Origin of the sequence: Phaeobacter gallaeciensis DSM 26640 (assembly GCF_000511385.1) — a bacterium.
Taxonomy (GTDB): domain Bacteria; phylum Pseudomonadota; class Alphaproteobacteria; order Rhodobacterales; family Rhodobacteraceae; genus Phaeobacter; species Phaeobacter gallaeciensis.
The window spans coordinates 1-57671 of sequence record NC_023142.1; the positions used below are offsets into that span (position 1 = coordinate 1).

The 57671-nt window shown below is 63.2% G+C and carries 43 protein-coding genes (1 of these 43 running past the window's edge); 28 read left to right on the forward strand and 15 right to left on the reverse strand.

Annotation, left to right across the window (positions count from 1 at the left end):
- Window positions 1-3: 3 nt before the first annotated feature.
- Window positions 4-1005, reverse strand: coding sequence for a replication initiator protein A (locus GAL_RS21345; protein WP_024099243.1), 1002 nt, complete (start codon window positions 1003-1005; stop codon window positions 4-6).
- 496 nt (window positions 1006-1501) lie between these two features.
- Between GAL_RS21345 and GAL_RS21350 the strand changes: the two genes are divergently transcribed.
- Both GAL_RS21350 and GAL_RS21355 read left to right on the forward strand, forming a co-directional pair.
- Window positions 1502-2917, forward strand: a complete 1416-nt coding sequence (locus GAL_RS21350; protein WP_024099244.1) for an AAA family ATPase — start codon at window positions 1502-1504, stop codon at window positions 2915-2917.
- 102 nt (window positions 2918-3019) lie between these two features.
- Window positions 3020-4147 (forward strand): ParB/RepB/Spo0J family partition protein, encoded by a 1128-nt coding sequence (locus tag GAL_RS21355; RefSeq protein WP_024099245.1) that lies wholly within the window; start codon window positions 3020-3022, stop codon window positions 4145-4147.
- Between the two features lie 86 nt (window positions 4148-4233).
- Here GAL_RS21355 and GAL_RS21360 read toward each other — a convergent pair whose 3' ends face one another.
- Both GAL_RS21360 and GAL_RS21365 read right to left on the reverse strand, forming a co-directional pair.
- Window positions 4234-5538 (reverse strand): UDP-glucose dehydrogenase family protein, encoded by a 1305-nt coding sequence (locus GAL_RS21360; RefSeq protein ID WP_024099246.1) that lies wholly within the window; start codon window positions 5536-5538, stop codon window positions 4234-4236.
- A gap of 284 nt (window positions 5539-5822) precedes the next feature.
- On the reverse strand, window positions 5823-6833 hold the full coding sequence (locus tag GAL_RS21365) for an NAD-dependent epimerase/dehydratase family protein (RefSeq protein WP_024099247.1): 1011 nt from the start codon (window positions 6831-6833) through the stop codon (window positions 5823-5825).
- A gap of 168 nt (window positions 6834-7001) precedes the next feature.
- On the opposite strand from GAL_RS21365, the gene GAL_RS21370 reads away from it, so the two are divergent.
- Window positions 7002-8033: a glycosyltransferase gene (locus GAL_RS21370; RefSeq protein ID WP_040104464.1), complete on the forward strand. Its 1032-nt coding sequence runs from the start codon at window positions 7002-7004 to the stop codon at window positions 8031-8033.
- 8 nt (window positions 8034-8041) lie between these two features.
- Here GAL_RS21370 and GAL_RS21375 read toward each other — a convergent pair whose 3' ends face one another.
- The gene (locus GAL_RS21375; protein WP_040104463.1) at window positions 8042-8950 is read right to left on the reverse strand and encodes an ABC transporter permease; all 909 of its coding nucleotides are present in this window, start codon (window positions 8948-8950) and stop codon (window positions 8042-8044) included.
- 116 nt (window positions 8951-9066) lie between these two features.
- Between GAL_RS21375 and GAL_RS21380 the strand changes: the two genes are divergently transcribed.
- From GAL_RS21380 to GAL_RS21410, 7 genes are all read left to right on the forward strand, one after another.
- A complete protein-coding gene (locus tag GAL_RS21380) occupies window positions 9067-10485 on the forward strand; it encodes a capsule polysaccharide export protein (RefSeq protein ID WP_024099250.1) in 1419 nt (472 codons plus the stop codon).
- 17 nt (window positions 10486-10502) lie between these two features.
- Window positions 10503-11159 carry an ABC transporter ATP-binding protein gene (locus GAL_RS21385; RefSeq protein WP_024099251.1) on the forward strand — a complete coding sequence of 219 codons (657 nt, stop codon included), beginning with the start codon at window positions 10503-10505 and terminating at the stop codon, window positions 11157-11159.
- A gap of 159 nt (window positions 11160-11318) precedes the next feature.
- Entirely contained in the window at window positions 11319-12470 is a 1152-nt protein-coding gene (gene glf, locus GAL_RS21390; RefSeq protein WP_024099252.1) for a UDP-galactopyranose mutase, read from the forward strand.
- A gap of 147 nt (window positions 12471-12617) precedes the next feature.
- Complete coding sequence (locus GAL_RS21395; protein ID WP_244462825.1) at window positions 12618-13922, forward strand: hypothetical protein; 1305 nt, start codon at window positions 12618-12620, stop codon at window positions 13920-13922.
- The gene (locus GAL_RS21400) at window positions 13919-14836 is read left to right on the forward strand and encodes a glycosyltransferase family 2 protein (protein ID WP_024099254.1); all 918 of its coding nucleotides are present in this window, start codon (window positions 13919-13921) and stop codon (window positions 14834-14836) included. The genes GAL_RS21395 and GAL_RS21400 overlap by 4 nt, the downstream gene beginning before the upstream one ends.
- An 87-nt stretch (window positions 14837-14923) precedes the next feature.
- The gene (locus GAL_RS21405) at window positions 14924-16603 is read left to right on the forward strand and encodes a glycosyltransferase family 4 protein (RefSeq protein ID WP_024099255.1); all 1680 of its coding nucleotides are present in this window, start codon (window positions 14924-14926) and stop codon (window positions 16601-16603) included.
- A complete protein-coding gene (locus GAL_RS21410) occupies window positions 16600-17619 on the forward strand; it encodes a hypothetical protein (RefSeq protein ID WP_024099256.1) in 1020 nt (339 codons plus the stop codon). Before GAL_RS21405 ends, GAL_RS21410 begins: the two co-directional genes overlap by 4 nt.
- 159 nt (window positions 17620-17778) lie before the next feature.
- Here GAL_RS21410 and GAL_RS22045 read toward each other — a convergent pair whose 3' ends face one another.
- Both GAL_RS22045 and GAL_RS21420 read right to left on the reverse strand, forming a co-directional pair.
- The gene (locus GAL_RS22045) at window positions 17779-19431 is read right to left on the reverse strand and encodes a calcium-binding protein (protein WP_024099257.1); all 1653 of its coding nucleotides are present in this window, start codon (window positions 19429-19431) and stop codon (window positions 17779-17781) included.
- An 862-nt stretch (window positions 19432-20293) separates the two neighbouring features.
- The gene (locus GAL_RS21420; RefSeq protein WP_024099259.1) at window positions 20294-21070 is read right to left on the reverse strand and encodes a sulfotransferase family 2 domain-containing protein; all 777 of its coding nucleotides are present in this window, start codon (window positions 21068-21070) and stop codon (window positions 20294-20296) included.
- Between the two features lie 498 nt (window positions 21071-21568).
- On the opposite strand from GAL_RS21420, the gene GAL_RS21425 reads away from it, so the two are divergent.
- The 5 genes from GAL_RS21425 (at window position 21569) to GAL_RS21445 (ending at window position 28580) form a co-directional block, all read left to right on the forward strand.
- Complete coding sequence (locus GAL_RS21425) at window positions 21569-23431, forward strand: type I secretion system permease/ATPase (RefSeq protein WP_024099260.1); 1863 nt, start codon at window positions 21569-21571, stop codon at window positions 23429-23431.
- A complete protein-coding gene (locus GAL_RS21430) occupies window positions 23428-24735 on the forward strand; it encodes an HlyD family type I secretion periplasmic adaptor subunit (protein ID WP_024099261.1) in 1308 nt (435 codons plus the stop codon). The genes GAL_RS21425 and GAL_RS21430 overlap by 4 nt, the downstream gene beginning before the upstream one ends.
- Window positions 24736-24908: 173 nt before the next feature.
- Window positions 24909-26027 carry a GDP-mannose 4,6-dehydratase gene (gmd, locus tag GAL_RS21435; RefSeq protein ID WP_024099262.1) on the forward strand — a complete coding sequence of 373 codons (1119 nt, stop codon included), beginning with the start codon at window positions 24909-24911 and terminating at the stop codon, window positions 26025-26027.
- Window positions 26028-26031: 4 nt separating this feature from the next.
- Window positions 26032-27021 (forward strand): GDP-L-fucose synthase, encoded by a 990-nt coding sequence (fcl, locus tag GAL_RS21440; RefSeq protein WP_024099263.1) that lies wholly within the window; start codon window positions 26032-26034, stop codon window positions 27019-27021.
- 137 nt (window positions 27022-27158) lie between these two features.
- Entirely contained in the window at window positions 27159-28580 is a 1422-nt protein-coding gene (locus GAL_RS21445) for a mannose-1-phosphate guanylyltransferase/mannose-6-phosphate isomerase (RefSeq protein WP_024099264.1), read from the forward strand.
- Between the two features lie 17 nt (window positions 28581-28597).
- On the opposite strand, the gene GAL_RS21450 is transcribed toward GAL_RS21445, so the two are convergent.
- The gene (locus tag GAL_RS21450; protein WP_024099265.1) at window positions 28598-29866 is read right to left on the reverse strand and encodes a peptidase G2 autoproteolytic cleavage domain-containing protein; all 1269 of its coding nucleotides are present in this window, start codon (window positions 29864-29866) and stop codon (window positions 28598-28600) included.
- 294 nt (window positions 29867-30160) lie between these two features.
- Between GAL_RS21450 and GAL_RS21455 the strand changes: the two genes are divergently transcribed.
- On the forward strand, window positions 30161-32356 hold the full coding sequence (locus tag GAL_RS21455) for a calcium-binding protein (protein WP_024099266.1): 2196 nt from the start codon (window positions 30161-30163) through the stop codon (window positions 32354-32356).
- Window positions 32357-32424: 68 nt separating this feature from the next.
- Here the strand turns inward: GAL_RS21455 and GAL_RS21460 are convergent, their stop codons facing one another.
- Complete coding sequence (locus GAL_RS21460; RefSeq protein ID WP_024099267.1) at window positions 32425-33876, reverse strand: M10 family metallopeptidase C-terminal domain-containing protein; 1452 nt, start codon at window positions 33874-33876, stop codon at window positions 32425-32427.
- A gap of 211 nt (window positions 33877-34087) precedes the next feature.
- Between GAL_RS21460 and rfbC the strand changes: the two genes are divergently transcribed.
- The 5 genes from rfbC to rfbA all read left to right on the forward strand — a co-directional run bounded on the left by rfbC (window position 34088) and on the right by rfbA (window position 37705).
- Window positions 34088-34642: a dTDP-4-dehydrorhamnose 3,5-epimerase gene (rfbC, locus tag GAL_RS21465; protein WP_024099268.1), complete on the forward strand. Its 555-nt coding sequence runs from the start codon at window positions 34088-34090 to the stop codon at window positions 34640-34642.
- Between the two features lie 3 nt (window positions 34643-34645).
- Window positions 34646-35698 (forward strand): dTDP-glucose 4,6-dehydratase, encoded by a 1053-nt coding sequence (gene rfbB / locus GAL_RS21470; RefSeq protein WP_024099269.1) that lies wholly within the window; start codon window positions 34646-34648, stop codon window positions 35696-35698.
- A gap of 121 nt (window positions 35699-35819) precedes the next feature.
- Window positions 35820-35957, forward strand: a complete 138-nt coding sequence (locus tag GAL_RS22605) for a hypothetical protein (RefSeq protein WP_155808120.1) — start codon at window positions 35820-35822, stop codon at window positions 35955-35957.
- Between the two features lie 12 nt (window positions 35958-35969).
- Window positions 35970-36818: a dTDP-4-dehydrorhamnose reductase gene (rfbD, locus tag GAL_RS21475; RefSeq protein ID WP_024099270.1), complete on the forward strand. Its 849-nt coding sequence runs from the start codon at window positions 35970-35972 to the stop codon at window positions 36816-36818.
- Window positions 36815-37705 (forward strand): glucose-1-phosphate thymidylyltransferase RfbA, encoded by an 891-nt coding sequence (gene rfbA / locus GAL_RS21480; RefSeq protein ID WP_024099271.1) that lies wholly within the window; start codon window positions 36815-36817, stop codon window positions 37703-37705. The genes rfbD and rfbA overlap by 4 nt, the downstream gene beginning before the upstream one ends.
- 23 nt (window positions 37706-37728) lie before the next feature.
- Here rfbA and GAL_RS22925 read toward each other — a convergent pair whose 3' ends face one another.
- Window positions 37729-38616: a CatB-related O-acetyltransferase gene (locus GAL_RS22925; protein ID WP_024099272.1), complete on the reverse strand. Its 888-nt coding sequence runs from the start codon at window positions 38614-38616 to the stop codon at window positions 37729-37731.
- A gap of 251 nt (window positions 38617-38867) precedes the next feature.
- On the reverse strand, window positions 38868-40007 hold the full coding sequence (locus GAL_RS21490) for a polysaccharide biosynthesis/export family protein (RefSeq protein WP_024099273.1): 1140 nt from the start codon (window positions 40005-40007) through the stop codon (window positions 38868-38870).
- A 108-nt stretch (window positions 40008-40115) separates the two neighbouring features.
- Here GAL_RS21490 and GAL_RS21495 point away from each other — a divergent pair, with 108 nt between their 5' ends.
- The 6 genes from GAL_RS21495 (at window position 40116) to GAL_RS21520 (ending at window position 47632) form a co-directional block, all read left to right on the forward strand.
- Entirely contained in the window at window positions 40116-41057 is a 942-nt protein-coding gene (locus GAL_RS21495) for an NAD-dependent epimerase/dehydratase family protein (RefSeq protein ID WP_024099274.1), read from the forward strand.
- 29 nt (window positions 41058-41086) lie between these two features.
- Complete coding sequence (locus tag GAL_RS21500) at window positions 41087-41698, forward strand: sugar transferase (protein WP_024099275.1); 612 nt, start codon at window positions 41087-41089, stop codon at window positions 41696-41698.
- 496 nt (window positions 41699-42194) lie between these two features.
- Window positions 42195-44069 carry a polysaccharide biosynthesis protein gene (locus GAL_RS21505; RefSeq protein WP_024099276.1) on the forward strand — a complete coding sequence of 625 codons (1875 nt, stop codon included), beginning with the start codon at window positions 42195-42197 and terminating at the stop codon, window positions 44067-44069.
- A gap of 292 nt (window positions 44070-44361) precedes the next feature.
- Window positions 44362-46524 (forward strand): YjbH domain-containing protein, encoded by a 2163-nt coding sequence (locus GAL_RS21510; protein ID WP_407674864.1) that lies wholly within the window; start codon window positions 44362-44364, stop codon window positions 46522-46524.
- A complete protein-coding gene (locus GAL_RS21515; protein ID WP_024099278.1) occupies window positions 46521-47246 on the forward strand; it encodes a YjbF family lipoprotein in 726 nt (241 codons plus the stop codon). The genes GAL_RS21510 and GAL_RS21515 overlap by 4 nt, the downstream gene beginning before the upstream one ends.
- Before the next feature lie 179 nt (window positions 47247-47425).
- Window positions 47426-47632: a hypothetical protein gene (locus GAL_RS21520; RefSeq protein ID WP_024099279.1), complete on the forward strand. Its 207-nt coding sequence runs from the start codon at window positions 47426-47428 to the stop codon at window positions 47630-47632.
- 174 nt (window positions 47633-47806) lie between these two features.
- On the opposite strand, the gene GAL_RS21525 is transcribed toward GAL_RS21520, so the two are convergent.
- The 5 genes from GAL_RS21525 to GAL_RS21545 form a co-directional block, all read right to left on the reverse strand.
- A complete protein-coding gene (locus tag GAL_RS21525; RefSeq protein ID WP_174888041.1) occupies window positions 47807-48562 on the reverse strand; it encodes an amino acid ABC transporter ATP-binding protein in 756 nt (251 codons plus the stop codon).
- 8 nt (window positions 48563-48570) lie between these two features.
- Window positions 48571-49245 carry an amino acid ABC transporter permease gene (locus tag GAL_RS21530; RefSeq protein ID WP_024099281.1) on the reverse strand — a complete coding sequence of 225 codons (675 nt, stop codon included), beginning with the start codon at window positions 49243-49245 and terminating at the stop codon, window positions 48571-48573.
- 8 nt (window positions 49246-49253) lie between these two features.
- Window positions 49254-50030, reverse strand: a complete 777-nt coding sequence (locus GAL_RS21535) for an amino acid ABC transporter substrate-binding protein (RefSeq protein WP_024099282.1) — start codon at window positions 50028-50030, stop codon at window positions 49254-49256.
- A gap of 248 nt (window positions 50031-50278) precedes the next feature.
- Window positions 50279-54646, reverse strand: a complete 4368-nt coding sequence (locus tag GAL_RS21540; RefSeq protein ID WP_024099283.1) for a non-ribosomal peptide synthetase — start codon at window positions 54644-54646, stop codon at window positions 50279-50281.
- A gap of 399 nt (window positions 54647-55045) precedes the next feature.
- Complete coding sequence (locus tag GAL_RS21545; protein ID WP_024099284.1) at window positions 55046-57055, reverse strand: polysaccharide pyruvyl transferase family protein; 2010 nt, start codon at window positions 57053-57055, stop codon at window positions 55046-55048.
- Between the two features lie 297 nt (window positions 57056-57352).
- Between GAL_RS21545 and GAL_RS21550 the strand changes: the two genes are divergently transcribed.
- Window positions 57353-57671: the beginning of a glycosyltransferase family 4 protein gene (locus tag GAL_RS21550; protein WP_024099285.1), read on the forward strand. Its footprint extends 926 nt past the window's final position; 319 of the gene's 1245 nt are visible here — the first part of the coding sequence; its start codon is at window positions 57353-57355; its stop codon lies off the right edge, out of view.

A 57671-nucleotide genomic window follows, 5' to 3' on the forward strand; every position in this document is an offset into this window, starting at 1 on the left:
GCCCTATTCTGCCGCGCGTTTTTTGACCCAGCCCAGAAACGCCGCATCCGGGCGCCGCAGCCGTGGCGCGCCGGAGCGCACCCACATCGTGCGCCAATCGGCCTCCAGCGCATAGACATCCACGCCGGGGATCAGGCTGCGGGCCTGCTCCAGCGTGCGCGCGCTCAACACCGGCGGGCGCTGGCTGTTGTCCAGCACCGCATATTTCTGGGAAAAGCGGATCAGATCTCCCGGCAGCTCCTCCATCGCGTAATCCGGCAATGGCTGGGCCGCAATCATGTCGCGCAGCATCTTGCGAAACACCCGGCGCGGGCTGGCGGAGCCGGATTTCTTCAACAGCACCTCAACCGAAATCTGCCAGCTGTCCTGCCGACCGCAATGTTTGCGCGCCAGCTCATAGATGCGCCGCTCCAGCGGTTTCCGGAGCCGGAAGTAATCGCGGCTGAGGGTAAGCACCGATTTCGACAGCACCGCGCGATAGATCCATTCGCTGAGCGTCACCACCACATTGACCATCCGCCCGCCGCGCGCCTTACGCACGATCTCCCAGCTCTCGATCAGGCCAAAGCCACTGGTGACCTCCTGCCCGCCGGTGACGATATTGGTGGTGATGCGGGTGCCCGCCAGCCGCTCAAACGCCTCGCGCAGACGCCGGTAGGCATCGCCCGAGGTCTCGCGGTTGGTCGCCACCAGCAGATCATGGGCGGTGAGATGCAGCGTGCGGCTGACCTGCCGGCCCGCGTTCACCGCCGCCATCAGCTGGCTGATGCAGAAAATCAGAATGTCCTTGTCGTGGATTGTCGCCAGCCCCTTGACCGAGGGCACCACGGTGATTTCCGCGCCATTGTGTTCGTAGTTCAGAATGCGCCGGTCCGGCCGCGTGCCGAGGGAGAACAGCGGGTGCTCCATCGAGGCGAGATCGTTTTTCGGGATCGCATCAAAGATATCGCAGAGGAAAAAATCCCCGCCCTGCGCCCCGCCAGCTGCGGTCATCTGGCCTGCCATGTCACTGTCCTGTCTGCTCTGCCGCCCCCCGTCTGTCCGGGCCTTATGGCCTCTTTCGGGGTGACTCGCGTCTTCGTGGTTTTGATTACGCCCACCCTAAAGTTATCCACACCACTTCTCAACGGGGGTTCGGAGTCACTGCTTCGGGGGATCAGAGTCAGCCTATCGGGGTTTCAGAATCGCAGAGCCTGGAAAAAAGCCCCACATCGTCAATGAAAAAAGGGCTTTGCGCCTATGGGTGTTGCGCCTTAACTTATATATAACTCAATAATAACAGGTAGAAAAAATCCACAGCCTGAAAATAGCCCCAACGGTGATCAGGGATCAGGCCAGATTTCCTGCCGCAACCCCCGGATTTGCTTAGAAAATTCAAAAGAGATGCGCATATATCTTTCATGTGCGCTGTTTTCTGCTATCATCCGAAAAAGGCCGCACATCAGGGGTGCTCTTCGAGGGTTGTCCGGATGGAAGGGGCGCAGGCAGAGGCATGAGAGCAATGGCACGAGAGACCCAGAAGAAAGACCCAAGCCGCGGCGCGGCCGGGCTGCCCCCCTATTTCAACATCGACCCCGACAGCGCGCTCAGCGATCTGGAGGTGCCCACCAGCACCGGCGGTTTTGCCGATATCGCCGAGGCCTGCGCCCGGGGCCGGGCGGATCTCTCCAGCCGGGGCATGAACGAAGAAGGGCGCAAATCGCTGCGGCTGTTCTCCACCTGGGAAATTACCCGCTATCTGATCCCGGTCGCCCAGGCCCATTTCCGCCGGGTGCTGAAAGCCAATCCAGAGCTGCCACAGGGGCGCTCTGAAACGGAAGGTGGCGCCAAGTGGTTCACCCTCGACGAGGTGCTGCGGCTGCGGGCGCATTTCGCCGCACAAGGCTCCAAGGCCAAGGATTACACCCCCTACCGCCCCGAGGGGCTGCCTGCCAAAATGGTGGCAGTGGCCAACTTCAAGGGCGGCGTCGGCAAGACGTCCACCGCGGCGCATCTGGCGATGTCAGCCGCCCTTGATGGCTACAAGGTGCTGGTGATTGATCTGGACAGCCAGGGCTCGATGACCTCGATCTTCGGCGGCAAGGTGGAGGATGAATGGCAGACGGCCTTCCCGCTTTTGGCACGCCATTACGGGGATCACCTGCGGCTGGAAAACCAGCGCCGTCTGGATCGCGGCGATGCGCCCCAGCCGCTGGATGACAGCCTGTCTGCGGCGATGGAGATGACGGCGGCCGATGTGATCCAGCCCACCCATTGGCCCAATATCGACCTCATCGGCGCGCAGCTGAACCTCTATTGGGCGGAATTCCAGATCCCGGTCTGGCGCATGGCCGCGCGCTCCTGGAAACTCTGGGATGCGCTGACCGAGCGGCTGGAGGCTGACGGGGTCTTGGAGCAATACGACGTGATCTTCATCGACACGCCGCCGGCCCTTGGCTACCTGACCATCAACGGGCTGTCGGCGGCGGATATCCTGCTGGTGCCGATGGGCGCCTCCTTTCTGGAGTTCGACAGTACGGGGCGGTTTTTCGATATGCTGCATTCCACCTTCGCCTCCATCGAGGAGGGCGAGAACCTGGCCGCCCGCGCGCTGGGGCGGCCGGAGATTGCCTTTGAATGGGATGCGGTGCGCACGGTGATCACCCGCTATGACAGCGCCCAGCAGGGCGAGCTGGCAGCCCTGATGCAGGCTTATCTCGGCCCCACCCTGTCGCCGCACCGGCAGGATTACACCGCGCTGATCGGTCAGGCCGGCGAGCAGGTCAATGGCATCTACGAGGCCGATTACCGCGATTTCAACCGCGAAACCTATGCAAGGGGGCGCGAGACCTTCGACGCCACCTATGCGGCCTTCAAGCGGCTTCTGCTGGCGGTCTGGCGCCGGGATGAGTTGCAGATGCAGCGCGCGGCGCAGTAACGGGCTAAAAACACACCGCGCCCCATACTGTGTACCCGGCGGCCTCCAAGGGCAGACAGGACCGCAGAGATCAGACCAGGCGCGACAAAAAAGGACAGGCAGATGGCAAAACGCAAACGGCTTTCCCCGGCACAGCCGACCTATCTCAGCACCGCGCCGGAGAGCAAATCCGCCCTCGGTGGCCCCGGTTCCCTGTCAGCGCCGCCGATTGCGCAGGTGGCCTCTGAGGCCGCCACAGAGGGCGCGCTGCAGGAGCTGACAGCGGTGCTGGAGACCGCCCGCGCCAAGGGGCTGATGATCGAGGAGATCGCGCTTGACGCCATTGACGAGACCCATCTGGTGCGCGACCGGCTGGAACAGGACGAAGAGGAAATGGGCGCCTTGGTGGGATCCCTGCGCGCCCGCGGTCAGCAGACCCCGATCGAGGTGGTCGCCCTGGGCCGGACCGCAGATGGCAAGACCCATGGTCTGATCTCCGGCTGGCGCCGCCTGCGGGCGATGCGCAGGCTATATGCCGAGAGCAATGATTCCGCCTTTGCCACCATCAAGGCGCTGGTGATCCAGCCCGATGGCGCTGAGGGCGCCTATGTGGCGATGGTTGAGGAAAACGAAATCCGGGTGAACCTCTCCCACTATGAACGGGCCCGCATTGCGGTGCGCGCGCTGCGCGAAGGGGTCTACAGCAGCCAGAAATATGCGCTGCAATCGCTGTTTGCCAATGCCACCCGCGCCAAACGCTCCAAGATTGGCAGCTTTGTCACCCTGGTTGAGGCGCTGGATGAGGATCTGCTGTTTCCCACCGCCATCCGCGAGAAACTGGGGCTGGGGCTGGCGCGCGCCTTTGCGCATACACCCGGCTTTGCCGATGAGGTGGTCGCGGCCCTGCGCGCCACCGCCCGCCCCACGGCAGAGGCGGAACAGGAGGTGCTGAGCCAGCTGCTGGCGGCCTATGAAGGGACGGAGATTCCGGTCCCCGCTGGTGATCAAGCGGCCCCTGTCGTTCCGGCGTCTGAACCGGCATCGGATTCTGCGGAACAGCCTGCCCCGGCGCCCCGAGTGCGTAGCCTGGATCCGGCGGATCGTATTGGCGCGGATGAGCGGGTGAGCGTGCAAGCCGCCGCGGGCGTGCGGCTGGGGTTCACCCCCGGTCAGCAGCGGATCGAACTCACCGGCACGGCGGTGGATATGACTCTGATGGAAGATCTGAAGGCCTGGCTGCGCCGTCGCTGAACAGAGTCTGGCAAGAGTATGCAAAAAGACCCTGATACAGGCGTATCAGGGTCTTTTGCGTTTCCGGGGGATATGCCTCGGCGGGCTTATCGACCCACCCCGATATAGGTCTCGAACCCGGCGCGTTTGGCGGCTTTGGCGGTGTAGATATTGCGCAGATCCACCATCCGGGGCTGCGCCATCTTGCGCGCCAGCGCCTTCAGATCGAGGGCGCGAAATTCATTCCATTCCGTCAGCAGCACCACCAGATCGGCGTTGCGCGCGGCCTTATAGGGATCCTCCTCCCATTTGACACCGGGCAAGAGATCGCGGCCCTCGGCCTCGCCCTGCGGGTCCACCACCTTCACCTTGGCGCCACCGCCAATGAGGGCCGGTACGATGGTGAGGCTGGGCGCCTCGCGCATGTCATCGGTATTGGGTTTGAAGGTGACGCCGAGCACTGCGATGGTCTTGCCGTTGAAACTGCCATCACAGGCGTCGCGCAGCTTCTCCAGCATCCGTGCTTTGACCTCCTGATTGACCCGCATCACGGTTTCGGTGATCTGCATCGGATAGGCGTGGTCCTGACCGATGCGCGCCAGCGCGGCGGTGTCCTTGGGAAAACACGACCCGCCATAGCCGGGGCCGGCATGCAGGAACTTATTGCCGATGCGCCCGTCCAGACCGATGCCGCGGGCGACTTCCTTGACGTCTGATCCCACCCGCTCACAGAGGCCTGCGATTTCATTCATGAAGGTGATCTTGGTCGCCAGAAACGCATTGGCGGCATATTTGATCATCTCGGCACTTTCGAGATCGGTGGTGAGGATCGGGAAATCGCGCAGATATAAGGGCCGGTAGATCTCGGCCATGACCTCGGCGGCACGGTCGTTCTGCACGCCGACAACCACCCGGTCGGGGCGCATGAAATCATCAATAGCCGCCCCTTCGCGCAGGAACTCCGGGTTGGAAGCCACGTCAAACTCTGCCGCTGGGTTGGATTTGGCGATCACCTGTTTCACCTGTCGGTTGGTGCCGAGGGGGACGGTGGATTTGGTGACCACCACGGTATAGCCCTGAAGGGCGGCGGCGATCTCCTCGCTGGCGGCCATCACATAGGTGAGATCGGCATGACCATCGCCGCGCCGCGTTGGTGTGCCAACAGCAATGAACACCGCCTCGGCCTCGGCGACGGCAGCGGCCAGATCATCGGTAAAGGCGAGTCGGCCCGCAGCCACATTGCGCGCCATCAGATCCTCCAGCCCCGGCTCATAGATCGGCACCTCGCCAGCCTGAAGCCGAGCAATTTTGGCGGCGTCCTTATCGACGCAGACCACATCATGGCCAAAGTCGGAAAAACAGACGCCGGAGACCAATCCGACATATCCGGTGCCAATCATTGCAATGCGCATGGGGGCGGTCCTTTTCTGTTGCCTCGTGGCCCTCGCTTGGGGGAGGGCTTTGGATATCAGACATATACGGGCGCGCGGGGGGCGGGAACCGGAATTTTGGGCCGCTGACGGGGGTGAGTGAAATAGGTCCGGTTCGGACCAAATGTTTCGCACGCGAAACATTTGGTCAATTGTGCTGACCTAATAGGGGCGAGTGTTCTGATCGCGATTCCTGTGAAATCGGGAGGCCTACGGCGCGCGTATTTGGAGAAAGGTGACAGATCAGCGGCGCATGTCGCACCAGATCAGCCTTCAGCGGTGCCGTAATACGCCCGGTACCAGGTAACAAAGCGCGCGACGCCCTCTGCGACGCTGACTTGCGGTTCATAGCCGGTGAGCTGGCTCAGCAAGCTGGTGTCGGCCCAGGTGGCAGGTACATCCCCGGCCTGCATCTCCATCAGGTTTTTCTCGGCCGGGAGTCCCAGCGCCGTTTCCAGCGCCGCGATATACTCCATCAGCGGTGTCGGTTTGGAAGCGCCGATATTGACCACCCGGAAGGGGGCGACAGGGCTGAGATTGTCTTGTTCCGAGACCGGCTGATCCCCCGGTACCGCGTCGATCAGCCCGGTGATGCCCGTCACCAGATCGTCGATATAAGTGAAATCCCGGCTCATCCTGCCGTGATTATAGACGTCGATCGCCTCGCCCGCCTGCATCGCCTTGGTGAATTTGAACAGCGCCATATCGGGGCGCCCCCAGGGGCCGTAGACGGTGAAGAAGCGGAACATGGTGGTGGGCAGCCCGTAGAGATGGGCATAGGAATGGGCCATCGTCTCGCCCGCCTTTTTGGTGGCGGCATAAAAGGACATCTGATGATCGGCCTGCTGACGCTCATCAAAGGGCATCTGGGTATTGGCGCCATAAGCCGAGGAGGTGGAGGCGATCAGCATATGGGCGGGCGGATGGGCGCGGGCGGCCTCCAGCAGTTCAAAGGTGCCGATGAGATTGGCCTCGAGATAATCGCGCGGCGCATCGATGGAATGGCGCACCCCGGCCTGTGCGGCCAGATGGATCACCGCATCGGGCTTATGAGTGTCAAACAATGCCATCAGGCGACCCGGATCTTCCAGTTTGCCGATCACTGGCGTGAAACCGCTGTGCTCTGCCAGCATCGCGTGGCGGCGTTCTTTCAGGCGGACATCATAATAGGGGGAGAGGCAGTCCAGCCCGATGACACGCCAGCCTGCGGCCAGAAGACGGTCTGCAAGGTGGTAGCCGATAAAGCCGGCCGATCCGGTGATAAGAGCGGTTTTCATGCTCCTTAGGTGGCGGCTTGGGGGCGGGGTGTCAATGCATCCTGCGGCGGGGGAAACCAACCTGTCACCGGCAGGTGAATTGACAGCACGGTCTATTTATGAGTTTTGCGCTCTGAACCAAAGCCACCGCCGCCCGCAGGAGCCCTTGTCGCTGTGAATGAAGTCGCTGTGAATGAACCTTCGATCTCCGAACCTGCGCGACAGGTCGGTGCCGGGGCCGGTGGTGCCGGACGCCTGGTGGCGGTGGTGGTCACCTATAATCGGCTGGAGAAGCTGAAGGTGACGCTGGCGCGACTGCTGGACAGCCCCGCTGAGGAACTGGCGGCGCTGGTGGTGGTGGACAATGCCTCCAGCGATGGGACCGGTGACTGGCTGGCGGGCTGGGAGGCGGAGCATCCGCGCGTTGATGTGATGACCAGCGCGACCAATCAGGGCGGGGCCGGGGGCTTTGCCCTGGGAATGCAGCGCGCGATGGAGGCCCATAGACCCGACTGGCTGGTGGTGATGGATGATGACGGCCGCCCGGACCCCGGCGGGCTGGCGGCGTTTCATGCCATGGGGCGGAGCGGCGCGCTGGCCAACTGGGACGCGGTGGCGGCGGCGGTCTATTTTCCAAGCGGCGAGATCTGCGAGATGAACCGCCCCTCGCGTAATCCGTTCTGGAGCCTCGGGCATTTCCTCTCTACCGCGCGCAAAGGGCGCGATGGGTTCCATATTCCGCGCCGCGCCTATGAGGGCGGGCTGAGCGCGATTGATGTGACCTCCTTTGTGGGGTTCTTCATCTCAGCGGCGGCGGTGCAGCGGGTGGGCTACCCGGATCCAAAGCTGTTCATCTATGGCGATGATGCGCTTTATACGCTTGGGCTGAGTGCAGCGGGCGGGCGCATCTGCTTTGCCGCGGATGTGCGGTTCGAGCATGATTTCTCCACCTTTGTCGGGGGTGACAGCGGTCAGCGGTTCCGGCCGCTGTGGAAGGTCTATTACCATCACCGCAATCTGCTGCTGCTCTATCGGCAGGCGGCGGGCTGGCTGTTCTGGCCGGTGCTGCTGCTGATCCTGCCCAAATGGGTTCTGAAAGTGCGCCACCATCCCGGTGTGCGCCGCGCCTATCTGCGGCTCACCTGGCTGGCGGTGCGTGACGGGCTGTTGCGGCGGCTCGGGCGCAGCCACGCCGAGGTGCTGGCAGAGGCCCGCGAATAGGCCGCCGATCAGCGGTTCAGGATCACCCGGTGATAGCGGCGCATCAGGATCAGGCCCAGGGCGGTCAGCGCCAGCCCGATCAGCAGCACATAAGAATGGCTGACGTAATCGGCATTATAAGTGGGGTAGAACCCGGTGCGCATCAGCCCGGTGATATGCAGCAGCGGATTATACCACAGCACGTCCTGCGCCACCGGCGGCAGGTCCTCGTAGATATAGATCACGCCGGAGGCCAGAAACAGCGGCCGGGTGATGATTGACCAGGCGACATCCCACAGGGGAAACAGCCCCATCAGCACCGCATTGATGCAGCCCACGCCCAGTCCCAGCACCATGGCGAGCGTGATGGCTTCGACCAGCGGCGGCAGGTCGATGGCGGTGCGGCTGTCGATCACCGCAAGGATGCCGGTGATCAGCAGGGTGGTGATGACAATCCCAGTCAGGCTGTTCAGCACAAAGCGGGCGAGGATCGCATCCAGCCAGGTGACCGCGGGGTAGCGCAGCAGGGGGCGAGAATAGGCCAGTGCCCGTGCAACGGTGCCGGACAGAGTCTGATACAGGTTAAATGGCAGAAATCCGGTGGCGTAGAACAAGAGGAAACTGGTGCCGAGCGAGGGGGTGCGGATCACCAGCGAAAACCCCAAAGACAGGAACAGGATCGCGGCGAGCGGTTCCAGAATACCCCAGAGGTAACCGCCGGGGGTCCGCCCGTAGCGGGTCGACATCTCGCGCAGCACCAGTGCCGCCACGGTGCGCAATGTCGCCATGCTGCGGCGGTGACGGCGGTGCGGGTTGGCGGCGGGACTGGTGGGGATCTGCGCCGACGTCTGAGCGGATATCTGTGCCGTACCCTGTGTCTTTGGCGGGCTTAACGGGCGGGGCTGAGCCGGGGGCGCAGAAGAAGACAGGCTGGCCATGAACACCCCATGAATACCCATTGTGAAACGCGGATCGCGAACGGTATTATGAGAGAAACAAAAGACAATGACAAACGGCTTGGGGCAGGGTGCTTTTGGGCCAGGACAGGTTGATCATGACACAGACGCCCCCGTCGGCCCTGACCGGACGCCCCGCTTCAGATGAGGCGACATCAGAGGAGGCGGCTGCGGCAGAGACCGCAGCCAGCCCAGCGACTGGTACCTCCGATGCCACAGCGCCGGATACCGCCTCGGATGCGGCGCAGGCCGCTGCCCCCGCCCCGCGGGTGCCGGATCCCGTCAAACAGTTGAAACGGGTGCGTCGCAAGGCGCGCAAGGCCGAGGCCGCCGTGGCCGAGCTGGAGGCGCGCATTGCCGAGGCCGAGCAGCGCCCGGCCTATCCTCTGGCGCGGCCCGCCAGCATGAAAAAACGCCACTGGGGGCTGGTGATCAGCTTTGTGGCGTTGGTGCTGGCGCCGCTTCTGGCGGTGATGATCTATCTCTGGACCTTTGCCGAGGATCAATATGCCTCCACCGCCGGCTTTACCGTGCGCAGCCAGGAAAGCAGCGGCGCCAATGATCTGCTTGGCGGGCTGGCACAGTTTGCAGGCACCAGCAGCGCCTCGGACAGTGATATTCTCTATGAATTCATCCAGAGCCAGGAAATGGTGGCGGCGGTCGACAAAGCCGTGGACCTGCAGGGGCATTACAGCGCGCTCTGGCCGCGGGACTGGGCCTTTGCGCTCTGGCCGGAGGCCTCGCTGGAGGATCTGACCTGGTATTGGCAGCGCATTGTCGGCATCTCCTTTGACAGCGGCTCGGGGCTGATCGAAGTACAGGCGCTGGCCTTTGATGCGGCGACCGCGCAGGCGATCACAAAAGCCATCGTGGCGGAGAGCCAGACCCGGATCAATGCGCTGAATGAACAGGCGCGCGCCGATGCGATGCGCTATGCCCGCGCTGATCTGGATGAGGCGCTGGAGCGGCTGAAGGATGCCCGCCAGTCGCTGACCCAATTCCGCACCCGCACCCGGATCGTCGACCCCGAGGCCGATATTCAGGGCCGTATGGGGGTGATGAACAATCTTCAGCAGCAACTGGCCGAGGCGCTGATCCAATATGATCTGCTGCGCGGGACGGTCAGCCCGGCGGACCCGCGGCTGACCAAGGCGCAGCAGCATATCGACGTCATTCGCGACCGCATCAATATCGAACGTCAGACCTTTACCTCCAACAACACCGATACCGGTGGCGTCGGGGAGGATTACCCGTCGCTGATTTCTGAGTTTGAACGGCTGACGGTGGATCGCGAATATGCCGAGGAAAGCTACCGTGCCGCCCTGACAGCGTTGGAGGTGGCGCGCGATGATGCCGCCCGTCAGAGCCGCTATCTGGCGACCTATATCAACCCCACCCGCGCCACCGAGCCGGAATATCCCCGCCGCGCGGTGCTGGCGGCCCTGGCCGGGCTGTTCCTGCTGCTGACCTGGTCGATCCTGGCGCTGATCTACTATTCGATCCGCGATCGCAGTTAAGTCGAGGGGGCAGGGCGGTGATCCGGTTTGAAAATCTGACCAAGAGCTTCTGGCTCAAGGGCGAGCGGCGGGTTGTCATCGACAATCTGAACCTGACCCTGCCGACGGGGCGGTCGCTGGCGCTATTGGGGCGCAATGGCGCGGGCAAATCCACCCTGTTGCAGCTGGTGGCGGGCACCATGCGCCCCGATCATGGCGAGATCCTCTCCGATGGGTCGATTTCCTGGCCGGTGGGGCTGGCAGCCTCGTTCCACGGCGATCTGAGCGGCGCGGAAAACGTCCGCTTCATCGCGCGGATTTATGGCGTGGATACCGATGATCTGGTGGGGTTTGTCGAGGATTTTGCCGAATTGGGCAAATTCTACCACATGCCGATGCGCAGCTATTCTTCCGGCATGCGGGCGCGGCTGACATTCGGCGCCTCCATGGGGATCAAGTTTGACACCTATCTGGTGGATGAGGTGACGGCGGTGGGCGATGCCGCCTTCAAGCGCAAGAGCCGCGATATCTTCACCGACCGGATGCGCCATTCCAGCGCCATTCTGGTCAATCATTCGATGCGCCAGCTGCGCCAGTTCTGCAATGCCGGTCTGGTGCTGGACAATGGCCAGTTGCGCTATTTCAGCGATCTGGATGAGGCCATTGCCGAACATCATCGCCTGATGGCGGTTTGACCGGGGCGGATGTGTTCAGGTTTGACGCCGTAACCTTATGAAATGCAATGAAAATGCAGCTCTTTGCCGGTGCGGAAAGCGATCCTTGTATGCTTTTGGATTGTTTGACAAAAAGGGCAGGGGACGCAAACAGGACGGGGTGCCGGGGTGAATATACTGATGGTGGGCGCAGGGCTTTCGGGCGCTGTGATCGGACGGCATCTGGCCGAAGCGGGGCACAAGATCACGGTGTTGGACAGCCGCGACCATATCGGCGGCAATTGCCATACCGCGCGCGACGCGGAAACCGGCGTCATGGTGCATGTCTACGGGCCGCATATTTTCCATACCGATGACGCGGAGGTCTGGGAGTATGTGAACGGGTTCGAGACCTTCCTGCCCTATAAAAACCGGGTGAAGACCACCAGTCTGGATCCCGAAGGGCGGCGCGGTGTCTTCTCGCTGCCGGTGAACCTGCACACCATCAACCAGTTCTTCGGCAAGACGCTGCGCCCTGAAGAGGCGCATGAGTTCATCACCGAAGAGCAGGCCGACACCTCCATCACCGATCCGCAGACCTTTGAGGAACAGGCGCTGCGCTTTGTGGGCCGGGATCTTTATGAGGCGTTTTTCAAAGGCTACACGATCAAGCAATGGGGCGTGGCGCCAAGCGCGCTGCCGGCCTCGATCCTGAAACGGCTGCCGGTGCGGTTCAACTACGACGACAATTATTTCTTCCATAAATATCAGGGTATGCCGGAGAACGGCTATAGCGCGATGATCGGCAAGATCCTCGATCATCCGGGTATAACGGTCAAGTTAGAGACTGTTTTTGACCAATCCCAGGCCGCAGATTACGATCATGTGTTCTACTCCGGGCCTTTGGATGGATATTTCGACTACCAGCTGGGGCGGCTCGGCTACCGGACGCTGGATTTCGAACGGTTCACCCATCAGGGCGATTATCAGGGCTGCGCGGTGATGAACTACGGCGAGGAATCCGTGCCTTACACCCGCATCACCGAGCACAAGCATTTCGCCCCCTGGGAAAGCCACGAGGGGTCGGTCTGCTACCGCGAGTTTTCCCGCGCCGCAGAGCCGGAGGATATCCCCTATTATCCGATCCGCCAGGTCGAGGAAAAAGCGCTCCTGGGAGACTATGTGGCGCTGGCCGAACAGGCCGAGGGCGTCACCTTTGTGGGGCGTCTGGGCACCTATCGCTATCTCGATATGGATGTGACCATCCGTGAGGCGCTGGACACCGCGCGTGGGTTTCTGGCGGCGGCGGAGGCAGGCGACCGGGTGCCTGCGTTCTTTGTGGCGCCTCTCTGAGCGGATCCTGTCCGAAACCGGTGGGAAAACTGCGCCACAGGCGGTCTTGGCCGGGCCCGGTGGGCGGCTTGGTCTGGACGCTTGGGGGATGTTAGAGTAGGGCTTGGGCGCCGGAAAACAGGCTGATGAAGGAACGAGATGGAGCCGATGAGCGACAAGACCGGAGCCAGACCCAAGACGCTTGTGATTCACATCGGCGACCACAAGACCGGGACCACCACTATCCAGAATGCACTGGCCGTCGGCAGCGTTCAGCTGCATGATGCAAAGCTGCTCTACCCGGCCAAAATGAACCACAATTATCTGACCGGGTTCATCACCAGCTATCGCAAGGGCACGCCCCTGCCCAAACATCTGGAAGATCGCGACGGCCTGATCGAGGTGGCGGCCCAGATCGCGGCTTCGGATGCGGATTATGCGGTGCTCTCTGCCGAGGCGTTTGAGAATATCCCGGCGCCGGAATTCCACGATCTGGTTGAGACCTTCTTTCGCGGCTGCGCGGATCGCATCCATATCGTGGCCTATGTGCGCCCCCATGCGCAGCGGATCCTGTCGAGCTATGCCGAGCAGATCAAGATCGGCTGGTACCGGGGCAGCATGCAGGAGTTCTTTGACCACAACCTGCAAAACGGCCGGTTCCATTACGCGCCGCGCTTTGCCCAGTGGCGCGAGCTGTTCGGCGATGAGTTCACCCTGCGCCCGATGATCCGCAAGGAGCTGAAAAACGGCTCGGTGCTGGATGATTTTGCCCATGTTGCCTTTGACGGGCGGCCCTGCACGGTGGAGGAATTCGAGCCGGAAAACCAGGCCATGACCGTGCGCGAGCTGGCGTTGATGTATTTCCTGCAAGGCCAGTTTCAGGAACAGGACCCCTGGCTGCGCCATACGCTGGGCTGGGAGCTGTCGCGTCAGCTGGACCGCTCGCGCGGTGACAGCGAGGCCAAGGTGCGCAAACTGGTGATGGCGCGGGATCTGGCCGAAGCCGCCACCGCTGCCTATCGCTGCGATGCCGAGGTCATGGATGCTGAGTTTTTCGACGGCCGCCCGCTGTTGCAAAACGCGCTGCGCGATATGGAAAAACAATCCGCCCCGCGCGCGCCCTCGCTGGACCCGAGCCAGTTTTTCAGCCCCGAACATCTGCGCAACCTGACCGTCATGGCCAAGATCATCGAAGGCATGCTGGAGCGGCAGGGCAAATGGCCCTCCTATTTCCACAGCCACCGGATCAAGGATATTGAACGGCACAAGAATGCGCGTCTGGGGCTGGATGAAAATGGCGATCCGCTGGAACCCGAGGCGGATGCAGAGATGCCTGCCGGACCTGAGACCGCAGCGCCACCTGCGCCACAGAGCGCCGTAACCACATCTGACGCGCCGACCCAAACGCCACCGCCTGCACGCGTCCTCGCAGATGCCGCCGCAGGCGCTGCGCCACAGAAGGATCAGCCATGAATATCCGTTCCTCCCTTGCTGCGGTCATCGTGACCTATAACCGGCTGGACAAGCTGAAGCGCGTGATCGCGGCCCTGCAGGCGCAGACCTGCCTGCCGGAGCGGGTATTTGTGATCGACAATGCCTCCACCGATGAGACCGGCAGCTGGCTCAGCCAGTTGCAACAGGACGACCCCCGGTTTCAGCATGTGCGCCTGCCGGAGAACATCGGCGGCGCCGGCGGCTTTTACGAAGGCGCGCGGGTGGCCTATGAGGAAGGCTATGATTTCATCTGGTTCAGCGATGATGATGCCTATCCCGAGCCCAATGCCATTGAGCTGCTGCTGACCGGCATCAAGGATTTCGAGGCGCGGTTCACCTGGCGGCCGTCTTTTGCCTGTTCGGCGGTGAAATGGACCAATGGCGATCTCTGCGAGATGAACACGCCTTCGACGGTCTGGGACTGGCCGCGCTTCTACAGCCCCGAGACGCCCTATTTCCTGGTCGGCTCCTGCTCCTTTGTCTCGGTGCTGGTGCCGCGTTGGGCGATCCAGAAACACGGCTTTCCGATCAAGGAATATTTCATCTGGTACGATGATGCCGAATACACCCAGCGGATCGCCAAATCCTATCCCGGTATCTATTGCCCCAACAGCGTGGTGGTCCATGATGTGCCGGAAAACAAAGGTGTAAACTATTCGCTGGTGAACCAGGCCAATATCTGGAAGTTCCGCTATGGCGCGCGCAATGAGGCCTCGTTCCGCCGCCGTGAACAGGGCTGGGCCGGGGTGGCTGTCTTTGCCCGCGGGGTGCGTCGGCAGATGCGCCAGGGCAATGTGGAAAAATCACTGCGGCGCGAGGTTTATAAAGCGATCTGGCAGGGCTGTTCCTTCAACCCGCCCATTATCCGCCCCGACCCCGACACCGGGGTCTGAAACAGCACGCCTGAAACAGGGCGTATATCTAAGGCCGGTCCCAATACCGCGCGCAATCGGCAGGCAGACCACGAGGCAGGAGCCCCCATGTCCCAGGACAGAGAGTATATCGATCAGGAGATCGCCCAGATCCGTTTCATCTATGAAACGCTCTATCCAGAGACCCCGGTCGAAACCCATATGTGGTGGGAGAAGGCCAAGCTGCCGACCCCGGCGGTGCAGCCACAGGATATGTCCTATGGTGCCGAGATGATGGCACTGACCTATATCGGCAACCTGCGCACCGGTCCGCAGGAAACCCCGGCGCTGCCGGGCAAGCGGGTGTTTGTTACCATTCCCTCGCCGCGCCAGGTGGCGGTACGTGAAAGTGCCGGCGGCGTGCCCTGGCACAAGCGGCCACGCAAATACCGTGCCATTCATGCGCTCTCGCCGATATTGGCGGAACAGATGAAATATCAGATCGAGGCGCGGCGCTGGCGTAAGCTTCCCGCCCGGCATAAATTCTCCCGGCTGGCCTGTTCGCGCGGCATTTTTGAAACCCAGAAGATGGCCCCTGAAGGGCGCCATGGCGGCAAGGATCCGGCGATCCTGATCGGGTTGCACTGGCTGGATGTGGGTGGCGCCGAAAGTCTTGGTATCGACAGCATCCAATGGGCGCTGGATGCGGGATTACGGGTGTTTGTCATGGTTGGTCAGGAAGGCCCTGAACGACTGCTGGCCAAGCTGCCCGATGATCCGCGCCTACAATTGATCCGCACGGATCGCTATCTGCCGCGCAGCCAGACCAGCGGTTTTGTCAGCCAGTTGATCGCGCAGGAAAACATCATCCTCACTCACAATCACCACTGCGTTCCGCTCTATGACGCGCTGCCCACGATCAAGCTGCGCCACCCGCATGTGGTCAATCTCGACAGCACCCATATCGTGGAATATGCCGATGGCGGCTATCCGCGGATTTCCGGCGTCTGGAGCAATTTCATTGATCATCACCATGTGATCAGCGGCGATCTGGAGCGCTTCTACAAGGAGCGGTTCCGGGTCTATGGTAGCAAGCTGGTGCTGGGACGTTTGCTGGATGACAGCCGCCGCGGGGCGGAGGTGGCGCCGGTGCGCATCAAGGCCGGGCAGAAACGCTGCCGCGTCGCCTTTGTCGGGCGGATGGTGCATCAGAAACGCCCGGTGGTGGCGCTGTCGATCATCCGGCGGCTGCGCGCCTGGGGCAAGCGCAACGGCGTGGAGTTCCGCTTTGATATGGTGGGCGAGGGGCCCTATCGCGGCGCGGTGGAACATCTTCTGACCCGCTACCGGCTGACGGATGTGGTGCATCTGCATGCCGCGGGTACCGATGTGCCGGCCCTCCTGGGGGAGAGCGATATCCTTCTGGTGCCGTCCTCCAACGAAGGGCTGGCGCTGGTCTGTTATGAGGCGATCGAGGCCGGCTGCGTGCCGATCTGTTCCAACGTGGGGGCGCAGGCGGAGATCTGCCCGCCGGAAACCCTGGTGGCCTGGTCGCCGCTGCAGGCGGTGCGTGACAGCGTCACGGTGGTGCAGCGGCTGTTGCGCGAGGAAGGCTTTGCCGAGGGGGTGGAGACCGGCCAGCGCGCCCGGATGCAGGCCTTGCAGGATGAGCCTTCGGCGCGCGAGGTGCTGGACCGGCTCTACCGTGATGCGCTGGCGGCGGCAAAAACCGCGCCTCAGAGCCAGAGCGAGACGGAGACACCCCGGCCAGCCGCCAAACGCAAGACAAAAGGCAAGGCCCCGGCATGACCCGTCGGCTGTGGCTGCATATCGGCTCGCATAAGACCGGGTCGACTTCGCTGCAGACCGCGCTGCGACAGGGGCAGAGCGACAAGACCCTGGGCCGCTGGAGCTATCTGCATGCCCGCCCACGGGTGGATTTCAACCCGTTGGTGCGCTGCCATGGCATGGGCGCGGGGATGCACACCGAATTGCGCTGGCCGTTTCTGGAGCGGCGCATGGCGGATGCCGATCATCGCGGTCATGGCGACTGTATCCTGTCCAGCGAAATGCTGTTCTGGCTGATGGATGTCGCGGATCTGGAGGCGCTGCGGCGGCAGCTGCTGACCCATTTCGATGAGATCAGCGTGGTGGCCTATCTCCGGCGGCAGGACACATTGGCGCTGTCGCACCGCAAACAGGTGGTGATGGGGCGCGCGGCCTATCAGTTTTATGGCGCGCAGATCCAGGGCTTGCCGGAGTTTCAGCCGCATATGATGCGCTATTTCGACTATGCCACCAAACTGGCGCGCTGGGAGCAGGTGTTCGGGGCCGAGAATGTCACCGTGCGCCGGTTCCAGCGTGGCGATCTGGTGGGCGGCGATACGGTGCTGGATTTCTACCATCTGGTGGGGCTGACGCCGCCGCCGGAGCTGCCGCAGGAAAACGCGGCCTGGTCGCGCAGCCAGCTGTTGGCGGGGTTGTGGCTGCGCCAGCGGGGCTATCCGCGCCAAAGCTTTGCCGAGGCGGTGCAGGAGCTGCCGGATGATGGCCGTCTGATGCCCGCGCGGGCAGAGGCGGCGGCGTTTCTGGCGCGGTTTGACGCGATCAACCGGAGGCTGGCGGCGCGCTATGATCCGCAGGGGCCGGAGATGTTCTTTGACGGCGATCTGAGCCGTTATCCCGAAGAGGGCAATGGCGAGGGGCTGGCGGGGGATGCGGTGGTGACGCCGGAGGTGCTGGCCGAGCTTGAGGCGCGGGCGCAGGCGGAGAGGGCGGCGCGGGAGCTGCCGCTGGATGCGCTGAACCCGGAGGACCGGCTTTAGGCTCCCACAGGCTGCCGAGGCTGACCAGTGATCTGATACCCCCCTCCGCAAGAGAGTGCGGGGGGATTTTTTATGCGCGCGCGGCGCGGATCATCAGATCTGCGCAAAAGAAAAGGCCCCGCAAAGCGGGGCCTTCCCTAAGACATGTGACAGCGCCAATTAGGCGAAGTCGAAGTCGAACTCTGCACCAGAGAGGCTGGACAGGGTAACACCGGATGTATCGCTCAGTGTCACAGTGGTGTCAGCGTCGATCTCGATGAAGACCTGTGCGCTTGCACCGGTACCGGTCTGATAGGCCACTGCCATCACGTCTGCCAGGCTGTCGAAACCTTCGGAAGCTGCGAAGGCTAGGATATCCTCACCCGCGTCATAGTCTTTGATCTCAGAGCTGCCTGCATTGGACTTCAGCACAAATGTATCCGCGCCGCTGCCGCCAATCAGTTCGTCACCACCGTCGCCAAGGCTGGTGAACAGGGTGTCACGACCGTCGCCACCTTCGAGGGAGTCGTCGCCCGCACCACCGCGCAGTTCATCATTGCCGCCGTCACCTTTCAGGGTGTCGTTACCGTCGCCCCCGCTCAGGGTGTCGGCATCGGTTGCATCACCAGCAGAGCCCGAACCATCATTACCGTGCAGCAGGTCGTTGCCTTTACCGCCGTTGATGACATCAGCGCCGTCGCCACCGGACAAGCCTGTGGAGTTATCGTCGTCACCGTTACCACCGAAGAGGGTGTCGTTGCCTTTACCGCCAGACAGAACGTCGTCATCACCGCCACCACGCAGGATGTCGTTGCCTTCACCACCGGTAAGTGCATCGTCACCAGCTTGGCCAGACAGAACGTTGTTGCCTGCGACAAGACCGGTGCTCACGTTGTTAACGTCGCTTGTTTCGTTCAGAGTGTCACCCCCGTCACCACCCAGCAGAGTGTCGTCGCCTGCGCCACCGACCAGGGTGTCAACATCGCCAAGGCCGTTCAGCATGTCGTTGCCATCGCCACCGGTCAGGGAGTCACCCATATCAGCACCGGTGATGGTGTCATTGCCTGCGAGACCATCCTGCGCGGCGCCACCTGTATAGGCAGTGCCATCTTCACCAACAAAGGTGTCGTCGCCCGCAGTGTAAGGAACAGCAGCGGTGAAGGTCATTTTCACAGTTGTTTGATCGCCTGCGGCATTTTGCAGAACAACGTCATATTCAAACGATACGGTATCGCCAACATTGCCCGCACCGGCGATGGCGTTGCTGTCTGCGGTGAATTCAACAGTTGTACCGCTGGTGATTTCAAACGCACCGTTTGCATCGGTGAAGTTTGTGCCAGTGTCTGCAATAACGCTGCTGCCGATGCTGACAATTGATGTCGCGGCGAACGTATTGTCAGTGGTCAGAGTGTAGTTGTTCGCGGATGCGTTGTCATTCCAGTCGTAGGATACGACATTTGTTGTGCCCAGATCGGTTGAGGCGCCGGAGGCTGCTGTTTTTCCAACAACACCGGACGAATCCACGCCAGCTTCCAGAACAGTGCCGTTGCCAAATTGAACGGACCCAATGTTGGTTGCTGTCAGACCGCCAGCAGTACCGGCGTTTTTGTCGAGGGTCCACGTCTTGGTGGTGTCATTGTAGGTGAGTTCACCTGCGCCGTCGAAATCAAGGATACCATTGCCGGTCTCGTCCGCCAGGGCCAGTACGTCAGTACCACCATTGCCCTCAACAGATGTCACATCGGTTGTGCCAAAAGCTTCATTCAGGGTGATGGCGTCATCCCCTGTGGTGCCGATCAGCTCATCAGCGTTGAGAATCTTAATGTCAGCCATTTTCTACTCCGTAGTAATGCTCGTCGATTTCTGCGAACAAACGCGCCTGCCTTATGCCCGCAAAGGTTTTACCGCTCTCTGTCTCTCTGGATGGGTGTCTATTGTCAAGGAAACTTGCATTCGGGGGCGCAGGAATTGCAGGGATGTCGAAATCGTGCCCTGCGTGCCACGCTGTCCCTATGTGGGAAACGGGCGGCCTGCAGCGAGTTTACCCATTTTAGGGGTTGAAAAGGCGGAGTCTTTTTGCAAAGTTTTTGCCCGACTGGGGTGCGTTGCGGCGGACCTGCGGGAGCTATGGCGGATTAATGTGCGATTTCGCCGGTAAACTTGACGTTTTGCGAAGCGGTTGCGCATTTTGTTAACTCTTTCTTAATACATCTTAAAGAGGTGGGGAATACCTGACCCATGGCATTCCTTCTCCCGGGAGGTGTGTGGTTTTTGCCACCCTGGCCAAACCGGGTTTTCATTTTTCAACATTCCGTCCCGGCGTTTTAAAAGAGCGGTGCGATTTCTTTCACTTCTCATTCGCGAGAATAAGGGTTTGATTTAAATTAATCCGCTTTTTTTGTTCCTTGTTGCGCTCTGTTCTGCTCAAAGTTTCACTTTCTCCACACTACTCCCTTCGATGTATGAAGGTGGTAGAGCCCAGAGGCGGGGAAAATCCCGCTGAAACCGGTCAAATCTGACGTAGGGGCAGGGCGGCGGCCAGAGAATCTCCGCCTCAGAACGCAGGGCTGTACCCGTCCGCAGCAGGTGGGTGGAATCGGTATGGAATCGGGGAGGGGGGACTTCCGGCAGGGGTTTCAGGCGGAGGTTTCAGGCGGGGTTTGAGGCTGGGTTTCAGGCAGGGGGGCGCGGCGGCTCAGCCGTAGCAGCGGCTCACCAGCTGATGCAGCCGGGCGTCGTTGCGGCTTTTCTCGCCCACCAGATTGCGCACCGCATCGGGGATGTCCTCGGCGGCTTTGGCCTTGCTGCCGGTGTTCTCGCGATGCTCCGTCAGCTCCGCCAGCCCATGGCTGCGGCGGAAATGCTGCAGCGAGGCGCCCAGATGTTCGGTCACGCCAATAAAGCTGTAGGCGGCGTTCAGTTTCTCCAGCGCGTGGTCAAAGGAGTAGAAGGCCCCGGTCATCAGCGACAGCTGGTAATCATAGGGCAGCACGCGGGCATAGGATTCCAGCGTCGGATAGCGCGCGGCGAAGCTCTCGTGCTGGGGGTGTTTGTCGGAGGTGTTGTAGCGGTAGTTGGAGACAAAGCGGTCCAGCGGGTCGCGGATGATGGTGGCACATTTGAGCGGCAGCTCCTGATGGCGCCAGTACATCACGTCAGACCAGGCGAAATGCCCCATCAGCACCTGACGGCAGGGGTTGGCCTCATCGCTGCGCCGGTAAAGCGCCTTGCGCGTCTTGTTGCGGAAAGACTGGTTGGTGTTCTCCCAGGAGACCGGGTGAAAGATGTCAAAGGCCGCCTGCAGCGCCTTGCCCACCGACATGCCCGCGGTCTTGGGGATATGCATGAACAGGATCACGTCATTGGGATCGTGATAGGTCTCTGCCGCCACCAGCCGGGGCGAAAACCGGGCTTCGAACGCGGTCTCGGCAACGGTTCTGCTGCCGGAGGGCTGAGAGGAAACCTGTGACATGATAAGGGCTTGCTCCAGTTTGGTCGGCAGGTGCCGAATGCGCTGTCGGGCCTTAGCGAAGGGGGGGGCGGATGTCAATCTGAGCAGGGCGGAGCGGCGGGGTTTGCGCGGCTCTGTGGCGGGGGTGCCCGCCGATGGAGGGGCGAGGGTCTGCCGATGGCGGCGGCAGATGCGGGGTCAGTTGCGGGCCAGTTCTGAGCCTGACTTTTGATCTTGGTTTTGAGTCTGGCGGGTGATGCGGTGCCGCCGCGCCTGCCGGCTATTGTTGCGGGGGCGGAGGGAGCTGTTTGACAAGCCTCTGACGGCTGTGCTTTTGACCCTGTCAAAGATGTCCGGACGTCGGGGCCGCAGGGAGCCATTGTGCATCCGGGCCTGTCCGGGCATATCCGCCCCTGACCCCGGTCCAGCCTGTCCAGATCTCTGTTGCGGGTGGTCGGGTCTCTCGGTCTTCTTACTTTCGGTTGCCCCTCCGGGTGACCCCGACAAAGGCAACATGTCATGGCACGCACCTCTGCACAGCATTCAGGATCCGGGCACAAGCCCGGGCTGGGGGAGATCCGCAAGGCCCGTAAGGGCAATCGCGGTGCCTTCTGGCTGATTGGCGTGTTCAGCTTCTTTGCCAATCTGCTGATGCTGACCAGCCCGCTCTATATGATGCAGGTCTATGACCGGGTGCTGGGCAGCCGCTCGCTGGAGACGCTGGTGGCGCTGACGGTGCTGGCAGGGTTCCTGTTCCTGATCATGGGGGTGCTGGACTATGTGCGCGGCCGGATCCTGGCGCGGGTCGGGGCGCGGTTCCATGATCAGCTGGAAACCCGGGTGTTCAACGCGGTGCAGGACAAATCGGCGGCGGGGTTTAATGACGACATCGCCAAAGTGGGGCTGCGGGATCTGGAAGCGATGCAAAAGGCGCTGTCTTCCCCTATCGTCTCGGCGTTCTTTGATCTGCCCTGGACGCCGCTGTTCCTGGGGTTGATTGCGATTTTCCATCCGCTGCTGGGGCTTCTGGCGCTGATCGGGGGCGCGGTGCTGGTGGTCTTTGCGCTGGCCAATCAGATGATCTCCAAGGCCGCAGTGGAAAACGCCAGTATGATGGCGGCCTCGGCGCATCAGGTTTCTGACGGGATGCGCAACAATGCGGAGCTGATCCAGGGGCTGGGGATGCGCCGCGCGGCCTTTGCCAAATGGCGGATGCTGCGCAGTCAGGCGGTGGGGTCCGAGCTGAGTGCGGCGGATATGACCGGTGGGTTCAGCACGGCCACCCGCACCTTCCGACTGGCGCTGCAATCGGCGATGTTGGGCACGGGCGCCTATCTGGTGCTGACCGAAGGGCTGACGCCCGGGGTGATGATTGCCTCGTCGATCATCATGGGGCGGGCGCTGGCCCCGATCGAGACGCTGATTGGTCAATGGGCGCTGGTGCAGCGGGCCATGCAGGCGCAGGAGCGTCTGGCGCAGATGCTGACCGAAACCCCGGAACGCCCGGCGCCGATGAAACTGGCGCGCCCGGCGGCCAAGCTGGAGGTGCAGGGCGTGGCTCTGGTGCCGCCGGTGGCACCGGGGCAGGTGGCCAAGCCAGCCTTGCAGGGGCTGAACTTCAATATCCAGCCCGGCCAGGCCTTGGGGGTGATCGGCGCCTCTGGGGCGGGGAAATCCTCGCTGGCACGGGCGCTGATCGGTGTCTGGCATCCGGTCTCGGGCAAGATCCGGCTCGATGGGGCGGCGCTCAATCAATATGACATGGATGATCTGGGCAGCTATATCGGCTATCTGCCGCAGCAGGTGACGCTGTTTGATGGCACCATTGCCGAAAACATTGCCCGCCTGTCGATGATGCCGGATCCGGATCAGGTGGTAGCGGCTGCCCGCAAGGCGGCGGTGCATGATATGATCCTGACCCTGCCGCAGGGCTATGACACGCCGGTGCGGGTGGCCAGCAACCGGCTGTCGGGCGGGCAGGTGCAGCGTATCGGACTGGCGCGTGCGCTTTATGGCGATCCGGTGCTGCTGGTGCTGGATGAGCCGAATTCGAATCTCGACAATGAGGGCAGCCAGGCGCTGAACCTGGCGGTCTCCCACGCCAAGAAGGACGGGCGCGCGGTGATTATCATGGCGCATCGTCCGGCGGCGATTCAGCTTTGTGACCTGATCCTGATCCTGGACAATGGCACCCAGCGCGCCTTTGGCCCCAAGGACGCGGTGCTTGGGGAGCATTTGCAGAACCCGCAGGTGGCGCAGAAAAAGGCCGCTCAGCAACAGGCTGCTGCCCCGTCCGCAACGACACCGCCCCCGTCTACAGCGGCGCAATCCACGCCCCCCCAGAAACAGCCAGCCCCAAAGCAGGCAGAGGCAAAATCATGAGCGATACATCCAAATCCTACCCGATCCGGGGGCTGACCATTGCCGGGTTGCTGGCAATGGGTCTGCTGGTCGGCGGTCTTGGCCAATGGGCCGCCACGGCAGAAATCTCCGGCGCGGTGATTGCCTCCGGCTCCATCAAGGTGGAGCAGAACCGGCAGGTGGTGCAGCACCCCTATGGCGGTGTTGTCGATGAGGTGCTGGTGAGCGAGGGCGATCTGGTTGAGGAAGACGCGCTGCTGCTGCGTCTGGAGCCGTCGGAGTTGTTGGCCGACCGTCAGATTGTCGAAGGCCAGCTGGCCGAAACCCTGGCCCGGCGTAGCCGCTATAGCGCCGAACGGGATGAGGCCGAGGAGATCACTTTTGCCGAGCTGCTGTTTGAACTGAAGGGCACCCATGTGCAGACCGAAGAGCTGATTGACGGGCAGAAACGCCTGTTTGAGGCGCGTCTGGTCAATCTGCGGGCCCGCATCAGCCGCCTGCAGGAACGTATCGGCCAGATCCAGAGCCAGATCGACGGCATCGAGGCACAGCAATCGGCCTTGCAGGAACAATTGGTGTTGATCGGCAAGGAACTGGAAAACCAGCAGAGCCTGCTGTCGCAGGGGCTGGCGCAGTCCAGCCGGGTGCTGTCCCTGCAGCGCGAACAGTCCCGGCTGCGCGGTCAGGCCGGGGCGTTGACCGCCCAGAAGGCCCAGGCCGAAGGACAGGTCACCGAACTGGGGCTGGAGATCCTCAACCAGAAAAGCGCGCGGCGCGAAGAGGCGATCACCACCCTGCGTGACCTTCAGGTGCGTGAGCTGGAGCTGATCGAGCGACGCAATGTGATCCTGCAGCGGCTGTCCCGGCTGGAGGTGCGCGCGCCGGTGGCGGGGGTGGTCTATGACCTCAATGTCTTTGCCCGCAAATCGGTGATCCGGGCGGCGGATCCGCTGATGTATCTGATCCCGCAGAGCCAGCCTCTGGTGATTTCGGCGCAGGTGGCGCCCTCGGATATTGATCAGGTCTATCTCAATCAGAAGGTCAGCCTGAATTTCTCCAGTTTCAACCAGCGCACCACGCCGACGCTGTTTGGCTCGGTGAGCACGATCTCGGCGGATTCCTTTGTCGATCCGCAGACCGGGCGCAGCTACTACGTGGTGGAGGTGCGGCTGAACAAGGGCGAGGCCGCCCGCCTGCCCGAGGGCAATGTGCTGGTGCCGGGGATGCCGGTGGAGACCTTCATCCAGACCAACAGCCGCACGCCTTTTGCCTATCTGTTGCAGCCCTTCACCGATTATCTCAACCGGGCCTTCCGCGAAAGCTGATGGCCTGGCACTCCGCCCAGACCTCGACCCGGATCCCGGTCGGGTTTGGCGGTGCGCGCGGGGGGCACGGGGGCAAAACCAGCTGCCACTCCGCTGCAACATGTTTTAAGCTGAGGTCACCTCGCGCCAAGATGCCAAGACGCGGCCGACCGCATAAGATTTAAGGATAGCAGATGAAAAAAGCCCTCATCACCGGAGTAACGGGTCAGGATGGGTCCTACCTTGCGGAGTTTCTTCTTGAGAAGGGCTATGAGGTGCATGGGTTGAAGCGGCGGGCGTCGTCGTTCAACACCCAGCGGGTGGATCACATCTATCAGGATCCGCATGTGGATCATGCCCGGTTCAAACTGCATTACGGCGATCTGACCGACACCTCCAACCTGACCCGGCTGCTGAGCGAGATTGAGCCGGATGAGGTCTATAACCTCGGCGCGCAGTCCCATGTGGCGGTCAGTTTTGAGGCGCCGGAATATACCGCCGATGTGGATGGCATCGGCACCCTGCGCCTGCTGGAGGCGATCCGCTTTCTGGGGCTGGAGAAGAAAACCCGCTTCTATCAGGCCTCCACGTCTGAGCTCTATGGTCTGGTGCAGGAAACCCCGCAGCGCGAGACCACGCCGTTTTATCCGCGCAGCCCCTATGCGGTGGCCAAGCTCTATTCCTACTGGATCACGGTCAACTACCGCGAGGCCTATGGCATGTATGCCTGCAACGGTATCCTGTTCAACCACGAGAGCCCGCGTCGGGGGGAGACCTTTGTGACGCGCAAGATCACCCGCGGCCTGGCCAATATCGCGCAAGGCCTCGAGGACTGTCTCCATATGGGCAATATCGACGCGTTGCGCGACTGGGGCCATGCGATGGATTACGTGCGCATGCAGTGGATGATGCTGCAACAGCAGGCGCCTGAGGATTTTGTGATTGCCACCGGCAAGCAATATTCGGTGCGCCAGTTCATCACCTGGTCGGCGCAGGAGCTGGGGCTGACGCTGGCGTTTTCAGGCGAAGGTGTGGAGGAAATTGCCACGGTGACCGCGATTGAGGGTGATATGGCCCCGGCGCTGAAAGTGGGCGATGTGGTGCTGCGCATTGATCCGCGCTATTTCCGCCCCGCCGAGGTGGAGACGCTGCTGGGTGATCCGTCAAAGGCGAAGGAGCAACTGGGCTGGGAGCCGGAAATCACCACCCAAGAGATGTGTGCCGAAATGGTGCGCGAAGACCTCAAAACCGCCCGCCGCCACGCCCTGCTGAAAGACCACGGCATGGATCTGCCGGTCAGCACAGAGGGCTGAGACCATGGGCACCAGCGCTGTGAAAATCTATGTGGCCGGCCATCGTGGCATGGTGGGTGGTGCCATCCTGCGCCGCTTGCAGGCGCGTCAGGATGCGGGGGCAGACATTGAGTTGGTCACCCGGACCAGCGCCGAACTGGATCTGACCAATCAGGCGGCGGTGCAGGCATTTTTCGCCGCTGAAAAACCCGATCAGGTGGTGTTGGCGGCGGCCAAAGTGGGCGGCATTCATGCCAACAACGCCTATCCGGCAGAGTTCATCTACGAAAACCTGATGATGGAATGCAATGTGATCCATGCCGCCCATCAAGAGGGCGTTGAGCGGCTGTTGCAGCTGGGATCCAGCTGCATCTACCCCAAACACGCCCCGCAGCCGATGGCCGAAGCGGCGCTGCTGACAGATGTGCTGGAGGCCACCAATGAGCCTTATGCCATTGCCAAGATCGCCGGCATCAAGCTCTGTGAAAGCTACAACCGCCAATATGGCCGCGACTACCGCTCGGTGATGCCGACCAATCTTTATGGGCCGGGGGATAATTTTCACCCTGAAAACAGCCATGTTCTGCCGGCGCTCATTCGCCGCTTTGATGCGGCGGCGCGGGCCGGGGATGATCATGTGACGATCTGGGGCACCGGTACGCCCCGGCGCGAATTCCTGCATGTGGATGACATGGCGGCGGCCTCGCTGTTTGTGCTGGATCTGGACCCGGCGACCTACCGGCGTGAAACCAGCCCGATGCTGAGCCATATCAACGTGGGCTGCGGGCAGGATATCTCAATCCTGGAGCTGGCGCAGATGGTGGCCGGGGTGGTGGGCTTTGAGGGCGAGATCCGCACCAATCCCGACCAGCCCGACGGCACCCCGCGCAAGCTGATGGATGTCTCACGGCTGGCGCGTCTGGGCTGGCAGGCGGAAATCGCCCTGCGCGACGGGATCGCCCAGACTTACGCGTGGTATCTTGAGCAGGACCCGGAGCGGTTGCGCAGCAAATAACCAAGCCACTGGCCATCGCCGCAAAAAAGGCTCAGAAAAGACAGTGAAAAAACTGGCAGATGGCCCAGAAACCGGACAGACATTTGCCTCAAACGGGTCAGGCTAAGACCCAGGGACCGGTCGGAAAGGGACAGCTCATGATCACCCCCATTCTTCTGTGCGGTGGCTCCGGCACGCGGCTCTGGCCGCTCTCGCGCAAGAGCTATCCAAAGCAATTTGTCCCTCTGGTGGGGGAGACCACGCTGTTTCAGGCCTCCGCCCTGCGCCTGTCGGGCGAGGGGTTTGCCGCCCCGATGGTGCTGACCAATTCGGATTTCCGTTTCATCGTCACCGAACAGCTGGCGGAGGCGGGCATTGATCCGGGCGCCATCCTGATTGAGCCGGCCGGGCGCAACACCGCCCCTGCGGTGCTGGCGGCGGCGCTTTGGCTGCGGGCGCGTGATCCTGACGGGCTGATGCTGGTGGCGCCCTCGGATCATGTGGTGCCCGATGCGGCGGCCTTCCGCGCGGCGGTGGCAGCGGCTGAACCGGCGGCGCGCGCAGGCCAGCTGGTCACCTTCGGGATCAAGCCGGACCGGGCCGAAACTGGCTATGGCTATCTCGAACTGGATGGCGACCCCGGTGATTTCACACCGCAGGTGATCGGGCTCAAACGGTTTGTCGAGAAACCGGATCTCGCCACCGCCGAGGAGATGCTGGCCTCCGGGCAGTTCCTGTGGAACGCGGGCATCTTCCTGTTCTCGGTCAAAGCCATCATCGCCGCCTTTGAGGCCCATGCGCCGGATCTGATGGCGCCGGTGCAGGGGGCGGTGGACAAGGGCGCGCCGGATCTCGGCTTTTTGCGGCTGGACCCGGACGCCTGGGACGGGGCGGCGGATATCTCCATCGACTACGCGGTGATGGAGCGGGCCGATAACCTCGCGGTGGTGCCCTATGCGGGCGGCTGGTCCGATCTCGGTGGCTGGGATGCGGTCTGGCGTGAAAGCGGCCCTGATGGCGATGGCATTGTCACCCAGGGGCGCGCCACCGCCATTGAGTGCCGCAACAGCCTGCTGCGCTCGGAAGATGACGGGCTGGAAGTCGTGGGTATCGGGCTGAAGGATGTGATTGCGGTGGCGATGCCGGATGCGGTGCTGGTGGCCGATGCCTCCCGCGCGCAGGACGTCAAACAGGCGGTCAGCGCGCTGAAGGCACAATCCGTCCGCCAGGCCGAGGCCTTTCCCAAGGATCACCGCCCCTGGGGCTGGTTCGAGAGCCTTGTGGTGGGCGAGCGGTTCCAGGTGAAACGTATCCATGTGCATCCCGGCGCGGCGCTCAGCCTGCAAAGCCACCATCACCGGTCGGAACATTGGATCGTGGTGGAAGGCACCGCCAAGGTGACGGTGGATGACAGCGTGCAGCTGGTGAGCGAAAACCAGTCGGTCTATATCCCCCTTGGTGCGGTGCACCGGATGGAGAACCCCGGCAAAGTGCCGATGGTCCTTATCGAGGTGCAGACCGGCAGTTACCTCGGCGAGGATGACATCATCCGCTATGAGGATATCTACGCCCGCAAGTGACGGTTGGGTCCTGATCTCTAGCGGATCAGCCAGTCTTCCAGACCTTCGGGCGGGGTGGTTTTGCCGGCAGGTACAGCGCGCAGGCGGATCCAGCGGGGATCGGTGGGCTGGCCTGCACGCAGGCGCAACCGGCCCAGCAGCCCGACCATATCCCATTCCACCCGCTCAGCCCGGCTGCGATAGGGGCAGGTGGGGTCATAGGCCGGGTTGAGGCAGGGCGCGCCGCCGGTATCGCGCAGGATCGCGCCAAAGCCATCGCGCAGGCTGCGGCCCTGCCAGCGCCCGCCATCATCATTGCCCAGAATGGACGGGGTGGTGGAGATCACCCCCATTGGTGTCTCGCCGGGCTGGGCGGCGCGGATCCGGTCGCCCTCCAGCACCACGGAGATCCCGCGCCGGTCTTCCCCCTCCGGGTTGCCATCCAGCCATTCGAAAAACTCCGCATAATCCGCGCCACCGCCGCTCCAGGCGCCATCGCAATAGCCATTGCCATTCTGGCTCAGCCGGAACATCGCGCCGCTGCCATCGCCGGCGGTCAGGTAATCCTGCGCGCTGCCCGTGGCAGTCAGCGCCAGAAGCGTGCTGTCATCGCCCTGCACCTCCAGACGGGCGCCGGGATCATAGGTGCCAAAGCCTGCGCGCCCATTGGCGGATTTCAACACCATGGCGGCGTCCCAGCTGCTGCCATCGGGCGAGAGTTTCACGGTGAAATCGGTATTGCCCGCCAGCCCTATCTCCGCATGGCCCGCCCAGTTGGATTGAAACAGCAGGCTGGCGGTGTCGCTGTCTGTGGCCTTGTTGATCTTCAGCTGGTGGCCGCCGCCATCATGGCTGAGCAGGCTGGCGGGGCTGCGCAGGGACAACCGGTTGCTGGCATCGGCGTCAGTGGCGATGCCCAAACGTTCCAGCCGGTCGCCGGTCAGGGGCGGCAGCCCCCAGGCGGTGCCATTCCAGACCCGCAGCGCCTGATCCGCGGGCACCCAGGCGCGCCAGCCCGGCTGCGGTGTCAGAAACTGCCAGGCGGCCTCCTGCCAGATCGCCAGACGGCCACCCTGACCGGCCCAGGCATCCGCGGGGCTGTCGGCCAGCCCATAGGCGGCGCCCTCGGCAGGGGTTGCGGGCGGGGTGGTGGCATCAAACGCTTCAAGGCGCAGCTGCACCAGCGCATCCAGCATGCGCAGCGCCTCATTATGGGTCACATGTTTCTGCGCCTGTGCGGGCATCAGATAGGGCAGGGCAAGGCGGGGCGAGGTTTCGGGCAGGGTCTGTGGCAAACTCTCTGACATTCTGGCGGCTCCTGATCACGGGGGGATGGCGCCATCCTGCCGCAACCACATCACCCACCCCCTAAGAGCGCGCGCGCCGCCTGCGCAACACCTCTGCACCATCTGGGCAGGTCAGGCGCGGGGGATTGTTTCCCCGTGGCTGAACCACAGGGATTGTCTTCAATATGTAAACAATCTCCGCGTTTCTGCCCCATTTCCGTCCGCCCTGCCGCCGCGCCTGCCCGTGAGGGTTGATCCTGACCCCGGGCAATCGCCCCCGCGGGTCGGGTGATGACACAGCGCGGGAGCAGCAGGATGGATCTACGGTTTGCAGGACGGTTCGGGGCCAATGATCAGCTGCTGGACAGCGATCTGCGGGATCTGGAACTCCATCAGGGGGCCAATGGCGCGGTGCAATTATTTGCGGTGAGCGGGCTCAATGGCGGCATTGCCAGCTATGGGCTGGGCAGCGGCGCTCCGGTGTTGCGCGATGCGGTCTATCACCGTGGATTGGGGCTGGCAGGGGGCGAGGCAACCCTGGCCGAGATCGGCGGTGAAACACGTCTGCTGGTTGATGGCAGCACCCGCAGCGGTCTCACGTTTCACCAGATTGGCGGCAATGGTCAGCTGTCGGCACAGCAGAGCGACAGCCTGCCGGGAGCGACAGCGGCGGGGCTGGCGGCGACAGTGGCAGGGGATCTGAGCGGTGGCGGATCGGTGGTCTACGGTCTGGCCAACGGCCATCTGAGCGGCTGGCAGTTGACTGCCAGCGGTGCAGTAACGGCAGAGGTCGCCACCCGGGGCGATGCGTCCGCCTATGCGCGCCCCGGTGCGGTGGCGCTGGAGCTGGCCGATCTGGGCGGCGGCGCGCAGGTGCTTTTGCTGGCGGATCGGATCGACCAGGGGGTGCAGAGCTACCGGGTGGATGCTGCCACTGGCGCGCTGAGCGTGGCGGACCGTCTGGGGGCGGCGGACGGGCTGGGACTGGCGGAGCCCACCGCGCTGGAAAGCTTCACCGCCTTTGGCAGCGGCTGGGTGGTGGTTGCGGCGGCGGGCAGCGGTTCGCTCAGCCTGATTGCGCTGGCGGCCAATGGTCAGATGAGCCTGCGCGACCATGTGCTGGACACCGCCGCCACCCGCTTTGGTGGGGTCACCGCGCTGGAGGTGGTCGAGGTCGCAGGCGAGATGCTGGTGCTGGCGGCGGGTAGCGACGACGGGCTGGCGCTGTTTCGGATCCTGCCCGAGGGCCAGCTGGTGCATGTCCAGAGCCTCGCCCATGCCCGCGGCACTGAGGATGCCGGGCTGGGGCTGGAGAATGTCACCGCGCTGGCCGCGGCGGTGGTCGGGGAGGATCTGCAGATCTTTGCCAGCTCCGGCAGTGCCGAGGGGTTGTCGCAGTTCACCCTGTCGCTGGCAGAGCTGGGCGATGTGGTCACCACCGCAGGCGGCCGGATCAGCGGCACGGGCGGCGCTGATGTGCTGGCCGGTGGCATCGGGTCGGTGCTGAGCGGCGGTGCGGGGGCGGACGTCTTTGTGCTGCGCCCCGCCGAGGAGGGGCGCAGTGGCAGCCTGCGCATCACCGATTTCGAGGCCGGTCAGGACAGTTTGGATCTGTCGGGGTTTGACGGCTTGCGCAGTCTTGAGGGGCTGCAGATCCGCAGCCGCAGCGATGGCGCCACGCTCACCCATCAGGCGGCGGATGGCAGCCGCACCGAAGTTGTGGTGCAAAGCCGCGATGGCGACAGTCTGGATGCGGCTGATCTCTTTGCGGATGGCTTTGTCTTTGCCGACCGGATGCTGCCACCAGCCGAAGCCCCGGATCCGATGCGCTATGGCAGCGGCAGTTCCGACCGGATCACCGCGCGCAGTGCTGGCGATCAGATCAACGGTCTGGGCGGCAATGATACGCTGCTGGGCGGCGACGGGCGCGACAGTCTCTGGGGGGATGACGGGCATGACCGGCTGATCGGTGGCAAGGGAGTGGACCGGCTGCGGGGGCAGGCGGGCAATGACGTGCTGCTGGGGCAGGATGCGCGCGATCTGCTGGTGGGTGGCCTTGGTCGCGACACGCTGGATGGCGGGCGCGGCGGGGACCGGCTGCTGGGTGGCGCCGATGCAGATCTGCTGCGCGGCGGCGGGGAGAACGATCTGTTGCGCGGCGGTGCCCAGGGGGATCGCCTGCTGGGGCAGAGCGGTCGGGACAAGCTGTTTGGTCAGAAAGGCAACGATCTGCTGGATGGCGGCGGCGGTCATGACACGCTGACTGGCGGCGCAGGCGCGGATGTCTTTGTCTTCGGGCGCGGCCATGGCTCTGACCGGATTCGGGATTTCACCCAAGGCGAGGATGTGATCCATTTGGGGCGGCTGGCGCGGGCGGGCATTGCTGAGGATATGGGGGATCTCATCCTGCACCAGCAGGGAGATCATACGCTGATCCAGACCGGCGCAGGCCAGATCCTGCTGCTGGATCAGATCGCTACAGAGCTGAGCGCGGATGATTTCATCTTCTGATTTCGGGGCCGGTCTGGAAGATGTGCCGGGCTCAGATCAGACCAGTGAGGCAGGAACTGGCAGCGCCCTCAAAACAGAAAGTCATCCGCCATGAGAGCGTCAAACGCCGTGTCCTGCAGGGTCAGCGACCAGCCGTTATCATCCCGGATCACCAGATCTGTGCCTCGGATCTCAAGGTGATCATTGCGCAGATCGGCAAAATCCGAGATCCCGGTGGTGGCCCGCATATCAAGGCGGTCGTCGCGCTGAAAATCGATCACCACATCGGCCCCTTGCGAGAACACGAAGACATCCGCGCCGCGCCCGCCAGCCATACGGTCATTGCCGTTGCCACCGTCCAGCCTGTCTTGTCCGGCGCCACCTTTCAGCGTGTCGCGTCCGCGCCCGCCCTCCAGCGCGTCATGGCCCTTGCCGCCTTGCAGCCGGTCGCTGCCCTGACCGCCGCTCAATTCATCTCCGCCGCGCGCCCCTGCCAGCGTGTCGCGACCTGACCCGCCGACCAGCGCATTGGCGGCTCCATTGCCGATCAGATGGTCATGGCCGGCCCCGCCCCAGGCGTCTTCGATCAGGTTCAGGGTACGGCCCTCCGCCCGCACGGCGGCGGCCATGGCGACATTGTTTTCCAGCGCGCCGATGCTGGAGTACTGCCCGGGCCGCAGATCGATCCGGCTGTTGCTGGCCACATCGGAGGCATCAATCAGATCCTGCCCGCCGGCATCCCAGATGGTGAGGCTCACGTTGCGCGCCACGCCGTCGCCGCCCCGCACGGTCATGCCATCCGCGCCATATTGATAGGCCAGGGTGCCGCGCCCGTCACCATCGCCCAGATAGACCGTGGCATCAGTGCGGGTGTCCGTATTGGCGCCATAAAGCGCCTGCATCGCCTGAATATCCCAGAGCATCGGTGTCAGTGCCCAGCCCTGCGCCTCCGTGTCCAGATCCGCTTCACCGGGGTGCGGCAGGTAAGACATCACTGTGAATTGGCCAGGGGTCTCGGGATTTTCGGGCATCTCGTTGGGGTGATGCAGCCCCAGCGCATGGCCCAGCTCGTGCAGATAGGTGTTCCAGCTGGTATGACCCAGTACCGGCCCGATGCCCGGCACATATTGATTGGGGTTGCTGTTGTTGAGCCAGAGATCCCCCGCGTCTGAGGGGGTGGTGCCCAGGTCCGCAGGCGCAGGGAAATCGGTGATGAAGCCAAACAGCCCGGCATCCGCAAAATGCGCGCTGGCAAAGGTCAGATCCGCCACCCCGCCCCGGGCCGGGGTCAGGTTCAGACTGGCGACCTCATTCCAGGCCGTTACCGCCTGCAGCATCATCTGTCGCTCGGCGGGGTCCATATTCACCGTGGCGCCTTCGGGGAGGTATTCTCCGCCGACGTCATAATCGCCAAAATCCGGATCATAGTCGTAATAGTCCGGTACCGAAGAAAGAAAGTGATAGCGAATGACATCGCCACCTTCATGCCAGCCGTCGGCCCCGCCCACCAGAAGCGCCCGGTAATCCTGATAGGTTGGCATTTTCGTATCCTTCGGTTTTATCTGTGGTTCCGGGCAGCCTAGCAGGGTGTCGCGGAGATAGGTTTAATTTCTCATGAAATCATATGTCGTCGCATTGTTTAACCCATGCAGAGCAGAGCCGCAGGCAAAATGTGCCTTTCCCGTGGCGTCACGCGCGTCTGGGCGTTAGGACAGAAGACAGGACCACGGCAGCAGATCGGGGGGAGAGGACATGCAGATTGAAGACACGGGCTTGCCAGGGGTGAAGGTGCTGACACCGGCGCGGTTTGGCGATGCGCGGGGGTTCTTCTCCGAATGCTGGAACCGGGCGCGGATGGCCGAGGCGGGGCTGGATTTCGATTTCGTGCAGGACAATCATTCGCTGTCGATGGAGGTGGGCACCCTGCGCGGGCTGCATTTTCAGGCGCCACCCCATGCCCAGGCCAAGCTGGTGCGCTGTGGTCAGGGGGCGCTGTTTGATGTGGCGGTGGATATTCGCAAAGGGTCACCCACATATGGTCAGTGGTTTGGTATCGAACTCAGTGCACAGAACGGCAAGCAGCTGTTGATCCCGGCGGGGTTCCTGCATGGCTTCATCACCCGCGCGCCGGGCACCGAAGTTCTGTATAAATGCAATGATTACTACGCGCCGGACTGTGATGGCGGGGTGGTCTGGGACAGCTGCGGCATCGAGTGGGGCTTTGACGGCACGCCGGTGCTGTCGGACAAGGATACCAGAGCGCCCCGGTTTGAAGACTTCAACAGCCCCTTCGTGTGGGAAGGATAACAGATGAAACTACTGGTAACAGGTGGCGCTGGGTTCATCGGCTCGGCTGTCGTCCGATTGGCGGTGGCGCGCGGCCATCAGGTGGTCAATCTGGATGCGCTGACCTACGCGGCCTGTCTGGACAATGTGGCGGATGTGGCAGACAGCCCGCTCTATGCCTTTGAACAGGCCGATATCCGCGATCGCGCCGCATTAGACACTATTTTTGCCCGCCATCGCCCGGATGCGGTGATGCATCTGGCCGCAGAAAGCCATGTGGACCGCTCCATCGACGGGCCGGGGGATTTCATCGAGACCAATATCACCGGCACCTATCAGATGCTGGAGGCGGCGCGGAAATACTGGGCCGAGGCGGGGCGTCCGGAGGGGTTTCGCTTCCATCATATCTCCACCGATGAGGTCTATGGCAGCCTGCCTGCTGATCCGAATGTGATGTTCACCGAAGAGACAGGCTATGATCCGCGCTCGCCCTATTCCGCCAGCAAGGCCGCCAGCGATCATCTGGTACGCGCATGGGGTGAGACCTACGGCCTGCCGGTGGTGCTGACCAATTGTTCCAACAATTACGGCCCCTATCATTTCCCGGAAAAGCTGATCCCGGTGGTGATCCTCAATGCGCTGGCGGGCAAAGCGCTGCCGATCTACGGCGATGGCTCCAATGTGCGCGACTGGCTCTATGTGGAGGATCACGCCGATGCGCTGCTCTTGGTGGTCTCCAAGGGGCGCGTGGGGCGCAGCTACAATATCGGCGGTGAGAATGAGCGCAGCAATCTGGAGCTGGTCGAGACGCTCTGTGCGATCCTTGACGAGAAACGGCCCCGGGGTGACGGGGGATCTTACAAGGACCAGATCACATTTGTCACCGACCGCCCGGGCCATGATGCGCGCTACGCCATCGACCCCGCCCGCATCCGCGACGAACTTGGCTGGCGGCCCAGTGTCACCGTGGAGGAAGGTCTGGCGCGCACGGTGCAATGGTATCTGGACAATGAGGCCTGGTGGCAGGCCCTGCAAACCCGCGACGGCGTCGGCCAGCGGCTGGGGGTCAAGGCGTGATCTGCAACCGGTCACATAGGGCGTGTCTGACCTTGGGAAGGTGCAAGGCGCCTTCCCGGGGGGAAGGTCAGGCGCGCCCGGCGCGCCGCCGGGCTGTTTCTTCTATGGGGTCGTTGTCCTGATGCTGACAGCGCATCTGCCATCGGGCTATGTGCTGGCGCGGCTGATGCCTGAGAGCCACCGGCTCCTGTTACCTGCCGCATTGGACCTTTGTTCTGGAACTGGGTATCTGGGCGCTGGCCTTGTACCTATGGCGTAAAAGGAGCCGCATATGATCCTTGTTTTTGGCAAGACCGGCCAGGTGGCGCGGGAGTTGGCGGCTTATGAAGAGGTCACCTGTCTGAGCCGCAATGAGGCAGATCTGACGGCCCCTGCGGCCTGTGCTGCGGCAATCCGGACCCATGCGCCTGCGGCTGTGATCAATGCCGCCGCCTATACGGCTGTGGACCGGGCCGAAGCCGAAGAAGAGCTGGCCACAGTGATCAATGGCAGCACCCCTGGTGTCATGGCGGAAACCTGTGCCGCATTGGGCATTCCCTTTGTCACCCTCTCCACTGATTATGTTTTTGACGGCAAGGGCAGCAGCCCCTGGCATCCGAATGAGCCGGTGGCGCCGCTGAATGCCTATGGGCGCTCCAAACAGGTTGGCGAAGCGGCCGTGCGTCTGGCCGGGGGCGCCTATGTGATCCTGCGCACCTCCTGGGTGGTGTCGGCGCATGGGAATAATTTCGTCAAGACCATGCTGCGGCTGGGGCGCTCGCGGGATCGGATGCGTGTTGTGGCGGATCAGGTTGGCGCGCCCACACCAGCCCGCGCCATTGCCAAGGCCTGTATCGAAATCGCGCAGCAGCTGAAGTCGGCCCCGGAGAAAGTCGGCACCTATCATTTTTCAGGCCAGCCGGAGACCAGCTGGGCCGAGGTGGCGGCTGAGATTTTCACCGAGGCGGCAATCCCTTGTGCGGTGGCGGAGATCCCCAGTTCCGCCTATCCGACCGCAGCGCCGCGGCCGTTGAATTCGCGACTGGATTGCAGCACTCTGGAACGGGCTTTTGGCATTACACGCCCGGACTGGCAGGCCGGGCTGAAGGATATTCTGCAGGATCTGGGAGAGCGGGCATGACCACAGGCACATCCGGCGCGGGCCGCAAGGGCATCATTCTGGCCGGCGGCTCCGGCACGCGGCTTTATCCGATCACCATGGCGGTCTCCAAACAGCTTTTGCCGCTCTATGACAAGCCGATGATCTACTATCCTTTGTCGGTGCTGATGCTGGCGGGCATCCGCGAGATCTGCGTCATCACCACGCCGCAGGATCAGGCGCAGTTCACCCGTCTTCTGGGCGATGGCAGCCAATGGGGGATTGAGCTGACTTATGTGGAGCAGCCCAGCCCCGATGGTCTGGCGCAGGCCTTTGTGCTGGCCGAAGATTTCCTGGATGGCGCCCCCTCGGCGCTGGTGCTGGGGGACAATGTGTTCTTTGGCCATGGCCTGCCGAAACTCCTGGCGGCGGCGGATGCGCAGACCAGCGGCGGCACCGTCTTTGGCTATCACGTGGCGGATCCGGAACGCTATGGCGTGGTGGATTTCGACGCCGAGGGTCGCGCCCGCGAGATCATCGAAAAACCCGCCGTGCCGCCGTCGAACTATGCGGTGACGGGGCTCTATTTCCTCGACGGCAGCGCGCCGGAACGGGCGCGGCAGGTCACGCCCAGCCCACGTGGTGAGCTGGAGATCACCGATCTGTTGCAGATGTATCTGGACGAAGGCGCCCTCCGGGTGGAGACCATGGGTCGTGGCTATGCCTGGCTGGACACCGGCACCCATGGCTCGCTGCTGGATGCGGGCAATTTCGTACGCACCCTGCAGGAGCGTCAGGGGTTGCAGACCGGCTGTCCTGAGGAAATCGCCTATGAGGCGGGCTGGATTGATGCCGCCCAGCTGCGCACCCGCGCCGAGATGTTCGCCAAAAACGCCTATGGCGCCTATCTGGAACGGCTGCTGGACTGATCAGAGCGCGACACGGCTCCGCCTCAGGCCGGGCGCAGCAGCTGGACCAGCCGATCCGAGGCCCGGCGGATCTGCTTGGACACCGGGCCCAGCGGCCGATCATCCGGCTGGGCGACAATCCGGCGCAAAGACGCCTGCGCGGCATCAACCGGAGCAGCCAGCGCCTGCAGGTCTGCGGCGGTGATCCAGCGTTCCTCACGTTTGGCCAGGCTGTCCTTCTCCGGCTCGAAGGCTTTGCAGAACCGGCGCGGGTGCCCCATCTTGAAGACTGCCAGTGTTTCCAGCGGATAATCCCACCAGGCCGTGGCCTCCAGCCGGGCGATCAGCGGGGCTGCAAACCGGTATTTCAGCACCCGGGCCGGCACGCCACCAACCACGGCATAGGGCGGCACATCCTTGGTGACGATGGCGCCTGCGGCCACCACTGCGCCATTGCCGATGGTGATCCCGCCGGCCATCTGCACCCCGCGCCCGATCCAGACGTCATTGCCTATGCGCACGGGTGGGGTTTTGGTGTTGAACCGAGCGTGTGGTTCATAGGTCTCAGCGCCCATTTTGCGCGCCAGCTTTTCATAATATGGCCCATAGCTGAACGGGTGGGAGGACACCCGCCGGATCGGATGGCGATCCCCTAGAACCCGCAGCCCGGCGGCAATCGAACAGAAGGCCCCGGCAGACCAGTTGCGGGAGGGTGAGTGGCTGTAGCTCATGTAGCCAAGGCTGCTGAGGGGCAGCAGCCCGCCCGATTTCAATCCGTGCCGGGTGAGTGCCGAGAGTCTCAGATCCGGCGGAAAGCTGATCCGTTTGAGCGCGGTCAAATCTCGTTCGTCACGCCAGGGTTTTGGCATCACATGGAAATCATCCAGCAGCCTGCGCATGCTGTTGGTCACACGAAGAGTGGTGGGTTTCATCGCAAATAAAGGCTCTAAATAAGGGTATAGCAGAATAGTAATGCGAATTGCGGCCAGGTTTGATGGGCTTCACGATCAGAAAACCAGGTCGCAACCGGGAGGAACAGAACAGGGGCAGACTAGTCTTCAAGAGCCGCGAGGACCAGTATAAAATCTCTGCTCTGGGTTGATTTTGTGGGGGTGGCTTGAGGTGCAGGCCGGACGCGCCGCTCTTGTCGCAAAGAGGCGCGCCTGATCTCAACAGGCGCTGATCAGAGCGCGCCTGCGCGGCTGAAGACGCCGAAGAAGTTGCCGATGATATTGGAGATGGTCAGCGCGTCATTCACTGGCGCCTCGGTGGCGATCAGGAGATCCCCGGAGTTGATCTGAAACCGGCGCGCCGAGAACAGCCCATCGGCCGAGGTGAGGTCCAGCGTAAACACCACCCGGGGCTGGCGCGGGCCCCGCTGGCCGGGCGCAAGCGCGCTGTCGGGGTATTCGCGCAGCACCAGAAGCCCCTGCGGGTCGGCGCGGCTGTCCTGGAACCCGCCGGCCACCGACATCGCATCCATTGCCGACATCTGATCCTTGGTGAATGTGTGCAGATCCTCACGGCCGGTGGCCCCGAAGGAGAGGAAATAGCGCGCGTCCTCTTCCACAAACACCCGGTCTCCACCGCGCAGGAGCGTGTCGCGGCGCGGATCATTGAGCAGGGTCTCCACCGAAGTGCCATAGATGCTGCGCCCGCGCACCAGACGGATCTGTGGATTGTTGAGGCTGGCGCTGATGCCGCCGCCTGCTGCAATCAGCCCCATCACCGTGTAATTGCGATCCGGCATCGGATAGGTGCCGGGGGTCTCAACGCCGCTGACCAGATCCACCGAATTGCCGCGCCCTTCGGTCATGTCCAGCTGCAGCTGGGCCGAGGGTACGATTTCTTCCATGGCAGTTTGCAGGCGTTCGCGGGCCAGGTCCGGGGTCAGCCCGTTCACATTCACATTGCCCACATAGGGCATGAAGATGCTGCCATTGGCCGCCACTGTCACATCCTGCAACTGCACCATTTTTTCATCCGGGGTGGTCAGCAGGGAATTGTCGCTGCTGTCCCAGATCCGCAGGGTCAGCAGATCGCCGGGCTGGATGATCTGGGTCTTGGCGCCTTGGGTGGCGCCGATCCATTTCAGTGGGCGTTTGCCGCTATGGGCCCCGCCGCTTTCCGGGCCGGTTTTAGGCCAATGAGCCACCGTCGGCAGAAAGGCGCGGGTGACGGGATAGAGCGCGAAATCAGCATCGGCATCATCGGCGGTTTTCAGGATCTCTTCGCTGGCGGGGGCGCCACCGGGCAGGCGACCGCAGGCTGCCGGCAGCAGGGCGAGACCAAGAGCGGCAAGCAGGAGGGAAAGACGGCGCATGAGGATCCTTGTCCGAAAACAGCCGGAAACGGCTTGATTTTTGTTCCCCGCAAGATACTGGGCATGCAGACTGCGTCAACCGCAAGGACTGCGGGAACAGGGGGGCTGATGCGTTTTCCACCCAGATTGACACCCACATTGATCCTGGGCGCCTCCGGGCGGATCGGCGGGATCCTGCGCCGCCAATGGGACTCTGCCGGGGCGGACCTGCGCTGGCAGCGGCGGGCGTGGCCTGACGGGGCAGGGTCTGACGCACAAGCCTGGCATGTCTTTGATCCGCTGGCGGATCCAGAGGCGCTGGCCGAGGCGGCGCAGGGCGCAGCCGCGATCCTTTGTCTGGCGGGGCCGGTGCCCGGCGGCGCGGCGGGCCGGGATCTGAGTGCGCGCCAGCTGGTGCAACATCGCGATCTGGCGCTGGCCACACTTGAGGCGGCGGCGCGTGTGCGCGACGCAGAGACAGGGGAAGGGGCTGAGACCGGGACAGGCGCGCCGCGGGTGCTGCTGGCCTCGTCGGCGGCGGTCTATGGCGCGGCCCCCGGCCCCCTTAGCGAAGACATCCCGCTGGCCCCGCTGGCCCCTTACGGGGTGGCCAAGGCCGAGATGGAACAGGCCGCACAGGCGCGTGCCGCCGAACTGGGGCTGGAGATAACCCTGCTCAGGATTGGCAATATTGCCGGTCTTGATGCGATCTTGGGCGGCTGGCGGGCGGGGTTCTGTCTGGATCAATTTGCCGATGGGCAGACGCCTCGGCGCAGCTATATCGGTCCCCGGACCCTGGCGGAGGTGCTGGCGAGTCTGATCCGCTGTCCCGATCTGCCGCAGGTGCTGAACATCGCCCAGCCGGGCGCGGTGGCGATGGGCGATCTGTTGCAGGCGGCGGGGCTTGAGTTTGCCCGCAGGCCCGCGCCCGCGCAAGCCATTGCCGAAGTGCAGCTTGACGTGACGCAGCTGATCGGGCTTTTGGCGGATCAGCCTGCGGCTTTGCCCGCCGCCAGCCCGCAGGATCTGGTGGCTGAGGCCCGCGCGCTGGCCCTGCTGCCCGCTATCTGACCTGTCCGAACCAAGAAGGATCCCCGCATATGACCTGGCGCAAACGCCTCTTTGATCTCTTCTTTGCCAGCCTTCTGGTGGTGGTTCTGGGCCCGGTGCTGCTGGGGCTGTTGGTCTGGCTGCTGCTGAAGGAAGGCCGTCCGCTGTTTTACGTGGCTGAACGGATGAAGGGCGTCGATCAGCCCTTTGCCCTGTGGAAACTGCGCACCATGCAGGTGGTGGAGCAGGACACCGGGGTCTCCGGCGGCGACAAAACGGCCCGCATCACCAAGACCGGCGCCTGGCTGCGCGCCAAGCGGCTGGATGAATTCCCCCAGCTGTGGAACATCCTGAAGGGGGATCTCTCCTTTGTCGGGCCGCGCCCGCCGCTGCGCCAATATGTCGAGGCCAATCCCGCGCTCTATGCCCGGGTGCTGAAATCGCGCCCCGGGGTCACCGGGCTGGCCTCCATCACCTATCACAAACATGAAGCCGCGTTGCTGGCGCGCTGCACCACTTCTGAGGAAACCGACCAGGTCTATTCCCGCCTCTGCGTGCCGATGAAGGCGCGGCTGGATCTCATTTACCAGCGTCACCAGAGCATGTGTTACGACTTTGATCTGGTGTTTCAGACCATCGGCAACCTGTTCCGGCGCGGCTGAGGGGTGAGTCTGCGGAGCGATTCGGCGATTCGCCCCGGTCCGAGCGGGCGTGTCCTGCCCAGGCCAGCATCCTTGGCGGCAGCTGCGTGCCGGGAGATCAGCCGAACCATGCATCAGGCTTGCACAGACGCTGCACAGAGGCGCTAAAACGGGCAAATCACCGTCAGGCGGCGCTTTTTTGCTGCCCGCGGTTTTGTGTTAGCCCTGAAATACGTCTAAAGTGATGCTTGGGGCGCCCATGAAACCCCCGGCGTAGGGCCTGTCACACCTGCTCCGGAGGAGACAAAAGGCACCTGGAGGAATAGACGACGCGAGACACATCCCGATGCCAGAGAGACCCATCACATACGGGTCCGGGGATCTGGCGCGGGAGATTGATAAAAACGCATTTGAAACGATGCACGCCAGAAAAATCTCGGCGCCACATCGGGACATATAAACAGGCCGCCCGGAAAATCAGGCGGCCACCGGGGACTGGAAGTGGGGACGGCCAGGGATGTTCAATCTGATCAGTGCGCTGTCACGCAAACAGAAATCTTATATTTTTCTTACCATTGATCTGACCCTGATTCCGCTGGCGCTGTTCCTGACCTTTCTGGTGCTGCCACTGCCGGGATCCGCTCTGGCCACGCTGGCAGCGATGCTGCCGGTGCTGCCTTATGTGCTGGCGCTGGCGGCGGCAGTGGCGCTGTGGCTCGGATTGCCCAAGGTGCAGCTCAATGCCTATGAACGCCATGCGGTCGGGCTGACGGCGCTGCTGGCCTCAATCACCGCCGGGGCCACGGCGGGGCTGACGCTGCTGTTTGGTCCTGATCTGCCGCCCGGCACCCATGTGGTTTTTGCCACCACCTATTTTCTCTGCCTGCTGGCCGCCCGCGCGGTGCTCTATCAACTGGTGGTGGCGATTTACCGCCGCGCTCAGCCCCGCTGCCGGGTACTGATCTACGGGGCCGGTACCACCGGCGCCCAGCTGGCTCAGGCGCTGAAGGCCCATGACGGCATCGATCCTGTTGCCTTTGTGGATGACAATACCTCCTTGCAGGGGGTGACGCTGGTGGGTTTGCCGGTGTTCCCGCCGGCCCGCATCGCCGAGATCGCCGAGGCCCGCCAGATCAAGCGGGTGTTGCTGGCGATGCCGTCGCAGAGCCAGCCCAAACAGGCCCAGATCATCCAGCGACTGCAGCGGATGCAGCTGGAGGTGCAGGCGCTGCCCTCCTTTGCCCAGCTCATTGGCGAGGAGGCGCTGGTGGACAAGCTGACCCCGGTGGCGCCGCAGAATTTCCTGGGCCGCGCCACCCGCGATGTGCCCCTGCAGGAGGCCAGCGGATCTTATCAGGACCGGGTGGTGCTGGTCTCTGGCGCCGGCGGTTCCATCGGCTCCGAGCTTTGCCGTCAGGTCTTGGCCTGCCAACCACGCAAGCTGGTGCTTTATGAGCTGTCGGAGCTGGCGCTTTACACCATTCATCAGGAACTGGAGCAACAGGTCGAAGGCACCGGGATCGAGCTGGTGCCGGTGCTGGGTTCCGTGACCGATCCGCGTCAGGTGCGCATGGTGCTGGCCCATCACGGGGTCCAGGTGGTGCTGCATGCGGCGGCGTATAAACATGTGCCGCTGGTTGAGGCCAACCCGCTGCCCGGTCTGGCCAACAATGTCTTTGGCACGCAGACATTGGCCCGGGCCGCCGCGCGCAGCGGCGTGGAGCGGTTTATCCTGATTTCCTCGGACAAGGCGGTGCGCCCGACCAATGTGATGGGCGCCTCCAAACGCATGGCGGAACTGGTGGTGCAGGATCTCGCCACCCGCAATCCCGGCACCGTTTTCACCATGGTACGCTTTGGCAATGTCCTGGGGTCTTCGGGCTCCGTGGTGCCGCTGTTTCAGGAACAGATCAGCCGCGGCGGTCCGGTCACTGTCACCGATCCGCGCGTCAAACGCTATTTCATGACCATCCGCGAGGCGGTGCAGCTGGTGCTGCAGGCCGGCGCCGAGGCGCTTGGGGGGGAGGTCTTCGTACTGGATATGGGCGAGCCGATTTCAATCCTGCAGCTGGCCCGTCAGGTCATCGAAAGTGCCGGTTATTCCGTGCGGGACGACGATCACCCCGACGGCGATATCGCCATCGATATCATCGGCCTGCGGCCCGGGGAAAAGATGCAGGAAGAGCTGACGCTCAGCTCGGATCTGATCACGACCCGCCACCAGAAGATCTTCTGCGCCCGCGAGGCGGTGCTGTCGGAAATCGAGGTCGCAACCCTGATCCGGGGCCTGCGTCAGGCGGTGGCCGCCGGCGACGAAAGGGTTGCACGGGCTCTGATCAAACGCTGGGTTGAGGGCTACCGCGCCCCGGAAGAGGGTCGCAAGACCTCCTGAACGCGCCTTGGATCCGCCTTGTTGGCCGGAGCAGGAGGGCTGTGACGAGCCTTGCAGGTGGCACTATAGTTTACGGGTCACAGGCTGCTCAGCAGCGCGTATCAGACTTGGCCAGATCGTTGATCCGCCTGCGGGTTTTGTGGTCTAACCGGTCCAGCACCAACCGCAGGGGGCAGGGCGGCAGATCAGCCTTCATTGCTCCGGCATTCCGACCAGACAATAAGGCAGTCCGAAACCCGTGTTCCTTGCTCTACGTTCTCTTCGCGCATCGGCGTTTCTGCACCTTACCTCTGTGGCGCTGCTCGGCCTTGGGGCCGGGACGGCCCAGGCGCAAGACGCGCTCACCACGCCCAAACCGGAGGCGCCGCGCTTCAAACCACTGCCGCCACCCAGCCTCAACTTCTACGGCTCTCCAGGTCTCATCGACATGCCAAGTGCGGACATGCTGCCGGACGGGCAGTTCACCAGCACCTATTCCTGGTTTGGCGGACAGGCCCGCTACAATCTGACCTTTCAGGCCACCCCCTGGCTCAGTGCATCCTTCCGCTACAACGGCATTCAGACCAATGGCGCGCAGATTGGTGGGTTCAGCACCTATTATGACCGCGGCTTTGACGTGCGGCTGCGGCTCCTGCGCGAGGGGCGCTATCGCCCCGCGGTGACCCTGGGTCTGCAGGATTTTGCCGGCACCGGGATTTATGCCGGGGAATATATCGTCGCCACCAAAAATTTTGACACCCCGGCGCTCAGCCATCGCGGCGGCGCGGGTCGGCTGAAGCTGACTGCAGGTCTGGGCTGGGGGCGTCTGGGATCCAACGGTTCCATCGGCAGTATCTCCGGCACCCGTCCGGGGTTTGTTGCTGGCGATACCGGGGGGGAATTGTCCTATGATCAGTGGTTCCGCGGCGAGATGGCGCCGTTTGCGGGCATCGAATGGCAGCCCAATGACCGCTGGGGGTTCAAGGCGGAATATTCTTCGGATGCCTATGTGCTGGAAACCGGCGCCCCGAATGTGTTTGAGCGCAAATCCTCCTTCAACTTTGGCGCCGAATATCAGGCCAGACCGGGGCTGCGGCTGGGGGCCTATTATCTTTATGGCTCGGAACTGGGCGTCACCGCGCAGATCCAGCTCAATCCCAAACACCCCACCCAGCCCATGCGGGTCAACGCGCCAGTGCCGGTGGCGCCGCGCAGCAGCTGGGCCACCGAAGAGCGCCATTGGACCCGCGACTGGGCCACAAGCACCCGCGCCAAGACCACCCTACGGGATGCGCTGGCCGAGGCGTTGCAACAGGACGGGCTGATCCTGGAGGCCCTGACCCTGCCTGCCAATGGCACCGAAGCCGAGCTGCGCTATCGCAATCCGCGCTACCGCGCCCAGACTCTGGCCATTGGCCGCAGTGCGCGCGCCATGGCGCGGCTGCTGCCGCCCTCGGTGGAGACGCTGAAAATCGTGCCGATGCGCGACGGGTTGGCGCTGTCACAGGTGGTGATCCGGCGCAGCGATCTGGAGGCGCTGGAACATAGCCCCGACGCCACCGAGGCGCTCTGGGCGGTCACCGGCCTGCAGGCCGCCGAACCGCTGGCTGAAGACGCGCTGGTCTCAGGCGATCTCTACCCGGCATTTTCCACCTCGCTCAGCCCCTATACCGCGCCCTCCTATTTTGACCCTGAGCTGCCGTTCCGGCTGGATGTGGGTGTGGATCTGAAGGCGTCTTATGCACCAGCCCCCGGCTGGCGCATCGCGGGCACCATCCGCCAGCGCGTCTGGGGCAATGTGAAGGATGGGCGCGCCTCCAATTCGGTGCTGCCGCATGTGCGCACCGATGCGAGGGAATACGCCCAGTTCGGCACCACGCTGAAGAATCTCTATGTCACGCGCCAATGGCAGATGGGGCGCGATCTCTATGCCCGCAGCACGGCCGGGCTGTTTGAAAGCATGTATGGCGGCGTCTCGGGCGAGGTGCTGTGGAAACCGGTCTCCAGCCGTCTGGCACTGGGGGTCGAGGGCAATTACGTGGTGCAGCGCGATTTCGATCAGCGGCTGTCGTTTCGCGATTACAAAACTTTCACCGGCCATGCCTCCGCCTATTACCAGATGGACAAGGGCTATCATCTGCAGGTGGATGCCGGGCGCTATCTGGCCGGCGATTACGGCGCCACCTTTGCGCTGGACCGTGAATTTGCCAATGGCTGGCGGGTGGGCGGATTCTTTACCCTCACCGATGTCTCCTCCGAGGATTTCGGCGAAGGCTCTTTTGACAAGGGCTTCCGCTTCAGCATTCCGCTGGACTGGCTGCTGGGCAAACCCAGCCGCAATACATTCGGCATGACCGTGCGCCCGACCCAGCGCGACGGCGGCCAGCGGGTGCATGTGCCCGGTCGGCTTTATGGACAAATCCGCGAAGCCCATCGCATACAGCTGACCCGACAGCGGGCAAGGATCTGGGAATGATGACGCCTGTAATCACACGCCTTGCCGGGCTGCTATCCCTTCTGGGGCTGCTGGTGCTGACCGCCTGTAGCCGCGGGCCGGAAACCGCCCCCTTGCAGGTCGAACTCTTAGGCAATCTCTCCGATCGGATCGGCGCCCGGCTGTCCGGGGGCAAGGGCAAACAGGCGGCCCGCCCGCCACTGACCCGCGCCGGGCTGGATGAGATCAAAGACCCCTATATTGAGGTCACCATCGAGAAAAACGATGTCTTTGCCTATCTATCACGCCAGCAGCTGCGCCGCGATGACAGCCCCGGCACAGTGGCGGTCTGGCGCACCGAGGACAATATCAGCCTGACCCTGCGCAACGGGGTGCTGGTGGCGACGCGCAATCTTGGCAATGATATCCTGTCCAGTTCAGCGCTGGTCGAAGGGGACACAGGTGGCCCTGTGCGCAGTGGTGCGCGGCGCTATCATATCCGCGGGCTGGACAATGGCGCCTGGCAGCTGGATCTGCTCTGCAGCCGCCGCGATCTTGGCGCCGATCCGGTGGAGATTGTCGAACTGCGCTACCCCACCCGCCACATTGAGGAACGCTGTCACCCCAGCCAACCGGGACGCGGGGGAGAGATCGTCAATGACTATTGGGTAGATTCGCGCAGTGGCCGGGTCTGGCAATCACGCCAATGGGCCGGCCCCAATGTCGGCTATCTGCGGATCCGTCAGCTGACCACAGGCGGCTGACCCCAGGTCTGACGCGCTAAAAACAGGCGGTTTGGGACCATATCCGCCCAAATGAGCGATATCTCGGCAACGGCAGAAAAAAATTTCCAGCCGCCGGGATATTGCTGCTAAAAGCTGCGTTGAATTCACGAGGCAACTCACTTACTCTCGGCTCAACGGTTTCCAAAGGAGTTTTGGACATGAACAAGTTCTTCGCAGCATTCGCTCTGGCCACCCTGGCCGCAACCACCACCGCATCCGCTCAGGATGAAGGCACCCCGACCCTGCTCGGCGGTACTGGCCTTGAGCAAGGCACTCTGATCGCGGGCGGCGTTGCCGGTGCGGTTGTTCTGGGTGTGATCCTGAACGACGACGACGAATCCAGCAGCACCACCACCACCAACTGATCACTTGTGATCTGACGGGTGTGGCAGGATCTGACCGTCCCCCGGCGCGCCTGAGCCGGGGCGGATCCCAGATCCCAGGCTGACATCGTTTTAAGACAGACCATCATCTGATGGGAAAAGCGGGCCAATGGCCCGCTTTTTGCGTTTGGGTCTCAGGATACAGGAGAGGGCCGGTCACCCCACCCGGCGCAGGAAGGCCTTTGTGCGGGGATCCTGTGGCGCATCAAAGATCTGCGCCGGTGGGCCCTGTTCGACAATGCGTCCGCCTTCCATGAACACCACCCGATCAGCGATTTCGCGGGCAAACTGCATCTCATGGGTGACGATCAGCATGGTCTGGCGCTCTTCGGCGACCTTATGCATCAGCGCCAGCACCTCACCCACCCATTCGGGATCCAGCGCCGAGGTCGGCTCGTCAAACAGCATCAATTCCGCCCCCAGCGCCATCGCGCGGCCAATGCCGACACGCTGCTGCTGGCCGCCGGACAGGCTGGCGGGATAGGCATTGGCCTTATCCGCCAGACCGGTCTCCGCCAGAATCTCACGGGCGCGGGCCTCAGCCTCAGCGCGGGGACGCTGTTGCACGGTGATCAGCGCCTCCATGATGTTTTCCGCCGCCGTTTTATTGGCAAACAGCGCATAGTTCTGAAACACAAAGGCGGTGCGCCGGCGCAGGGCCAAGATCTCCGCCTTGCTGGCGCGGGCAGCGTCCACCTCCAGATCACCAATGCGGATCCCCCCCGCATCCGGCGCATCCAGAAAATTCAGGCAGCGCAGCAGCGTCGATTTACCGGTGCCCGAGGGGCCGATAATGACAATGCGCTCTCCTGCCTGAATGGTCAGGTCGATGCCATCCAGCACCACGCTGTCGCCAAAGGTCTTGCGCAGCCCGGTAATGGAAATGGCCGGGCCCTGTGCGATGTCTGTCATTGCGTCACTCATCGGGCATAAGCCTTGTTCAGATGGGTTTCCAAGAGCCGCTGCGCCAGCGACAGCGCCTCCACCAGAATCCAGTAGATCACCGCCACCACCAGGAAGGCCTCAAAGTAGAGGAAACTGCCGGCCGCCTCTTTCTGGGTGGCGCCCATCATTTCCGTGACCCCAAGGGTAAATGCCAGCGAGGTGCCCTTGATCATGTCGATGAAATAATTGACCAGCGTCGGCGCCGCGATCCGGGCCGCCTGCGGCAGCACGATGCGGCGCATCATCTGGCCACGGGTCATGCCGATCGACTGCGCCGCCTCCCATTGGCTGCGATCCACGCCGAGGATGGCGGCGCGGATACTTTCGGCCATATAGGCGGCAAAATGCAGGGTCAGCCCCATGATTGCAGCACTGACCCCATTGATCTGGGTCAGCACCGACAACACCTGCGGCAGCCCGTAATAGAACAGGAACAGCTGCACCAGCAGCGGCGTGCCGCGAAAGAAGCTGATGAACAGCACCACCAGCTGATCCAGCACCGGGATCCGCAGCACCCGCTCCACTGCCAGAAGCGATGCCAGCACCAAGGCCAACGCCATCGCCACCACCGCCATGAACAGCGTCAGCGGCACATAGCTCAGCAGCACCGGCACCAGACCCAGCATATAGGCGATGTCCAACCCCTGCATTTACCGGCTCACTTCTCAGCCGGGGCGGAAACCGCCGTGATATCGGTGCCGAACCATTTTTGCGAGATCTCAGCCAGCTTGCCGCTCTCGCGCAGCGTGCTCAGCGCCGCATCCACGCGGTCGCGCAGCGCCAGACTGTCCGCGTCCTGACGGAAAGGCAGCGCATTCTTGATCTCGGAGAACGGTGCGCCCGCCAACGCCAGCGGCAGCGGGCTTTCCTGGATCAGCTGGGCCGAGGACACCCGGTCCATCACAAAGGCATCGACCCGCCCCAGTGCTGTATCCTGAGCGATATTGGCCTCATAGGTTTTGATCTCGATCTTATCGGCCTCTGGCAGCTCCCGCAGCAATTGCTCGAAGTTGGAACCGAGGTTCACCGCCACGGTCTTGCCCGCCAGATCATCCGGGCCTGCGATGCTGTCCTCATTGCCGCGTTTCACCACCACCTGTGCGCCATCGATGACATAGGGTTGGGTGAAGGCAAATTTGGCGCTGCGCTCCGGGGTGATGGTGATCTGATTGGCGATAGTGTCGATGCGGTCGGATTCCAGCGCGCCAATCAGGCCGGAAAACGACATGGTGACAAATTCCACCTCAAGACCGGTTTCCTCGGCCACGGCGTTCATCACATCCACCTCAAACCCCTGCAGCACGTCCTGACGCACAAAGGTGAAGGGAAAATAGCCACCCGACATGCCCACACGCAGCGTGTCAGAGGCAAAAGCGGACGATGCGGCAGTCAGGCTCGCAGCGGCGGCCGCGGCCCAGGCAAATGTTTTCATCATGTCAGAGATTCCTTTTCTTTTCCGCCCCGACCTAATCCCCCTGACACCGGGGACCAAGATGTCGCGGCACTGACCATGGCAAATAAGCCCGCCTGTTCGCAGGCAGGCCACGGGCGGGGGATCGGTTCACATGACAGACGCCGTGAGGTGGAAAATTGTTCCCCCCTTAGGTGCATTTTTGCAGATTTGTTCTGATCAGGGCGGATAAATACCGGATCAGCGGCAGGATGGCCTGTTTTGGGCGCGCCTCATTGTGGGGCCGAACCTTGCATGATGCGGGCCATATGCCGGGCCAGATCCTGCACATTGGGCTCCTGCAGGATCGACAGATGGGATCCCGGCACCTCGATCAGCTCAAACCCTGCCGCCGCCACCGGCGCCCAGCCCAGCCCCTGACGCAGCCCCTCAGGACTGTCAAAGAGATCATCACCGGCCCGGAACACGGTCAGCGGTGTGGCCAGCGGTTCCGGCGTGTAGCGTTCCACCGATTGCTGGTTGGCCGCGATCAGCGCCTCGATCGACAGCGAGCCACCACCGCCGGTCCATTCCAGCCGTCGCCGTTCAAAGGAATTGCGCAGGGTCTCAATCCGGTGGCGGGCCACATGGCCCAGATAGGCCGGCCCCATGCGCCGGAGCAGCCCCAGATGGGCGCCCAGTCTGGCCCGCCCCTGCACCCGGCTGCGCCCGGCCGGGCCTTCGGCATCAAACAGCGCCAGCAAGCCCAATTCACGCCCCGCCGCCAGCAGCTGACGGGCCAGCTCAAAGGCAAAATAACTGCCCAGGGACACTGCCGCCAGATGCACCACCCCGGTTGGGTAATGGGTCTGGATTTCCTCCAGATACAGTTTTGCGGTGGCGCGCACCCCGGTGGGGGTGCTGCTGTCCAACAGGCCGATGCTCAGCCCATAAACGGGCTGCTCGGGACCAAGCGCGGCCGCCAGCGGGCGATAGAATTCCTCGTTGCGACCCAGCACATGAACTCCAAACAGCGGCGCGCGCGCCATGCCATCCTGAATGATCACCAGATGATCGGGCAGGGTGTGGCCCTCCGGTGTTTCCGGGCTGTCACCGCCCCCATCTCCCGGGCTCAGCGCTTCCGTCAATGCCGCCGCCAGTGCCCGCGGGCTGGGGGTCAGATGCAGCGCCGCCAGGCTCAGCCGTCGGCCCAGTTCCGCCTCGATCCGGCCAATCAGCCGCATCGCCAGCAGCGAGTGGCCACCGCGATCATAGAAACTGTCATCCACGCCCAGATCAGGCTGGCCCAGCAGATCCGCCATCATCGCCATCAGCTGCTGCGCCAGCGGCGAGGGCGGGGCACTGGTGTCAACCGCCGCGCCGCCGTTGCGGCGCAGGCGCAGACCGCTTGATGCCTGTGTCGGCGCGGGCAGGGCGGCCATGTCGATCTTGCCCCCGGCGGTGCGGGGAAACGCCGCCACCGGCACCAGCGCCGGGCGCATATGGGCGGGTAGATCGCGCTGCACCACCTGCTGCAGCGCCGTCAGATCCGGACGGGTATCGCCAGCCCTTTCTTCCGTGCCAGCCGCCCGAATGCCCCGCACCCAACAACAGAGCTGCGCCCCGGGGCTGTCCTTGCCATGCACCGCCGCCAGCGCCTGCAGCTCCGGATAGGCGCGCTCCAGCACCTGCTCCACATGGCGCAGATCAATGCGAAATCCGCGCAGTTTCACCTGCCGGTCCTGCCGCCCGAGAAAGGCCAGCGTGCCATCCCCGCGCCAGGCCGCGCGATCACCGGTGCGATAGATCCGGGCGGCGGGGCAGCTGGCGTGGTGCCCCCCGCCCGTATTCTGCGGCGCAAAGGGATCGGGCCGAAACGCCTTGGCGGTGTCCTCCGGGCGGCCGATATAGCCATCGCTCACCGCCGGGCCGCCGATCCACAGATCCCCCGCGACCCCCGCCGGGGCGAGACTGCCATCCGCCGCCAGCACATAGGCGCGCGCATGGGCGGTGGGGCGGCCGATGGGGACATCCTCGGTTGCCACCACAGACCCGCCCTGATCCAGACCCGGATCATGCAGCGTACAGGTGATGGTGGTTTCCGTCGGCCCATAGCCATTGAGCCAGCGCACCCCCGGCACCAGCTGCTGCCAGCGCGCCAGGGACTGCGGGTTGACCTGTTCACCGCCGACAATCACCAGCCGCACCGAGGGCGGCAGACGACGACCACTGTCGGCCATCACATCACAGAGCACATGCCAGAAGGCGGTCGGCAGATTGAGCACGGTCAGCTCCAGCGCCGCCACCCGGTCCAGAAACAGCCCCGGTGCCCCGATCATATCCGGCGCACGCAGCACCACGCAGGCGCCGGCCAGAAGGCTCGGCAGCACCTCCTCAATGGCGACATCAAAGGACAGGCTGGCAAATTGCAGCATCCGGTCATTGCTCTGCAGCTCAAAGGCGGCGGTGATGGCGCTGGCATGGGCCAGCAGCGCCCGCATTGGCACCCGCACCCCCTTGGGCTTGCCGGTGGACCCGGAGGTATAGATCACATAGGCCAGCCGCCCCGGATCCGGGGCTGGCCGCAGCGGCCTGTCCGGCTGTTCCGATAGCTCAGATCCCGCATCAGGGGCCACCCAGACCAACCCCTCCGGGGTCAGGGCCGCATCGTGCCTATGCGCAGACTGGCCTTTATTAGAGCCAGTATCAGGCCCTGATACCGTGCCATAGTCCGGCCCGCCAATGCCCAGCCTGGTGCCGCTGTCCTTGAGCATATGGGCAATCACTGCAGCCGGATAGGTCGGATCCACCGGCAGGAAGGCCGCGCCGACCTTCAGCACCGCCAGCATCGCAATGATGAACTCCGGGCTGCGCGGCAGGCAGATGGCAATGACATCCCCGGCCGCGGCCCCCTGCGCCTGCAAGGCTACCGCCAGATGATCCGCCCGGGCCTGTAGATCCGCATGGCTCAGCACCGCACCGTCGGGGGCCATCTGCAGCGCAGGGGCATCGGGCATCCGCGCCGCCGTGGCCTCCAGCCGGGTTGCCATGCAGGGCGGGGCCGCCGCCATCTCCCGCGCCAACATCTGCGCCAGCGCCGGATCCGGGCGGCCCTGTTGTAACAGCTGGGTCGCCTCGGCCTCCGGCAACATTTCCAGATCGCGCAGCGCCATATCCGCAGGTGCTGTGGCCAGGCTCTGCAGCAGCTGACACAGATGATCCAGCATGTGCGCCACCTGTGGCCCCGGCAGCACCTCGGGATCATATTCCAGCATCAAAAGCGGCTGAGCATCACCATACACAGCCAGCGTCAGCGGCATCGCCCCCTCTTCGCGCAGCTCGATGCGGCGCTGCTGCCAGGGGCTATCCGGGTCATCGCCCCCCAGGCTGCGCATCCGCATATTCAGGCTGTCGCGCTCAAACATCACCATCGTGTCAAACAGCGGCACGCTGCCAGGCAGCCCGCACCAGCGGCGCATATCCGCCAGCGAGGCCTGTTCATGCGGGCGCAGCGCCACCGCATCGCGCCGCAGCGCCGCCAGCAACCCGTCCACGGTTGTTGACCCGGACAGATGCAGATGCAGGGGCACCGTATTGATCAGGCAGCCCACCGTGCGCCCGCAGCCCTCCAAAAGATAGCGCCCCGAGCGGGTGACCCCGAAGACAGCGCTTTCCCGGCCGCTCCAACGCGCCACCAGCAGCCCCCAGGCGGCATGGATCATATTGGCCAGCGTCGCCGGCCCGGCGTCATTCTCTGTCGCAACCCCACCGGCCCGCTGCACCAGCGCGTGGCGCAACTCGGCGGGCAGCTGCCGGCGCAGGATCTGCTTGCGGCCATGGTCCGCATCACCCGGCGCTGTCTCAGCGGGCCGATCATCCGGCCCGGTCAGCCGGGGGATCTGGTTCGGGGTTTCAAACCCCTCCAGATGCGCCCGGAAAAACGCCTGGCTGTCCGGCTGTTCTGACACATGCGCCACCGCCGGGCTGAAGGCATCAAAGCCGGTCACAGGCGCTGTCGCAGCGGGCAGACCGCCCCCGATCAGCGCCGCAAAGACATCCTCCAGCACCACCGCCATACTGCGGCCATCGACCAGCACATGGTGAATGGTCCAGACCATCACCGAGCGGTTCGGCCCCAGCCGCGCCAGCATCACCCGCCAGGACACCGCCTGTTCCAGCGCACAGCCACGATTGCGATCCTCGCTGAGAAACTGCTCCAGCCGCGCAGCCTGATCCTCCGCCTCCAGCCCCTGCCAGTCCTGGGAGTCCACCCTGACCTGATCAGCGGCCTCATCCATGTCTGCGACCTGCAAGACCGGCAGCGGGCGGCCCTGCCACAGCACCGCACTGCGCAGCACCGGATGCCGCGCGCAGACCTGCTGCCAGGCCAGCCGCAGCGCCCTCGGATCTGGTGCTTCTGCGTCCAGATGCACCACGATCTGTTCCAGATTGACCCAAGGCTTACCCGCAGCGGCACTTTCATACAGCAGCCCCTGCTGCATCGGGGTCAGCGCAATCTCCTGACCGCTGCTGTGACCTTGGTTGCGCTCTCCGGATCCCTCGGCGGGATGACCGGTGCCCGCCCCAAAGGGCGCCTTCATCGCGGCCCGGGTCTCTGATTGTGATTGCGCCTGTGGCTGGGCTTGCGAAAGATCACTCATGATGCCCCCCTAGCTGACACCGGGTTTGGACCAACCCAGGCCATACATCTTCATGCTGTGCCGCACCCAGATCCTCCGGGTATCACGTCACTCTTAATATCCACTTTTTGCGACCCCCTCAGACCAGGATCACCCCCATGATCCCCGCCGCGGGTCCAAGGATACCAGACCGGGGGACGGGCAAGCAACAAAACACCACCGGATTGCAATCACATCTCAGCCTGCTGCAGCCGCCAAACCCACGCTGTATATCTGCGCACGACCAAATAACTTCTAATCAATCTTATGTTAAATAACCCTCCGCAGGGATCCTACGGCCCGCAAACAGCAGATACATAAAAAGGGCCGCTCGTGAGAGCAGCCCTCTGTCGGTCCAGGATTCCGCAGACGTGGTGCGGATCACTCCGCCGGGGTTTTGTGCGGCACCAATGCGCCCAGCACCTCGTTCAGCGCCGCCGCGTCGCCGCCGCGCAGGCAGGTCAGCGCGGTCCGTGGCAGACGGCGTTTGGCGCGCAGCAACGGGGTCACCGGACGCTTGCTGTCATGGGACAATTCCGCGCTGATCAACCGCGCGCCCAGAGCCTCCCGCAACCGCGCCACATGGGCCAGATCCAGTGGATGATCGCCATGGATCGCATAGATCCGGGCCGCCGTGTCACAGCCCGCACAGGCGTCGCGATAGGCGCCGCTCCAGTCCAGCTTGCGCGCGGCCGGGAACCGGGTCTCGCCGGGGATCAGATCTTCGGCCAGGGTGCTGATCGGCTGCAACGCCACCACATTTTCCGCGCCAATAAGATCAGCAAAGGCCATGGCGCCAAAAGCCCCCATGCCGGAGCCCAGCACATGCACCTTGTCAAAGCCGGCCATCCAGGCGCGGGTTTCAGGTGTCTGGAAATACTGTTCCAAGTCCAGCGGGCGATACCAGTTCTGCTGATGCGGCAGCACCGACAGCACCGCATAGTTGGCTTTGATCAGGAAGCGCTCGCCAAAGCCCGGACGCAAGGGATCCTTGCGGTCCAGCGCCTGCCCTGCCCCTTCAAAGGTGACCACCAGCTCGCGCGCACCCTCCGGGTGCAGCCGCCGCATGGCATAAGACGGGGTCAGCGTGGTGGTGGGCCACAGCCCCTCCGGCAGCACCTCATCCGGGTCCTGCGGGCTGCGGATCGCGCCCAGATGGCTGCGGCTGTCCACTGCGGGCACCGGCTGAGGCTCATCCGGCACGATGGTATCGACCTCCAGGCCATGTTCGGCCAGCGCCGCCACATATTCGGCGTGGCGCTGGCGATAGGTCACCTTCATCTTGTCCAACACCTCGGGCGACAGATATTCATCCAACACCGCCTTCAGCCCCTTGCGCATGAATTTCTGCGTGTTCAGCGCCGGCAGGCCGAAATGTTCGGTCAGCTCGGCCACCCGGTTGTCATGCTTAAGAAAAATCGCCGGCTGGCCCGCCTGCAAAGCCGCCACGCCGCCATGGAAACGGTCGCCGATATAGACATCATGCAGCATCGCCGCCTGCCGCCAGGCGCCGGCCTCAGAGAAATAGTAATAGCGGTTGAAATCGACCTTATGGCCGCATTTGCGGCTCAGCCAGCGATTGAGCTCTTCTGGCTGGGCAATGTTGTTGCCCTCATTATAGCCGAAGCGGTCCTTGATGAATTTGCCATAGGCAAAGATCTCATCCTGGAACACATAAGAGGCCTCGATCTTGTCGAACGCCTTGGCCAGTTCGGTGCCGCGTTCAACGATGGCCCCCTCCCGCATGGAGAAATGGCCCGCGGTCATCACATTGGCCTGACGCCCCTTGGCCTGGGCCGCGGCGCCGTCAATGGCCATGATTGACTGCGGATAGACATAGAGACTGGGACAGCCCAGCACGGTGGTGTTCTCCAGCCCGTTCTGCGCCAGCCACTCTGCCGTCTGGGTGCCACGCACCCCAAACAGATTGGCCCGTTCATTGAGCAGCGCCAGAAGATCGCGGTTGCCCGGCATCAGATCCTCAAACGCATGGCTGCCCTGCATCCCGGCGCCCAGCACCACAAAAGGCACCCGCCCGTCCAGCGCCTCAAGCGCGGTAAACAACCGGATGCCATCGTGGTTGGGGCGAATGAAATTGGCCAGCGATACCACAATCATGTCGAAATGCGCGGCCATGACCTCGGCATAACCATCGCCGAGGTTCTTCTGCAGATTGGCGATATTGCCCACCGCCGATCCATCCGGGTCCTTGCGCAGGCTGCGGGCCGGGGCCTCGGCATGGATGATATTGCCGCGATTCCCGGTCAGCTTATGCGCCGGTTTCAGGCCAAACAGCGTGTCCGTCACGGTTGGTGGCACGCCCATGATACTGGACAGCGCCGGATCCGGACGATGGGCCGAAAGCACGGGAGCGTGGAAAAGGATTCTCATATATCACCAGATGTTACTCACCATAGCCCCTGTAAAACCGGGGTCATGGCCTGTTGGGAAAGGGGGTCGGCAACCACGCCAAGGCGTCTCCGGCAGCCGCAGCCCCCGGGATTGCTGCGTTGCGCGCATGTTAGCGCCGTGACCTCTGGGAACAAGCCCGGAAAGCCGCGCGCAGACCTCGGGTGGTGAAACCCTGCCCATGGTTTTGCTCTGACGCTCCCCCTGCCCCGCGATCTATGCCTGTTCCCACCTGTCGAAAGGGTTGCGCCCGCAGCGCTCTCACGGCATGGATAGATCATGAAATTTCTCTTTGTGCACCAGAACATGCCCGGCCAGTACCGGGAGATGATCCAATGGCTGGCCGATCAGGGCGAGCATGAGATCGTGTTTTTGACCCAGCGAAACGATGTGAAGCTGCCGGGCGTCTCCACCGCCACCTACAAAAGCCATCACCAGCCCGCCGCCGATGCCTATGGGCTGTCCAAGGATTGGGAGGCCGCAGCCGGCAATGGCATTGGTGCCGCCCTCGCCGCGCGTCAGCTGGAGGCCAGAGATGGTTTCAAGCCCGATATCATCATCGGTCATACCGGCTGGGGAGAGCTGACCTTTATGAAAG

Coding starts and splice junctions, on each gene's coding strand:
- GAL_RS21525 (WP_174888041.1), bottom strand. CDS start 48,562: ATGACAGACATCGCACAGGGCCCGGCCATTTCCATTACCGGGCTGCGC.
- GAL_RS21425 (WP_024099260.1), top strand. CDS start 21,569: ATGGCACGCACCTCTGCACAGCATTCAGGATCCGGGCACAAGCCCGGG.
- GAL_RS21380 (WP_024099250.1), top strand. CDS start 9,067: ATGACACAGACGCCCCCGTCGGCCCTGACCGGACGCCCCGCTTCAGAT.
- GAL_RS21540 (WP_024099283.1), bottom strand. CDS start 54,646: ATGAGTGATCTTTCGCAAGCCCAGCCACAGGCGCAATCACAATCAGAG.
- GAL_RS21395 (WP_244462825.1), top strand. CDS start 12,618: ATGAGCGACAAGACCGGAGCCAGACCCAAGACGCTTGTGATTCACATC.
- GAL_RS21355 (WP_024099245.1), top strand. CDS start 3,020: ATGGCAAAACGCAAACGGCTTTCCCCGGCACAGCCGACCTATCTCAGC.
- GAL_RS21495 (WP_024099274.1), top strand. CDS start 40,116: ATGCGTTTTCCACCCAGATTGACACCCACATTGATCCTGGGCGCCTCC.
- rfbC (WP_024099268.1), top strand. CDS start 34,088: ATGCAGATTGAAGACACGGGCTTGCCAGGGGTGAAGGTGCTGACACCG.
- GAL_RS21445 (WP_024099264.1), top strand. CDS start 27,159: ATGATCACCCCCATTCTTCTGTGCGGTGGCTCCGGCACGCGGCTCTGG.
- GAL_RS21410 (WP_024099256.1), top strand. CDS start 16,600: ATGACCCGTCGGCTGTGGCTGCATATCGGCTCGCATAAGACCGGGTCG.
- GAL_RS21520 (WP_024099279.1), top strand. CDS start 47,426: ATGAACAAGTTCTTCGCAGCATTCGCTCTGGCCACCCTGGCCGCAACC.
- GAL_RS21455 (WP_024099266.1), top strand. CDS start 30,161: ATGGATCTACGGTTTGCAGGACGGTTCGGGGCCAATGATCAGCTGCTG.
- GAL_RS21460 (WP_024099267.1), bottom strand. CDS start 33,876: ATGCCAACCTATCAGGATTACCGGGCGCTTCTGGTGGGCGGGGCCGAC.
- GAL_RS21405 (WP_024099255.1), top strand. CDS start 14,924: ATGTCCCAGGACAGAGAGTATATCGATCAGGAGATCGCCCAGATCCGT.
- GAL_RS21350 (WP_024099244.1), top strand. CDS start 1,502: ATGGCACGAGAGACCCAGAAGAAAGACCCAAGCCGCGGCGCGGCCGGG.
- GAL_RS22045 (WP_024099257.1), bottom strand. CDS start 19,431: ATGGCTGACATTAAGATTCTCAACGCTGATGAGCTGATCGGCACCACA.
- GAL_RS21530 (WP_024099281.1), bottom strand. CDS start 49,245: ATGCAGGGGTTGGACATCGCCTATATGCTGGGTCTGGTGCCGGTGCTG.
- GAL_RS21375 (WP_040104463.1), bottom strand. CDS start 8,950: ATGGCCAGCCTGTCTTCTTCTGCGCCCCCGGCTCAGCCCCGCCCGTTA.
- glf (WP_024099252.1), top strand. CDS start 11,319: ATGGTGGGCGCAGGGCTTTCGGGCGCTGTGATCGGACGGCATCTGGCC.
- GAL_RS21420 (WP_024099259.1), bottom strand. CDS start 21,070: ATGTCACAGGTTTCCTCTCAGCCCTCCGGCAGCAGAACCGTTGCCGAG.
- gmd (WP_024099262.1), top strand. CDS start 24,909: ATGAAAAAAGCCCTCATCACCGGAGTAACGGGTCAGGATGGGTCCTAC.
- GAL_RS22925 (WP_024099272.1), bottom strand. CDS start 38,616: ATGAAACCCACCACTCTTCGTGTGACCAACAGCATGCGCAGGCTGCTG.
- GAL_RS21450 (WP_024099265.1), bottom strand. CDS start 29,866: ATGTCAGAGAGTTTGCCACAGACCCTGCCCGAAACCTCGCCCCGCCTT.
- GAL_RS21400 (WP_024099254.1), top strand. CDS start 13,919: ATGAATATCCGTTCCTCCCTTGCTGCGGTCATCGTGACCTATAACCGG.
- GAL_RS21365 (WP_024099247.1), bottom strand. CDS start 6,833: ATGAAAACCGCTCTTATCACCGGATCGGCCGGCTTTATCGGCTACCAC.
- rfbD (WP_024099270.1), top strand. CDS start 35,970: ATGATCCTTGTTTTTGGCAAGACCGGCCAGGTGGCGCGGGAGTTGGCG.
- rfbB (WP_024099269.1), top strand. CDS start 34,646: ATGAAACTACTGGTAACAGGTGGCGCTGGGTTCATCGGCTCGGCTGTC.
- GAL_RS21490 (WP_024099273.1), bottom strand. CDS start 40,007: ATGCGCCGTCTTTCCCTCCTGCTTGCCGCTCTTGGTCTCGCCCTGCTG.
- GAL_RS21545 (WP_024099284.1), bottom strand. CDS start 57,055: ATGAGAATCCTTTTCCACGCTCCCGTGCTTTCGGCCCATCGTCCGGAT.
- fcl (WP_024099263.1), top strand. CDS start 26,032: ATGGGCACCAGCGCTGTGAAAATCTATGTGGCCGGCCATCGTGGCATG.
- GAL_RS21505 (WP_024099276.1), top strand. CDS start 42,195: ATGTTCAATCTGATCAGTGCGCTGTCACGCAAACAGAAATCTTATATT.
- GAL_RS21500 (WP_024099275.1), top strand. CDS start 41,087: ATGACCTGGCGCAAACGCCTCTTTGATCTCTTCTTTGCCAGCCTTCTG.
- GAL_RS21360 (WP_024099246.1), bottom strand. CDS start 5,538: ATGCGCATTGCAATGATTGGCACCGGATATGTCGGATTGGTCTCCGGC.
- GAL_RS21515 (WP_024099278.1), top strand. CDS start 46,521: ATGATGACGCCTGTAATCACACGCCTTGCCGGGCTGCTATCCCTTCTG.
- GAL_RS21345 (WP_024099243.1), bottom strand. CDS start 1,005: ATGGCAGGCCAGATGACCGCAGCTGGCGGGGCGCAGGGCGGGGATTTT.
- GAL_RS21535 (WP_024099282.1), bottom strand. CDS start 50,030: ATGATGAAAACATTTGCCTGGGCCGCGGCCGCCGCTGCGAGCCTGACT.
- GAL_RS21430 (WP_024099261.1), top strand. CDS start 23,428: ATGAGCGATACATCCAAATCCTACCCGATCCGGGGGCTGACCATTGCC.
- rfbA (WP_024099271.1), top strand. CDS start 36,815: ATGACCACAGGCACATCCGGCGCGGGCCGCAAGGGCATCATTCTGGCC.
- GAL_RS22605 (WP_155808120.1), top strand. CDS start 35,820: ATGCTGACAGCGCATCTGCCATCGGGCTATGTGCTGGCGCGGCTGATG.